50 protein-coding genes and 1 pseudogene (1 of these 51 cut by a window edge) are annotated in these 55,959 nt (G+C 42.5%); 31 read left to right on the top strand and 20 right to left on the bottom strand.

From position 1 onward, the window contains the following. Positions 1-169 precede the first annotated feature (169 nt). Together L3V36_RS17850 and L3V36_RS17845 are read right to left on the bottom strand one after the other, a co-directional pair. Entirely contained in the window at positions 170-1,969 is a 1,800-nt protein-coding gene (locus tag L3V36_RS17850; protein ID WP_102448333.1) for a hypothetical protein, read from the bottom strand. Positions 1,970-2,161: 192 nt separating this feature from the next. Continuing rightward, a complete protein-coding gene (locus tag L3V36_RS17845) occupies positions 2,162-3,022 on the bottom strand; it encodes an oligogalacturonate-specific porin KdgM family protein (protein WP_017095148.1) in 861 nt (286 codons plus the stop codon). Positions 3,023-3,559: 537 nt separating this feature from the next. On the opposite strand from L3V36_RS17845, the gene L3V36_RS17840 reads away from it, so the two are divergent. Continuing rightward, positions 3,560-4,597, top strand: coding sequence for a polysaccharide lyase family 7 protein (locus L3V36_RS17840; protein ID WP_004733527.1), 1,038 nt, complete (start codon positions 3,560-3,562; stop codon positions 4,595-4,597). Between the two features lie 259 nt (positions 4,598-4,856). Here L3V36_RS17840 and L3V36_RS17835 read toward each other — a convergent pair whose 3' ends face one another. The 3 genes from L3V36_RS17835 to L3V36_RS17825 all read right to left on the bottom strand — a co-directional run bounded on the left by L3V36_RS17835 (position 4,857) and on the right by L3V36_RS17825 (position 8,072). Beyond that, the gene (locus L3V36_RS17835) at positions 4,857-6,224 is read right to left on the bottom strand and encodes an MATE family efflux transporter (protein ID WP_208775627.1); all 1,368 of its coding nucleotides are present in this window, start codon (positions 6,222-6,224) and stop codon (positions 4,857-4,859) included. 147 nt (positions 6,225-6,371) lie between these two features. Then, positions 6,372-7,094: a FadR/GntR family transcriptional regulator gene (locus tag L3V36_RS17830; RefSeq protein ID WP_004733529.1), complete on the bottom strand. Its 723-nt coding sequence runs from the start codon at positions 7,092-7,094 to the stop codon at positions 6,372-6,374. Between the two features lie 201 nt (positions 7,095-7,295). Then, positions 7,296-8,072 carry an SDR family oxidoreductase gene (locus L3V36_RS17825; RefSeq protein ID WP_004733530.1) on the bottom strand — a complete coding sequence of 259 codons (777 nt, stop codon included), beginning with the start codon at positions 8,070-8,072 and terminating at the stop codon, positions 7,296-7,298. A 342-nt stretch (positions 8,073-8,414) separates the two neighbouring features. Here L3V36_RS17825 and L3V36_RS17820 point away from each other — a divergent pair, with 342 nt between their 5' ends. The 3 genes from L3V36_RS17820 to L3V36_RS17810 all read left to right on the top strand — a co-directional run bounded on the left by L3V36_RS17820 (position 8,415) and on the right by L3V36_RS17810 (position 11,940). Next, on the top strand, positions 8,415-9,134 hold the full coding sequence (locus tag L3V36_RS17820) for a FadR/GntR family transcriptional regulator (protein WP_004733531.1): 720 nt from the start codon (positions 8,415-8,417) through the stop codon (positions 9,132-9,134). Positions 9,135-9,361: 227 nt separating this feature from the next. Beyond that, complete coding sequence (locus L3V36_RS17815; RefSeq protein ID WP_004733532.1) at positions 9,362-11,224, top strand: DUF294 nucleotidyltransferase-like domain-containing protein; 1,863 nt, start codon at positions 9,362-9,364, stop codon at positions 11,222-11,224. Further along, the gene (locus L3V36_RS17810) at positions 11,224-11,940 is read left to right on the top strand and encodes a 3'-5' exonuclease (RefSeq protein ID WP_017077162.1); all 717 of its coding nucleotides are present in this window, start codon (positions 11,224-11,226) and stop codon (positions 11,938-11,940) included. The genes L3V36_RS17815 and L3V36_RS17810 overlap by 1 nt, the downstream gene beginning before the upstream one ends. 132 nt (positions 11,941-12,072) lie before the next feature. Here L3V36_RS17810 and L3V36_RS17805 read toward each other — a convergent pair whose 3' ends face one another. The 3 genes from L3V36_RS17805 to L3V36_RS17795 all read right to left on the bottom strand — a co-directional run bounded on the left by L3V36_RS17805 (position 12,073) and on the right by L3V36_RS17795 (position 16,329). Next, positions 12,073-12,807: an oligogalacturonate-specific porin KdgM family protein gene (locus L3V36_RS17805; RefSeq protein WP_017077161.1), complete on the bottom strand. Its 735-nt coding sequence runs from the start codon at positions 12,805-12,807 to the stop codon at positions 12,073-12,075. 868 nt (positions 12,808-13,675) lie between these two features. Continuing rightward, on the bottom strand, positions 13,676-15,229 hold the full coding sequence (locus tag L3V36_RS17800) for a methyl-accepting chemotaxis protein (protein ID WP_108190207.1): 1,554 nt from the start codon (positions 15,227-15,229) through the stop codon (positions 13,676-13,678). A 491-nt stretch (positions 15,230-15,720) separates the two neighbouring features. Beyond that, positions 15,721-16,329, bottom strand: coding sequence for a toxin-antitoxin system YwqK family antitoxin (locus L3V36_RS17795; RefSeq protein ID WP_004733536.1), 609 nt, complete (start codon positions 16,327-16,329; stop codon positions 15,721-15,723). A gap of 508 nt (positions 16,330-16,837) precedes the next feature. On the opposite strand from L3V36_RS17795, the gene L3V36_RS17790 reads away from it, so the two are divergent. Both L3V36_RS17790 and L3V36_RS17785 read left to right on the top strand, forming a co-directional pair. Beyond that, the gene (locus tag L3V36_RS17790; RefSeq protein ID WP_017077159.1) at positions 16,838-18,610 is read left to right on the top strand and encodes a transporter; all 1,773 of its coding nucleotides are present in this window, start codon (positions 16,838-16,840) and stop codon (positions 18,608-18,610) included. 85 nt (positions 18,611-18,695) lie between these two features. Further along, positions 18,696-20,312 (top strand): polysaccharide lyase 6 family protein, encoded by a 1,617-nt coding sequence (locus L3V36_RS17785; RefSeq protein WP_208775626.1) that lies wholly within the window; start codon positions 18,696-18,698, stop codon positions 20,310-20,312. A 166-nt stretch (positions 20,313-20,478) separates the two neighbouring features. Here L3V36_RS17785 and L3V36_RS17780 read toward each other — a convergent pair whose 3' ends face one another. Next, a complete protein-coding gene (locus tag L3V36_RS17780) occupies positions 20,479-20,991 on the bottom strand; it encodes a peptide-methionine (S)-S-oxide reductase (protein WP_208775625.1) in 513 nt (170 codons plus the stop codon). Between the two features lie 249 nt (positions 20,992-21,240). Here L3V36_RS17780 and L3V36_RS17775 point away from each other — a divergent pair, with 249 nt between their 5' ends. From L3V36_RS17775 to tnaA, 3 genes are all read left to right on the top strand, one after another. After that, positions 21,241-22,353 carry a GTPase gene (locus tag L3V36_RS17775; protein ID WP_029225580.1) on the top strand — a complete coding sequence of 371 codons (1,113 nt, stop codon included), beginning with the start codon at positions 21,241-21,243 and terminating at the stop codon, positions 22,351-22,353. Continuing rightward, entirely contained in the window at positions 22,340-24,040 is a 1,701-nt protein-coding gene (locus L3V36_RS17770) for a GTPase (RefSeq protein ID WP_208775624.1), read from the top strand. The genes L3V36_RS17775 and L3V36_RS17770 overlap by 14 nt, the downstream gene beginning before the upstream one ends. An 818-nt stretch (positions 24,041-24,858) precedes the next feature. Beyond that, on the top strand, positions 24,859-26,331 hold the full coding sequence (gene tnaA, locus L3V36_RS17765) for a tryptophanase (protein ID WP_208775623.1): 1,473 nt from the start codon (positions 24,859-24,861) through the stop codon (positions 26,329-26,331). Positions 26,332-26,496: 165 nt separating this feature from the next. Here the strand turns inward: tnaA and L3V36_RS17760 are convergent, their stop codons facing one another. Continuing rightward, positions 26,497-27,381 carry a LysR family transcriptional regulator gene (locus tag L3V36_RS17760; protein WP_017090766.1) on the bottom strand — a complete coding sequence of 295 codons (885 nt, stop codon included), beginning with the start codon at positions 27,379-27,381 and terminating at the stop codon, positions 26,497-26,499. A gap of 256 nt (positions 27,382-27,637) precedes the next feature. Here L3V36_RS17760 and L3V36_RS17755 point away from each other — a divergent pair, with 256 nt between their 5' ends. Continuing rightward, complete coding sequence (locus L3V36_RS17755; RefSeq protein WP_017081013.1) at positions 27,638-27,877, top strand: hypothetical protein; 240 nt, start codon at positions 27,638-27,640, stop codon at positions 27,875-27,877. A 214-nt stretch (positions 27,878-28,091) separates the two neighbouring features. Further along, positions 28,092-28,409 (top strand): Dabb family protein, encoded by a 318-nt coding sequence (locus L3V36_RS17750; RefSeq protein WP_009846539.1) that lies wholly within the window; start codon positions 28,092-28,094, stop codon positions 28,407-28,409. 92 nt (positions 28,410-28,501) lie between these two features. Here L3V36_RS17750 and L3V36_RS17745 read toward each other — a convergent pair whose 3' ends face one another. Beyond that, positions 28,502-29,713, bottom strand: coding sequence for a DUF3103 domain-containing protein (locus tag L3V36_RS17745; protein WP_208775622.1), 1,212 nt, complete (start codon positions 29,711-29,713; stop codon positions 28,502-28,504). Between the two features lie 324 nt (positions 29,714-30,037). Beyond that, on the bottom strand, positions 30,038-31,861 hold the full coding sequence (locus tag L3V36_RS17740; RefSeq protein WP_208775621.1) for a M4 family metallopeptidase: 1,824 nt from the start codon (positions 31,859-31,861) through the stop codon (positions 30,038-30,040). A 613-nt stretch (positions 31,862-32,474) separates the two neighbouring features. Between L3V36_RS17740 and L3V36_RS17735 the strand changes: the two genes are divergently transcribed. The 16 genes and pseudogenes from L3V36_RS17735 to L3V36_RS17665 all read left to right on the top strand — a co-directional run bounded on the left by L3V36_RS17735 (position 32,475) and on the right by L3V36_RS17665 (position 45,077). Next, positions 32,475-33,182 (top strand): Abi-alpha family protein, encoded by a 708-nt coding sequence (locus L3V36_RS17735; RefSeq protein ID WP_208775620.1) that lies wholly within the window; start codon positions 32,475-32,477, stop codon positions 33,180-33,182. Between the two features lie 146 nt (positions 33,183-33,328). Then, on the top strand, positions 33,329-34,261 hold the full coding sequence (locus tag L3V36_RS17730) for a hypothetical protein (protein ID WP_208775619.1): 933 nt from the start codon (positions 33,329-33,331) through the stop codon (positions 34,259-34,261). Positions 34,262-34,313: 52 nt separating this feature from the next. Then, a complete protein-coding gene (locus tag L3V36_RS17725; RefSeq protein WP_208775618.1) occupies positions 34,314-35,030 on the top strand; it encodes a hypothetical protein in 717 nt (238 codons plus the stop codon). A gap of 193 nt (positions 35,031-35,223) precedes the next feature. Then, positions 35,224-35,988, top strand: coding sequence for a 3-methyl-2-oxobutanoate hydroxymethyltransferase (gene panB, locus L3V36_RS17720; RefSeq protein WP_208775617.1), 765 nt, complete (start codon positions 35,224-35,226; stop codon positions 35,986-35,988). Between the two features lie 141 nt (positions 35,989-36,129). After that, complete coding sequence (locus L3V36_RS17715) at positions 36,130-37,020, top strand: hypothetical protein (RefSeq protein ID WP_208775616.1); 891 nt, start codon at positions 36,130-36,132, stop codon at positions 37,018-37,020. Between the two features lie 413 nt (positions 37,021-37,433). Then, positions 37,434-38,852, top strand: coding sequence for an SLC13 family permease (locus L3V36_RS17710; protein WP_065606706.1), 1,419 nt, complete (start codon positions 37,434-37,436; stop codon positions 38,850-38,852). Between the two features lie 6 nt (positions 38,853-38,858). Next, positions 38,859-40,214, top strand: coding sequence for an ATP-binding protein (locus L3V36_RS17705; protein WP_208775615.1), 1,356 nt, complete (start codon positions 38,859-38,861; stop codon positions 40,212-40,214). Further along, complete coding sequence (locus tag L3V36_RS17700) at positions 40,201-40,674, top strand: response regulator (protein WP_017081022.1); 474 nt, start codon at positions 40,201-40,203, stop codon at positions 40,672-40,674. The genes L3V36_RS17705 and L3V36_RS17700 overlap by 14 nt, the downstream gene beginning before the upstream one ends. A gap of 471 nt (positions 40,675-41,145) precedes the next feature. Continuing rightward, positions 41,146-41,586 (top strand): annotated as a pseudogene (locus L3V36_RS17695) (hypothetical protein). A gap of 90 nt (positions 41,587-41,676) precedes the next feature. After that, complete coding sequence (locus L3V36_RS23970; RefSeq protein ID WP_102463753.1) at positions 41,677-41,910, top strand: hypothetical protein; 234 nt, start codon at positions 41,677-41,679, stop codon at positions 41,908-41,910. Positions 41,911-41,984: 74 nt separating this feature from the next. After that, positions 41,985-42,452 (top strand): cold shock domain-containing protein, encoded by a 468-nt coding sequence (locus L3V36_RS17690; protein ID WP_208775614.1) that lies wholly within the window; start codon positions 41,985-41,987, stop codon positions 42,450-42,452. 47 nt (positions 42,453-42,499) lie between these two features. Continuing rightward, on the top strand, positions 42,500-43,006 hold the full coding sequence (locus tag L3V36_RS17685; protein ID WP_017077142.1) for a GNAT family N-acetyltransferase: 507 nt from the start codon (positions 42,500-42,502) through the stop codon (positions 43,004-43,006). A gap of 85 nt (positions 43,007-43,091) precedes the next feature. Further along, positions 43,092-43,541 (top strand): GNAT family N-acetyltransferase, encoded by a 450-nt coding sequence (locus tag L3V36_RS17680; protein WP_102441975.1) that lies wholly within the window; start codon positions 43,092-43,094, stop codon positions 43,539-43,541. Then, positions 43,534-43,926 carry a hypothetical protein gene (locus L3V36_RS17675; RefSeq protein WP_102463752.1) on the top strand — a complete coding sequence of 131 codons (393 nt, stop codon included), beginning with the start codon at positions 43,534-43,536 and terminating at the stop codon, positions 43,924-43,926. Before L3V36_RS17680 ends, L3V36_RS17675 begins: the two co-directional genes overlap by 8 nt. 89 nt (positions 43,927-44,015) lie before the next feature. Then, positions 44,016-44,567, top strand: a complete 552-nt coding sequence (gene cyaB / locus L3V36_RS17670; RefSeq protein WP_208775613.1) for a class IV adenylate cyclase — start codon at positions 44,016-44,018, stop codon at positions 44,565-44,567. Between the two features lie 27 nt (positions 44,568-44,594). Next, on the top strand, positions 44,595-45,077 hold the full coding sequence (locus tag L3V36_RS17665) for a tetratricopeptide repeat protein (RefSeq protein WP_208775612.1): 483 nt from the start codon (positions 44,595-44,597) through the stop codon (positions 45,075-45,077). A gap of 43 nt (positions 45,078-45,120) precedes the next feature. On the opposite strand, the gene L3V36_RS17660 is transcribed toward L3V36_RS17665, so the two are convergent. Beyond that, positions 45,121-45,567 carry a hypothetical protein gene (locus tag L3V36_RS17660; protein WP_017087842.1) on the bottom strand — a complete coding sequence of 149 codons (447 nt, stop codon included), beginning with the start codon at positions 45,565-45,567 and terminating at the stop codon, positions 45,121-45,123. Between the two features lie 84 nt (positions 45,568-45,651). Here L3V36_RS17660 and L3V36_RS17655 point away from each other — a divergent pair, with 84 nt between their 5' ends. Then, positions 45,652-46,089, top strand: coding sequence for a MarR family transcriptional regulator (locus L3V36_RS17655; protein WP_017077136.1), 438 nt, complete (start codon positions 45,652-45,654; stop codon positions 46,087-46,089). A 111-nt stretch (positions 46,090-46,200) separates the two neighbouring features. On the opposite strand, the gene L3V36_RS17650 is transcribed toward L3V36_RS17655, so the two are convergent. Continuing rightward, positions 46,201-47,229 (bottom strand): methionine synthase, encoded by a 1,029-nt coding sequence (locus L3V36_RS17650; protein WP_054542163.1) that lies wholly within the window; start codon positions 47,227-47,229, stop codon positions 46,201-46,203. Between the two features lie 45 nt (positions 47,230-47,274). Continuing rightward, the gene (locus L3V36_RS17645) at positions 47,275-48,252 is read right to left on the bottom strand and encodes a DUF1852 domain-containing protein (RefSeq protein WP_029222390.1); all 978 of its coding nucleotides are present in this window, start codon (positions 48,250-48,252) and stop codon (positions 47,275-47,277) included. 343 nt (positions 48,253-48,595) lie between these two features. On the opposite strand from L3V36_RS17645, the gene L3V36_RS17640 reads away from it, so the two are divergent. From L3V36_RS17640 to L3V36_RS17630, 3 genes are all read left to right on the top strand, one after another. Next, positions 48,596-49,405, top strand: a complete 810-nt coding sequence (locus L3V36_RS17640; RefSeq protein ID WP_054542162.1) for a sulfite exporter TauE/SafE family protein — start codon at positions 48,596-48,598, stop codon at positions 49,403-49,405. 227 nt (positions 49,406-49,632) lie between these two features. Further along, the gene (locus L3V36_RS17635) at positions 49,633-50,637 is read left to right on the top strand and encodes a metal-dependent hydrolase (RefSeq protein WP_208775611.1); all 1,005 of its coding nucleotides are present in this window, start codon (positions 49,633-49,635) and stop codon (positions 50,635-50,637) included. Between the two features lie 415 nt (positions 50,638-51,052). Further along, positions 51,053-51,706: a Crp/Fnr family transcriptional regulator gene (locus L3V36_RS17630; protein WP_102482178.1), complete on the top strand. Its 654-nt coding sequence runs from the start codon at positions 51,053-51,055 to the stop codon at positions 51,704-51,706. On the opposite strand, the gene L3V36_RS17625 is transcribed toward L3V36_RS17630, so the two are convergent. The 5 genes from L3V36_RS17625 to L3V36_RS17605 form a co-directional block, all read right to left on the bottom strand. Continuing rightward, a complete protein-coding gene (locus tag L3V36_RS17625) occupies positions 51,687-52,100 on the bottom strand; it encodes a VOC family protein (protein WP_102482179.1) in 414 nt (137 codons plus the stop codon). The two genes, L3V36_RS17630 and L3V36_RS17625, sit on opposite strands and share 20 nt — an antisense overlap. An 82-nt stretch (positions 52,101-52,182) precedes the next feature. Then, positions 52,183-52,566 carry a fluoride efflux transporter CrcB gene (gene crcB, locus L3V36_RS17620; protein ID WP_102482180.1) on the bottom strand — a complete coding sequence of 128 codons (384 nt, stop codon included), beginning with the start codon at positions 52,564-52,566 and terminating at the stop codon, positions 52,183-52,185. A gap of 4 nt (positions 52,567-52,570) precedes the next feature. Further along, entirely contained in the window at positions 52,571-53,122 is a 552-nt protein-coding gene (locus tag L3V36_RS17615; protein WP_157935079.1) for a cupin domain-containing protein, read from the bottom strand. Next, complete coding sequence (locus L3V36_RS17610; RefSeq protein ID WP_102482182.1) at positions 53,122-54,198, bottom strand: Gfo/Idh/MocA family oxidoreductase; 1,077 nt, start codon at positions 54,196-54,198, stop codon at positions 53,122-53,124. Before L3V36_RS17610 ends, L3V36_RS17615 begins: the two co-directional genes overlap by 1 nt. 477 nt (positions 54,199-54,675) lie before the next feature. Beyond that, a protein-coding gene (locus L3V36_RS17605) for a carboxypeptidase M32 (RefSeq protein ID WP_208775610.1) crosses the window boundary here: on the bottom strand, positions 54,676-55,959 show its 3' portion. It continues 189 nt past the right edge of the window; the window shows 1,284 of its 1,473 coding nt (coding positions 190-1,473); its start codon lies off the right edge, out of view; its stop codon occupies positions 54,676-54,678.

The raw sequence follows: 55,959 nt of genomic DNA, 5'->3' as shown, positions 1-55,959 counted from the left end.
GAGACAGTTTGAGTCACTTCATTCTTCCAGATAAAAGAAAGGACCGAACGTTTCCACGTTCAGTCCTCTTTGTCCCAGCCAAATATCCGTTCAGGTTCAAGCAATAATGCTTATCCGAACGGCATTAGTCACAAGGACGGCATTTTTGACAGAGTCTTAAGTTAACTTACTACTCAGCGTTTAGAGGGTCTTCTGCAACAACCGCAGAGAATGTACTTGAGTTGTATGGCGATGCACTTAAATCTGCGCCAATGCTGTAGCTCTCGTAGTCATCAGAAAAGATTTCAGTCGTTCCTGCTGTGTCAGAGTAAACTATGTAATCATCGACGAACAATGTTGTATCTGCTGTGCCACTGTTCGATGAAAACTTAATGGTTGTCGCGGTAACTTCCACACCAGGTGTGGTGTTTTGTGACGTATAAGGGCCATACTCAGTACCATTTACCTTAACGGTGTAAGTGCCTGCAGCATCTAAGCTTGATGTGTCCCAAGACATCTCTAGGTCAATCCATGAACCAGGAGTAAATGTAGTTACTTGAGTAGCTTCTCCGCGAAGGGTGATTTTCCCTTCATCAATTTTGAACTCACCAATTAAGGATGATGTTGAATTCTTTGTATCAAAAAGAGAGACATACGCAGATTCACTTTCAGCAGCATCATAGTACATAGAAACTTTATGCGTACCTGTTGTCATACCTGAATCAAACTTGTAGCGCAATTCTCCAGTGTCGCCTGTATCAGTATCAGTAATAGCGGCGACTTTATTGTCTACTGGGTCAGGAGTTTCGGGCTCTTCACCCGTTAAGCTCACTACAGATGCTTCTGATGTACTGCTGTTATAAGGTGCTGTTTTTAGGCTCATGCCGACAGAGTAGTCGTTAAAATTATCATTAAACTCTTTAACATACTGACCAGTAGTGTCATCAAAAGAGTAAATTTCTAGATTATCAATAATAAGTTCATAAGGTGTCGTATCACCATTAGTTCCTAATCTCAGAGCAATTACTTGAACTTCACCAGAAGAAGCGTCAGCTATGTCGCCAACATAGTTAGTTCCATTAATTGTAAAAGTATGAGAATCTGCAGTCCAAACGACCTCAACATCAGCTGTAAATATACCATTTTCATCAGTTTCATAAGTACCAACTGAACCCAATGAACCGGTGTTATCTCGCGCCTGGATTTGGCCACCACCTATAGCAATGTCACCATGGTGATAAGTATTACTCACCTTGTTTTCGCTGTTCGTAGAATATAGAGAGATATAAGCGTTGTTTTGACCAACATCGACTTCATCGCTGTCTTCATTAATTCGGTAAGTTAAATCGGCAGTAAGCTTGCCTGAAGAAATAGTATTACCAACTGTAGAACTTGAATCCGTGATTTTAAGTCTTAATTCACCGGTGTCACTTGTTAAGGTGTCCAAAAGTTGAGCGGCATTGTTCACTCCTGAGGATTCATCGGCATTGTCTGCAGGGCCTGTGACACTACTATCATCAGCGTAGTCCGTACCTGATAGAGGGACATTGGTATCGGTGATTGAAACACCACCATCAGAAACTGCGTAGTTACCATCTACTGAGATTGTGCTGACAGAACCATCATCATTGAACAAGGTAAAGGCTACTTGGCCTGAAGTATCATCTTCAACTGTTTCTGTATAAGTGGTTTCAAATCTTTCGTATTCGGTGTTGGATACTGCATTACTTGAATCGTCGGTATAGAAATACAACGTCGAGCCATCGGCAGAAAATCGATAAACGTTGGGTAAACCACCATCACTTGATGATGAATAAGCTGTCGAGAATACAGCCGTATCAGAAAACTCCCAATAACCATTTAATAATGCTGAAGTTGGTGTTGCTGGATCGGTAGAACCATCCGTCGGAATAGGTAAACCATCACTGTTACAACCGAATAATAAACCTGTCGAAAGAGCGACAGCTGTAGCGACTTTAGAAATCTGCATAAAATATTCTCTTTATGATATTAAATCCATATGTAAATCACATAAGAAATAGATAATAAATAGTCGTTAAATATTTATTAGGATGAAGCTAATTCTGATTAGAACATCCTATTATTTAAAATAAAGTAATTAAAATATGCCCCAATAAATTACAAGAGGAGAGGGCTATTTTATAGTTTGACTATTTTATTATTAGAATGAGTAAGCAATACCTACACGGTATTTAGCTTCACGATCTTTTGAAGATGAGCTGATATCAGAAGACCAGATTTCAGCAAAAGGTTTCCAAGAACCGAACTTGTAGTTTACCTTTAGGCCAGCATCCCATTCCCAGTCATCACTATTATAAAGAAGTACGTTATCCAAAGATTTCACATAGTTTGCTTCGTAAGAAAGGCCAAGCTTAGGTAGAGATTCAATTTTGTAAGAACCCGTCAGTGTAACTTTAGACTTTTGAGCTGATTCTAAACGTTCGCCAGTTTCAGAATCTTTGTCACCAAATTGTGTGTAGTTGCGGAAATCAGCATATTCATGACGGTAACGAATTGCAGTCGTTAAACCCATGTCTGCTTTATAACCAACGCGGAACTGAGGTTTGAACGTAACCTTCTTCATCTTCCAGTCGCCATCGTTAGCATTAGGCTCATCCCAATCCCAAGCAATAGGCATACCCATTTGCAGATACCAATTGTTGTCTATTTTGTATGTCGCTGTGTTATCAATCTCCATACCATAGATGTACCAATTGCCATCATAGAAGCTTCTACTGTTCGCTGATTTAACAGAACCTGAATCTTCATCATAGTATGAATCATCAGTGTGAAATTTAACTTCTAGGCCAGTAGAGTGCTTCCACTTGTCTGACAGCTTAAAGCTTTCACCTAACTTAACTCGGTGTTGATGGCGAGCGTCTACGTGAGCCGTATCACCATTAGTCTTTGTATAATCCGTCGCAGCACGATACTCGTAACGATAATCAAGAGATGCACTGGCAGCTGTGCCCGCTAAAAGAGTACATGCAACAGCAGCAGCAATTTTTGTAACAGAATTCATACCTTTGTCTCACTATTATTTTTTATTCTGGATACATCCAATGTACCCCTGGCTCACAAACCAATACCTTACGTGGTATTAAATTAATGTATGACAAATATGATATTTATTCTTGGGTTAAATTTCTGTGAGATCTATCAAAAGTTCCGAATAATGGCCTGTTTATATAGCTAAATGTTATGAATATCCCAATTTAAGGCTTACCATTCAAATCAATCATGACTCACTTCTCATATTAACAAACCTTGTAAGCCCATGTTGATGTATGTGTTAAAATAATACAAATATAAGGATGTTCTCACGATTTCATATCGATGTTCTAGTTATTGTGGTTTAAACATAACGGAGCATGTTGAGGAATATAGATATAAACCACCGCCAAATGTTTGGTAAAAGTTAAAAGATGGCGAAATGTAAATTCTATTTATTGGTTGGTTTATTTAAGTCGAAGAGAAAATATTTAGTACTAATTCGTGTTCAAAAGTAGTTTCTGTGCTGAGAGTGTACTCAGTATCTGTTAACAATAAAGGATGAGTCATGTTTAAGAAAAACATATTAGCAGTGGCGTTATTAGCGACTGTGCCAATGGTTACTTTCGCAAATAACGGTGTTTCTTACCCCGTACCTGCCGATAAATTCGATATGCATAATTGGAAAATAACCATACCTTCAGATATTAATGAAGATGGTCGTGTTGATGAAATAGAAGGGGTAGCCATGATGAGCTACTCACATAGTGATTTCTTCCATCTTGATAAAGACGGCAACCTTGTATTTGAAGTGCAGAACCAAGCGATTACGACGAAAAACTCGAAAAATGCGCGTTCTGAATTACGACAAATGCCAAGAGGCGCAGATTTCTCTATCGATACGGCTGATAAAGGAAACCAGTGGGCACTGTCGAGTCACCCAGCGGCTAGTGAATACAGTGCTGTTGGCGGAACATTAGAAGCGACATTAAAAGTGAATCACGTCTCAGTTAACGCTAAGTTCCCAGAAAAGTACCCAGCTCACTCGGTGGTTGTTGGTCAGATTCACGCTAAAAAACATAATGAGCTAATCAAAGCTGGAACTGGTTATGGGCATGGTAATGAACCACTAAAGATCTTCTATAAGAAGTTTCCTGACCAAGAAATGGGTTCAGTATTCTGGAACTATGAACGTAACCTAGAGAAAAAAGATCCTAACCGTGCCGATATCGCTTATCCAGTGTGGGGTAACACGTGGGAAAACCCTGCAGAGCCGGGTGAAGCGGGTATTGCTCTTGGTGAAGAGTTTAGTTACAAAGTGGAAGTGAAAGGCACCATGATGTACCTAACGTTTGAAACCGAGCGTCACGATACCGTTAAGTATGAAATCGACCTGAGTAAGGGTATCGATGAACTTGATTCACCAACGGGTTATGCTGAAGATGATTTCTATTACAAAGCGGGCGCATACGGCCAATGTAGTGTGAGCGATTCTCACCCTGTATGGGGGCCTGGTTGTGGCGGTACTGGCGATTTCGCTGTCGATAAAAAGAATGGCGATTACAACAGTGTGACTTTCTCAGCGCTTAAGTTGAACGGTAAATAGCACATAGCATAACCAATAGGCTAGCTAGACGCAGTCCTTAAGGATTATTTTCGAAGACCACTTAACCGAATGTTGAGTGGTCTTTTTGTTTTATATGAGTTTTAAGATGACCTTGGTATTAATGTGACCTTGGTATCTATGAGGGTGTACGTGAAGCCTACTAATGAAAGGTACAGCTAAAACAATACAACCTTGTCAAAAGACAAGGTTGTATTCAGAAAGCGTAGGAAGATTTTGGGACGGCAACTCGATACGGAGTTTAGTCATACATCAACTCTTTGGCTTTGTCGGCATCAAACTCTTTAAGAGACTTTCGAGCCAAGTGACGGAATGGGAAAGCTTTCACGACTTCTTCGAATGGTTGGATGGCAAATGCCCAAAAGATAGAACCGTCTAATCCAAAGATGATCAATGCACACAATGGAATTGAAATTACCCATTGACCAGTAAAGTTGATTTTGAAGACTGCGGTCGTTTTTCCTAGTGCTCTTAGTACATTCCCATGAACCGTGTTGTAGCCACGGACAATCGGCAAGAAGATGTAGAGTGGGGCGATAACGGCCAATGCTTGATAGGTAGACTCATCCAAGTTCGGGTAAATGTCACCAATGACCAGACTTAATCCTGCGAACAAGATTGCACACACAAAAGAAATGACGACCGCAATATCAATACTGGTATCGACGTTTTTGACTAGGTCATCCATCTTTTTAGAGCCAATCGCTTGGCTGATAGTAATCGCGGAAGAGTGAGCCCAAGCAGTAATAAATTGAGAGACTGCCCTAATCCAAGGCATCACCAAAGTAATCGCAACATACGCGTTGATGTTAAGTTGCGAATACAGTAACTGATAAATCGTTGCGCCAATCAATAGCATGGTTACATTTGCTGCGACAGGGAATATCTCGATAAAGTGACGGCGAACGTTTGTCATGAACTCAGATCGCTGGGCGTCTAATTTGAGTGAAATTGCTGAGCTCAAATACACGCAAAGAACCAGATACACAAGGCGAAGGGTGATAGCAATAACACTGCCTAGCGCGGCGCCTTGAACACCAATACCGTCGAAATTTGAAAAGCCGTGAATGAGTCCATAAGAAAGTACAGCGTTGATCGGCAATTCAATCAAATACCCTTTAAACGGTATTTTGGTTCTTCCTAATGCATTAAATAGGGCGATAATTACTTGCGTTAATGCTGTGAAAATGACGAGATACTTTGAGATATCAAGGTAGTGGCTGATTTCTAAGTAAAGGGCTTTATCGTCGGTTAAGGCTTGAATTAAAGGTTGTTCTAAAAAGGTGAGCAGAAACCAAAATATTGTCGCGATACCTAAGTTGATGAACAGACCTGCCCAAAACGCTTTGGATAATGAAGCGGTAATGCCAGAACCCACGGCGCGGCTCAATACTAGCTGAGTGCCGTTTGCCAGCGCCATTTGAATACCGAGTACAAAGGCAACCATAGTGGTCGCAATTCCCATGGCAGCCAAAGGTATTTCACCAAGAGGAGAAACCAGCAGCGTATCGATCATCAACATCGACTGCATCAATATACCGTTTAGGGCTAGGGGCCAGGCGAGAGAGAAATTTTTCCTTACATACGATTGTGTAGACACAAACAACACCTTATGTGTGTAACCGTAAGTTTTCTCTGAGAGGACCCGAGTTCAACATTTAAAGATGAAACACTACGGTAATGGATGGTTAAAAATGGGCGCTAAAACAGACTGACTCGTGTATTGGGATACACGAGTCAGTCTGGTCAATCTTGGTTATGCGATGGCTAATTCAACCCTAGACAGCTTTTGGTTTTCATCATCAAGTAAAGCTTGAGAGGCTATTCGAGCCTGATTCGCATTGCCTGACATAATCGCATCGTATATCGCTTTGTGCTCTTCTAAACAGAAGCGACCGCCTTCGGCAGAGTGGTCGATAAACTGTTTGAAAATTGTCGACAGAATGTTCGCGAACGGAATGTAAAACTGGTTACCCGTCGATAAGAAAATCGTTTGGTGAAACAGATGATCGTTGGTTGTCCACTCTTGATAATCAAAGCCGTTTGCCGCGATGGTCATCTTTTGGAAAAGAATCGAAAGCTCTTTGCGTTGCTCTACCGTAGCGTTGGATGCTGCAAGCGCACACGCTTCTGGGTCAATCGCTTTTCTTAAGCCTAAGAATTGAGATAAAAAGGGTTTGGTGTCTTCTAAATCTTGGATCCAATACAGTAATTGAGGATCTAAAAAGTGCCATTGCGTTCTTGGTTTGATACGAGTGCCCACTTTAGGCTTTGATTCAATCAACCCTTTTGCTGAAAGCAGCTTAGTGGATTCTCGAAGGGCAGTTCTGCTGACTCCAAAGATCTCGCACAACTCCATTTCGCTAGGTAACTTCTGATTTTCTTTCAACTCGCCAGACAAGATTTTGCGAGCAATTTGTCTCGCGACTTGAACATGAATTCGGCGGCTTGAATCTTCCACCAATGTAAATATTGACATTTAAACCACCTGAAATTGAAACTTTGAAAACAAAAAAAGCCAGACGAATCTGGCGCTTAGTGTCAGTGTATACGTCTAATATAGTGTGAGGTTTTCCCTCATCTATTTGGGTCTGATGACCTTATTTAGTGTGACGGTCTTAACGACTTTATGTAACTTAACGATTCTATATAACTTAGTGAGCTTATATTAGTCAGCTAGCTAGGGCGTTATTTGTCCGCCGTTAACATCTAGGATTTGCCCTGTGATGTAACCGCTACAAGCGTGCGATGCAAAGAAAGCAAATGAAGGGGCAACTTCATCAATATTGCCAAAGCGTCCCATTGGAATGTTGTTAGCAATGGTCGCTTTCAGATCGTCGCTCTTGCCATCGTGAAATGCGGTGTCGATAGTGCCCGGTGAAACAATGTTGAAACGGATATTGTCTTGCGCGAACTCTTTCACCCAATTGCGGTGAATGTCGTGTAACCACGCTTTAGATGCGGCATATACGCCAGCACCCACACCACCGCCTTCGCGAGCGGCAATAGAGCCCGTGCTAATCACACACGATGTTTGCCCCGATAGAGCAGCAGATGCACGCAAGTGTGGGATAGAGAACTTAGTTGTCATCAGCGCGGATCGAACATTTAGGTTCATCACACGCTCATAAAACTCGTCATCGATATTTTCTAGACTTGCACGCCCACCAAGGCCACCTGCGTTGTTAATCAACACATCCATGCCGCCAAAATGGTCGGTGAACTCTTTGACTAACCTTTCGCACTCTAATGTGTCCATTAGGTTGGCAGGAAAAAACGCAACATCGCCACCCAATGCGGTGAGTTCGGTGAGAACGTCATCGACTTTTGGGCTGAAAGCACGACTATTGATGCCAATCTTTGCGCCGTACTTTGCAAAAATGCGTGCAGTAGCTAAGCCCATACCAGCAGTAGAGCCAGTAATTAAAATGCGTTTGCCTTTTAAATCGTTAAACATCAGAGTCGCCTATATTGTAGATTATTTGCGTTAATAAATCATACAATAACACTTGCTATATTCAAGAGTGTTCATCTAAAAACTGATCATTACCGACATAAATAGTGAGAGTAAGAGTGGTTTTGTGAGTTCACGCATACAAAAAATGTGTAAATAAGAACTATTTGTATGAATAAATGGGTATATTTGGTTTGATGAGCTTAATACTTACAAGATTGTTAAAATAATGCTCTAGCCTATATTGGTAGTGACCTCACGTTATTCTGATACTGAGTTGGTAGAGATATAAATCAGTGTTATAGTACGAATTAAATAATACATATCTAATAAGTAAGTAGACACATGGCTGGTCATTTCAATTCTATTTCAGGCTCTAAGCGAAGCCTTCATGTGCAAGTTGCACGTGAAATCGCTCGTGGTATTTTGTCGGGCAATTTGCCTCAAGGTTCTATTATCCCTGGTGAAATGGCTCTGTGTGAGCAATTTGGTATCAGTAGAACAGCATTAAGAGAAGCGGTTAAGCTTCTTACTTCAAAAGGCCTATTAGAATCTCGCCCTAAGATTGGTACTCGTGTTGTTGACCGCGCGTTCTGGAACTTCTTAGATCCACAATTGATCGAATGGATGGACGGTTTAGCTGACACCGACCAATTCTGCCATCAGTTTTTAGGCTTGCGCCGTGCCATCGAACCTGAAGCTTGTGCGTTGGCCGCTAAATTTGCGACTGCGGATCAACGAATTGAATTATCAGAAATTTTCCAAAAAATGGTGGAGATATCTAGCGAAGAGATTCTTGATAAAGAGCGTTGGCTAGATATTGATATGAAGTTCCATAGCCTAATCTTCAACGCGACAGGGAACGACTTTTACCTACCATTCGGCAATATCTTAACGACTATGTTTGTTAACTTTATTTCTCACTCTTCTGAAGAGGGAAGTACCTGCATTGAAGAACACCGCCAAATTTATGAAGCAATCATGGCGGGGAACAGTGATAAAGCGCGTCAAGCGTCAGCGAGTCACTTGCTAGAAACGAACCACAGGTTACCAATCGCTAGTTAATTGTTTTAAAAAGATTTTTACTTTGAATCTTTGTTAGAACTGGTTCATTGGAACTCAAAGGTACACCAGGAAAGCACGTTTAATACGTGCTTTTTTTGTGTCTAAATTTGATGGAAACCTGACTGATGTCCAATATTTGACCTATTCTTTGCTGTTTTGTTAAAACCACTAGCAACCAGCCTTGTTAGTTATATAATAATACTAATTAAATTATTGCGAGTGTGATTATGCCTCAGTCTTTATTACCAAATATTCTTCAGTTTATCGGTCAGATAGACCCATTCGATAAGATCCCTAAAGAAGCGCTGCGTGAACTTGCCTCTAATGTTCAGATCACTTACCTCGGCAAAGGTGATGTGGTTGATCTGTGTGAATCGGGCAAAGAAAAGTCGCTCTATATCATTCGAACTGGCTCTATGGAGCAACGAAAATCGGACGGTGTGCTTCGCGCACGTTTAGGTAGCGAAGACTTGTTCGGTTTTACATTCTTAGATTCTGAAGTTAACGATGAGAAAGGCTATAGAGCCATCGCAATTGAGAACACCTTACTTTATGTGATTCCGCACTCGGCACTTCAAACGCTTTTCAAAGCCTTTCCAAGCTGTGCAGAACACTTTGCGTCGCAGGCTCAGGTTCGTTTGAAGTCAGCATTGGATGTGGTGTGGTCAAATAAAGAGAAAGGCTTGTTCATTCGTAAGGTTGAAGAAGTGGCAAGCGGGCAGGTCGCCATTGTTAAGTCTGAGCAAACCATCCAATCGGTAGCGGTGGAAATGCTTCATCAACGCTCGCCATGTGCGGTGATCTATGAGGGTGAAACCATTGTTGGTTTGATTACCGACCGTGACATGACTAAGCGAGTGATCGCTCACGGTGTCAGTACTGATAGCCTGATCTCAGAGGTAATGACACACTCTCCACTCACAGTGAAACCCGATGATTTAGTGCTGCATGCTGCATCTATCATGATGCAATTCAATATCCGTAACTTGCCCGTTGTGAAAGAGAATAAGGTCGTTGGTCTCCTCACCACGTCTCACTTAGTTCAAAACCACCGTGTCCAAGCGATCTTCTTAATCGAGAAAATCAAATACGCGGGCAGTGTGAAAACCATGTCTTCGTTTACCCCAGAGCGACAAGCTATTTTTGAAGCGCTGGTGGAAGGCAAGGTTGCACCGGAAACCGTCGGTAAGGTAATGACCATGATTATGGATGCCTACACCCGTCGATTGATTCAAATAGCGATTGATAAATTAGGCCCACCACCGTGTGATTTCTCTTGGATCGTAGCCGGATCGCACGCGCGTAATGAAGTGCACATGCTGTCGGATCAAGACAGCGCGATTGTACTGGCTGATGATGCGACAGACAGTGACCGTATTTACTTCAAACACTTAGCGATGATGGTGACCAACGGGTTGGCAAGCTGCGATTACCCGTTATGCCCAGGAAAATTCATGGCAGCGACGCCAAAATGGTGTCAGCCACTCAATGTTTGGAAGCACTACTATAAAAAGTGGGTTGCCAACCCTGAGTATGAACGCCTACTCAACATCAGTGTGTTCCTAGAGATCCGTACTATTTATGGCAACAGTGAGTTCGAAGGCATTCTTCGTGATGAGCTGCATACTAATATTCGCGGCAACCGTGAGTTCCTAAGTACGCTCGTGAAAGATGCGGTCAATACCAATCCACCTTTGGGTATCTTCAACAGCTTGGTGTTAGAAAAATCGGGTGAGAACAAGAAAACCTTGAACGTGAAGAAATACGCCATCAACTTGATTATTGATTTAGCACGTATTTATGGTCTTGCAGTGGAGTGTGACTTGTCGGCCACTGATGAACGCTTTGCGGCAGCCAATGAAAAAGGCATGCTGAGCGACGACGCATTCAAAAACATTCTAGGTGCTTACCAGTTCATTCTCTCTTTCCGATTCGGTCATCAACTTGAAGCGTTGAAGAACGGAGATGTGCCCGACAACAATATCAATCCAGATAGCTTTGGTAGCTTTGAGCGTAAACACTTGAAAGATGCCTTTAGGATCATTGCTGACCTTCAAGAAGCGGCGAAAATTCGTTTCGGAGCGCGCTAATGAAATCGTTTTTAAATTACTTTCATCCGCTTGAGCGAATTAAACGTAAACGTAAGCAATATCTGGGAACGGTTAAGTTGCCAGAAGCGTTACATGATCTCGTAGATCAGCCTTGCCCTGAAATGACGGACTTGGCCAAAGACAGTGACTATATCGTGCTGGATCTTGAGACCACGGGTCTAGACAGCGAACAAGATCTGATTTTGTCCATGGGTTGGGTCGATGTGGTCAAGGGGCGAATAGACTTAGCGTCCGCCAAGCATATTTATCTGGATAACGATTCGCAGATCAACGCAGAAACCGCCGTGATCAACCATATTACGCCGCAAATGTTAGAAGAGGGCGCTTCTATTCATGATGCGATGCTGACGTTCTTCGAAGCAGCGAAAGGCAAGATTATTGTCGCGCACGCTTGCATGGTAGAAGAGAGGTTCATTAGCCAATATCTTCTTCGTTGCTATGGTTTACGAGCGATTCCTCTGCTTTGGCTAGACACATTGTGTATCGAAAAGAGCATGGAGAAAGCGATCAGCAATCATGAAGAAGTGGATTTGACTCTAGCAGGCACTCGTGAAAGATACGGGCTTCCTGAATACAACAATCATAATGCGCTTGCTGATGCAGTATCAACTGCGGAATTGTTTTTAGCTCAGCAGAAGCGAGTTGTGCCTAACGATGACGTGACCGTTGCATTTCTCTATCGAATCAGTCACTAGGGCTAGGAGCGTTAAGTACTTGGCTCTTATTTGAATGATTTGAAAGAAGAAAAGCCAGCGATTAAGCTGGCTTTTTTTAGGTCTTAGAAAATTAGGACAGTAATTATCTTAGATTATTTATATAGCTATCGATTAGAAGCTGTAAGTTAGACCAACACGGCTACGTAGTTCACGAGTCGCTTTAGTCGATGAAGTACTTACATCACCAAACTCTACATATGGTGCCCATTGACCCATCATGTGACGAATACTTGCGTTCAACTCGTAGTTGGTATCGTCGTTGTCGTAGATGTCATATCCATCTGCTTTGTAGTAGTTACCCTCTAAACCAAAGCGCCAGTTTTCCATTGAGTAGTTAACGTTTGCCGTTAGACGGTGGCGGCGTTGGTTACTATCATTTTCATAAGTAAGGTTTCCGTCTTCCAGAATGGGTTTTCCGTCAGAGTCTGTTGCGATAGATTTAGTATTTTGTCTCATATCGTAACGGTAACGTGCGCTTAGGCTTAATCCGTCGATGCTATCAACGCTGTATGTCGCACGAACTTGAGGTTTGTACGTAATGCCAGATTCACGACCTTCAATTGGCATACCGTAAGTCATTGTCCAGTTATCGTTTAGTACATGACGGTAATTTAGACCAAGCTCCCAACCGTTATTCTTCAAATCTTCCATGAATTTACCGTCTTCTCCCTTGAATTTCGCTTCGATATCTACAAGGAAGTTGCCAATGCTATCGCCCAGTTTTACACGAGTAGCGTGTTGATCTGTATGACTCTTGTATTCGTGTCTCATATCGAAAGACGCCGCAGATACAGAGCCAGCAGCGAGTACAGATGCCACAGCAATCACGATTTTAGTTTTATTCATGGTATTAATTCCATATTTATAGGTTGAGTATTAGCCATAATTACAAGCCAAATAGAGTAGTTCTTGTCTTCAATGCAATTTTTTGTTGAAACGATTTCTTGGCCATTTCAAATTTGTTTTGCATTTAAATAATACAAATATGCTAACGATTTGAAGGCGCATGATCTGTGAATTGGATCGTGTTGTTAGGACAAAACCACTATTTACAAAGGGTTACAAAGTCAGCCTGTCTTTGTAAGTGTATGATTTTTAGTGTTTTGTTTGTCTGTTGATAATGATTTTTAAGGGTTTTGTTCATCAATAAATGTGCGCTACAGCAAAAAATTGAATCTTTAGATGTTATTTTCATTTGTAATACATTATTATTTACTAACTTTCTGTAGCAACACATAACTTTGCTGTGTTGATTGCATGAACTGACGCTGCGAAGCGGATAAGTAAGAACGATTTAAAGGCTAAATGGTTAGAAAGGAAAAATGGCTAGAAGCCAAAATACTTTAAACCGCTAGGCATTTGTTTTAGGTGTTATAGAGCTCGGCCAGAGATGATTTGAAATGTAGTAGGCAAGGCAGTGACATAGCCTGCTATATAGATATGAACTTGATAGGAATGAACAGGGTTCGAATGGTTACCCGTTGTTTTTATTAGTGACAAAGAAGAAATCGTTGAAGTGCTTGCGAAAGCATTTTGATTATTGCTCCCAACTATTCTAATTATAACTTCTGCTTTCGTTTAGAAAGGTAGGAGACGGTAGTCGAAGATCTACCCTTGCGCTCATGTTGATACAGGCAACATGAGCGTTTTTTTATCTGAAATTTGAGTAGAGAATAGTTTGATAAGAAAAAACGTGTAAGCCGCGGCTTAAGAGCTAAGCTTTTAGGTTGATGACAGCGCGTTCAAGTGAGTCTGTTTGTTCTACTACTGAAGTTGCAGAAGCGGCGTTTTTTGAAGCGCTCGTTACATTCGTCAATGTCAGCTGTTTAATGGCATCTACGTTTTCGATGATCTCTGACGTCACTTCACTTTGCTCCTTCATTGCATTGGAGACTTCTAAACTGTTATTTAGAATGGTTTCCATGTCTGCGATAACCGATGTGATTCTTGAATGTGCCTTCTCACAAGAGTCGACACTGCTGTTACCTTTTTCACAACAATTTTGAATCGTGTTAACCACCATTTGGGTTTGATCTTGAACCCCTTGAATAATGGTTGAGATCTCTTCGGTTGAAAGCTGTGTTCTGCCAGCCAAGGTTCTCACTTCATCGGCGACGACCGCAAAACCACGACCTTGCTCTCCAGCGCGCGCTGCTTCAATAGCGGCGTTCAAAGCGAGTAGGTTGGTTTGTTCAGCAATGTCTTTAATCACTTCTAGTACGGTATTGATCTTTTCTGAGTGCACAGAAAGGCGATTCACTTCTTCACTCGCACTCACTAAGTCAGTTGAAAGCGTATTGATTGTATCTCTGGTGAAGGCCACATCGTTCAGGCCATCATTCGCCGTGGCGAAACTGGTTTGTGCATTTGATGATGCGTTTTCACTATTGGTCGCAACACTTTGGATATTGCTGCCCATTTGATTTATCGCGGTCGCAATATTTTCTGTTTGTCGTTGCTGCTTGTTTAAAGCGCTTTCCACTTCTATGCCGTCGTGTTGCAACTGGTTCGAAATGTTGCCGAGCTCTTGGATCGACCCTTGTACTTGACCAACAAGTTGACGAATATCTTCTAATACGGTGTTAAATGACTTGGCAATATCCGCAATTTCATCTGAACCGCTGTCTTCCGCTTTAACGGTAAAGTCACGTTGTTGGGATACGTGCAACATGGTTGCGTTTAACGAGGCTATCTTCTTAGCGACACGCGATGAGATCCCAAAGGACAGCACGATCAGTAATCCAGTGACGGCGATTACGGAACTCACAATAAACGTAGTGATGGTTTGTTGAATCGATTCGACCTGTTGTTCTAAACGACCTTCAACGCCGGTAAATATCGAGATGATATCTTCAAACAGCATTTTCATTTCTGATTTCAGTTCGCTGACCTTTGCTGGGTTGCGTTCTATCGCGTCTACCATCAAGGAAAAATCTTTGTCGTATTGTTTTACTTCTCGATTCAGTTTGTCTAACTCTGGTACAGCAATGTCTGACTCTTCAAGTAAAACAGAGAAGCTATTCATCAACTGTTGGAAGTGTGAATACTCTTTGGCGAATTCAGGCTTGAGGGCTTTGTCGTGACTGATCAGAAACTCTAGTTCCGTTCGATTTAGTTGAAGCATCGAAACTTCAAGCGACTTCACCTTGATCAGGGTTTTCTCAAGTTTGATCAGCTTTAGGTTTGCCATTTCAGTGAATGAGACGACAACCAATAACGAAATAATGGATAAACAAGCAAGGCTAAAAAGGGAGGTTTTAATTTTCATAGGCAGGCACCAAAGCAAAACAATATGACTCAACAACGTATTTGGGAATCTCGTTTCTCTTATTTGCGTGATCAGTAGCTTACAAGCGGATAACTGGGATCTGACTCGCAACGGAAACGTTTGCTTACAGTATTTTATGGAAAGGTTATGCGCAAGTTAAATATTTATTATTTTCAATGACTATTGGTGATTGTTTTATCACTAGATGGAGTCCTGTAAATAATAACGAGAGATTGAGGTATAGTCGGACCAAAGTGATGAGGGGAAGTGGTAGAGAAAAGAGCAAGTGAAAAAGCCACGAACATTCACGCTTAGTCACATGAATGCTCGTTTCTATTGTCATGTCTTCTCTTGTTGTGTCTCTTGCTCTTGTCGCTTAATTGCAGACGGGTTAGCAGCAGACGGGTTTGCAGCAGACGGTTAGCTGCAGGCGGATTCGCAGCAGTCGTTTATATGTATGAGACTAACCCTGTGAGAGCCGTTTTTTAGTATTAGCTTTCCGTCGGCATCCAAACCTGTTTAGACGTGACTTTGTGGTCTTTAAAGGTCAGTTCTTCAACCTTGTCTCCGTTAGTATTCCAGCGAGTGAGTTTCCCGTTTGCTACTTCGCCTTCATCAAATTTCGCTTGGCTGGCCTTATTGCCATTAGGGTAGTAGTCCGTTACCAATCCATCTTTTTGCCCGTCACTGAATTCGGCTGTTAGGCTTTGTTCGCCATTCGGATACCAGCGAGAGGCAACACCCGACAGCTCATTGTCTTTATAGTTGAGCTCCGCTTTTTTCTGTCCGTTTGGATACCAGGTCTCGGCCTTACCTTGCAGCTCACCTTTAACGTAATTCACTTTAGAAGCGACTTGGCCATTCGGATACCAGTTGGTTTCTAACCCAAGTTCTAGGCCATCGGCAAATTGAGCTTGGGTCGCGACTTGGCCGTTATCGAACTTCTCTTCAAATTGACCAGTAAAGGGTTTTGAGTGGTTTACTTGATAAGCCACACCTTTGCGCATTTGTAAGTAGTCAACAGCATCATCGCTGGTGGCTGCATAGCTCATAGAAGATACCGTACTAAGAGCAATTAAGATTGGAACGTATTTCTTCATAATGACACCTTTTTAATGGACGAGGGGAAAGTGTAACGGGTGTGTTAAAAGCATTTCACTTCCGAGAACCACTGTCAGTATCTAATAGTGGTTTTCAAGTTTTCATTATTGGCTACCTAATATAGGGAACTTTTAAAAGCAAAATCCCAATTCTATTTGTACTACAAATGTGTTGGTTTGATTCATTTTTATAAATTATATCTAACGATATTCTTGCTGTTCTTCTTTGAGCTTTGATCGTGACAAATAATAGTTTTTGTCGATAATCATTCGTTTTTAGAGGGTTAGTTCATGTTTTTCGGGGTTTTTGTCGAAATATAGTATGGATGGCTGCACTCACTTGAGGAATTATGCTCGTAGGTGGTGCAACTTTGAACTCGATCACTTGTATGATTAATTGAGTATCAGACTGTAAGATCACTGTCACGCATTTGGATTATTGTAGTACAAATATGCTTGCCATCTATCTATAGTGACCTCAACAAAAAACATAAATAAAGGTCTCAAGATGGAACTCAATACCCTGATAGTTGGCATCTACTTCCTATTCTTAATTGCAATAGGGTGGATGTTCCGAACGTTTACAAGTACGACAAGTGATTACTTCCGTGGGGGAGGTAATATGCTGTGGTGGATGGTAGGTGCAACCGCATTTATGACCCAGTTCAGTGCGTGGACATTTACTGGTGCAGCAGGTAAAGCCTTTACCGATGGTTTTGCCGTGGCGATTATCTTCATCGCGAACGCATTCGGTTACCTAATGAACTACCTTTACTTCGCTCCGAAGTTCCGCCAACTGCGCGTTGTGACGGTTATTGAAGCGATTCGTATGCGTTTTGGTAAGGTGAATGAGCAAGTGTTTACTTGGTCTGGCATGCCAAACAGCGTTATCTCCGCAGGTATCTGGTTGAACGGTCTTGCGATCATCGCGTCGGGTATCTTCGGCTTTGATATGACAACGACGATTGTCCTAACGGGTCTGGTTGTACTGGTGATGTCAGTAACGGGCGGCTCTTGGGCGGTAATCGCATCTGACTTTATGCAGATGGTTATCATTATGGCAGTGACCGTAACGTGTGCTGTAGTAGCGGTCTACCACGGTGGCGGTGTCACGCAAATCATCAATGATTTCCCAACCGATTCATTTATTACGGGTGATAACCTTAACTACCTAAGCATTTTCAGCATCTGGGCAGTGTTCATCTTCTTGAAGCAGTTCAGTATCACCAATAACATGCTGAACTCTTACCGTTACCTTGCAGCGAAAGACTCAAACAACGCACGTAAAGCAGCACTGCTTGCTTGTGTACTAATGACACTGGGTCCAATCATCTGGTTCATGCCTTCATGGTTCATGGCAGGTCAAGGTGTTGATTTAGCAGCAGCTTACCCAGAAGCTGGCAGCAAAGCCGCTGACTTCGCTTACCTATATTTCGTTCAAGAGTACATGCCGGTTGGTATGGTTGGCCTTCTGATTGCCGCGATGTTCGCAGCAACAATGTCTTCAATGGACTCTGGTCTAAACCGTAACTCAGGTATTTTTGTTAAGAACTTCTACGAGCCGATTCTTCGCCCTAAAGCGACAGAGAAAGAGCTAATGGTCGTTTCTAAAATAACGTCTACTTTCTTCGGCATCGCGATCATCTTGGTTGCTCTGTTCATTAACTCTCTTAAAGGTCTGAGCCTTTTCGACACCATGATGTACGTGGGCGCATTGATCGGCTTCCCAATGACGATTCCTGCATTCTGTGGCTTCTTTATCCGTAAAACTCCGGATTGGGCTGGCTGGGGCACGCTAGTCGTTGGTGGTGTAGTTTCTTACTTCGTTGGTTTCGTTATCACAGCGGACATGATTCAAAACTGGTTCGGTCTAAACGAACTAACTGGCCGTGAGTGGGCTGACCTGAAAGTGGCTATCGGCCTTATCGGTCACATCGTATTTACTGCTGGCTTCTTCGTTCTTTCAACATTGTTCTACAAGCCATTACCGGAACACCGTGAGAAAGATGTCGACAAGTTCTTCAACAATCTAGCAACACCGTTAGTAGCTGAAAGTAATGAACAGAAGAAACTGGATAACAAGCAACGTCGTATGTTGGGTTCACTTATCGCGGTAGCGGGTGTGGGCGTAATGACTATGTTTGTACTGCCAAACCCAATGTGGGGACGCATGGTATTCGTTCTGTGTGGCTTGATTGTGTTCTCTGTCGGCCTGTTACTTGTTAAAGCGGTCGATGACAAAGTCGAGCAACAAGACGAAGTAACTCCAGCCGAAGGCTAATTTAATACGCATCCTAAATAACATCACGGCTACCTAAATGGGTGGCCGTCATTTTTATAATCCAAACTTTAACGTGAGATGTACGATGAACAAAAAACTATTATCGGTAAGTATTATTAGCGCGTTCACGCTCGCTTTTGCAACAGGCTGTACGACACAAGAGAAAACAGCACCCGTAGTCAGTGTCGCTGAACAAGCTGCGCCTGCTATTAGCGAAATCGACCGTAGTTACCTATTGAGTAGTGACCGCTTAGCTGAGGTCGATGGCGACACCTTAGTCGTTGCATCAGAAGAGCAAGTGGCTGCGCTTAAAGCACAATTTGAAAATCTAAAAGATGGCGACGAAGTGGTGATCCCTGCCGGTAAATACGCGAACTTAGGTCAAGTGACGATTACGGCGAATGACATCACCATTAAAGCCGAGCAAGCGGGTTCCGCCTGGTTAACTGGCCTAGTTCAGTTTGAACTGAAAGGCGATAACATCACGCTTGATGGCCTAGTGTTTACCGAAGGCGGTCCAAACGAAAGGTTTGGCGGCGTACGAATGATGGGCGACAACAACACTTTAAAGAATTCAACATTTTACTACTTTAACCACGCTTATGAATATCAACCAGATGAGCGTCGTTCTGAATACCCAAGATACCTATGGGTTTCTTTGTGGGGTAAAGACGGTAAAGTCATCAACAACCGTTTCGAAGGTAAGCAAAAACGCGGCACGTTGATTGGTGTGCAAAAAGATGACACGCCAGACAACCATCTAATCGCAAATAATATCTTCATGGATCAAAAGCCTAACCAATTCAACGAATTCGACATCAAAGAAGCGATTCGTTACAACGGCAACAGCTGGGAAGCACTTCGTATTGGTGATTCAAAATCTTCTCAGTGGGATTCTAATTCAAAATTCGTTAATAACTTGATGATCGACATGGATGGCGAGCGCGAGCTTGTCTCAGTTAAGTCGGGTGGCAACACAATTTCTGGTAATACAATTTTTGAAAGTTCAGCTTTGATTTCTTTGCGTCATGGTAAAGGAAGTAGCGTTGAAAATAACATTATTCTAGGTAATAAAAAGAACTTAACGGGTGGTATTCGAATCTACGACGAGGACCATGTGATCCGTAATAACTACATTGTGAATACTCGTGGACGTGACGGTGTGATTGAAGGCAATGCTGACCTACGTGGCGGCATTGTTATTAACACAGGTATCATCGACGTAGCGAATGGTGAGCAGCTAGATCAATCAGTGAAGGGCAAAGAGCTGAACAAGCAGTGGACGCCGAAAAATATCACCATCGAAAATAACTCTCTAGTCGACACTGAGTGGGGCATTGTTTACGGCAACCAAAGCCACCGTGTAAGTTTGTTTGACAACGCAGAAGTGGAAGGCATTTATGCGGGCGTTGATGTGGCGTTTAAACACAACGTGGTTGATAACTCGCAGTCACCTGAGTTTGTCAGTGTACGTGCAACGCAAGATTTCCCATTAGTCGGCGCAACCTACACAGACGAAACTTACGTAGGTCAAGTAACGGATTCTGAACTGATTGAAGGTTACTCGGTTGAGCTACCAAAAGTTGTTGTAGAAAATGGCATTAACGCTTACCAAGGTGAAGGCGCAGACGTGTCTAAACTTGCAGTTGTGACGGCTGAAACAGCGGGTCCGGACTACGTGCTTGAAAATACGACTAAGTAAGTTATTGGTTATGGGTCATTACTTAATGGCTAATGCTTAATGGCTTGAGCTATCAAATCAATTCACGATAGCTGTCCTGACCATAACACTTAAAAAGCCTCAACGGGTAATGTCTGTTGAGGCTTTATCGATCTTAGGTCGTGATTATCTCGATCTTACGTCGTGACTACTGTGATTTATACTTATGCAGCAGATCCCAAGGGATATGACATAAGTGGTGATCTTCAGGGAAGTGGCTTAGGTGATGCTGGTGGATATCATCACTCGCAACATAGTGAGTTAACGGCAATATCTCGAGTGCGATACGGTCGGCGTCGTCACGAGAGGCAATATAATGCTTAGCTTCGGTTAAGTGTTCTGCGTTAGTGCTGTAAACGCCTGTGCGGTACTTCTCTCCGACATCGACACCTTGTTTATTGACGCTGTAAGGGTCAATAATCTCAAACAAGTGTCCCATCAAAATCGTTACTGAAGTGATATTTGGATCAAATTCAATTTGTACGCACTCGGCATAGCCATCGTAATCGCTTTGTGTGCTATCGCATTGTGTCGTCCCGTTTTCGGTTAGCTGGGCGCTTCCATTGGCACGGCCTGCTTCTGTGCTGATAACACCAGGAACGTACTTAATAAATTCCTGTACGCCCCATAAGCAACCGCCAGCTAAATAAATTTGTTCCATACTTACCTTTTACTTCTCTGTGTTTGTCGATGTTTGCTTATGTCTGTTCGATGCGTGAATCAATACGATGATACCCGCACGTATAAAAAAGCGTCTATAAAAATGAGCGCGCAAATAAAAACAAGCGTTTAGGTATTGTAAACCTGTGCGACTGAACAAACATAAGTTTAATATGATTTGTGATTATATAAGTCAGTATTGCTTTGTCATCAACTCGAATCTCAACATCAAGTGAGCGTTACTCTAAACATGTTTGATCAAATAAAAGACTTCATTAATCCGAGCAAGAACCCAGATCTTACTCAGGCCCATGAATACCAGCGTCAGCATCTGCCGACATTGTGGCTGTTGGGAAAAACGGGGGCGGGCAAGTCATCGTTTATTCAGGCGGTGACTGGCGACTCTTCTGTAGAAGTGGGCAATGGTTTTGCGCCTTGTACCATGACGGCGATGTCTTACGAATTCCCACAAGACAAACCCGTGATGCGCTTTCTCGATACCAGAGGACTAAGCGAAGCGAATTATGATGCGAAAGAGGATCTGGAAGAGATTGGTCAGGCAGGTAATGCGTTAGTCGTTGTAATGAAAGCCGACGAACCTGAACAATCCTCAGTGCTTGCGGCTCTAAAGCAGATTAAGAAACAGAAGAAAATTAAGCACTTGCTGCTTGTTCATACTGCAGTGTTGTCTTCCGGTGAAACAGATCGAGCAAGACAGGTTCAGTTCAACACCAACCAAGTAGAGAAGGCTTGGGGTAAAGAGTTTGAATCGGTAGCAGTCGATTTCGAAACGGATGACTCGAGCAATAACAGTGGTTCAATTTACAACTATGACATCTTGTTAGAAAAGCTGACCAGTATTCTTCCTGTTATTGGAATGATGGTGCAAGACAAAGAGCACTCCACTCAAGAAGAAGCCAACTTTGATCAAGTAGAAAACGAAGTGCTTTGGTATGCGGGAAGTGCCGCGGCGAGTGACCTGATTCCGGGGGTTGGTTTGGTATCGGTACCTGCGATTCAAGCCAAAATGCTTCACAGCTTGGCCAATCAATATGGGGTCGAGTGGAACAAGCGAGTCTTCAGTGAATTGATAGGCACCCTGGGAAGCAGCTTTGCTTTGCAATACGGAATGAAACTGGGCACTCGACAGTTGATAAAGCTGATTCCAGTTTATGGTCAAACGGTAGGGGCAGTGGCTGCAGCGGCAATGAGTTTCGGCACCTCTTATGGTTTAGGTCGCGCGGCTTGTTTTTACTTCTATCATAAGAACAAAGGCGAAGAAGTGTCTGAACAAGAGATGCAGAAGATCTACAAAGAATCCCTGAAAAAAGGAAAGGCGGCGTCGGGCTATGAAGAAAATTAGAAACCTATTTCGATTACTGGCGGTGCTATCGAGCGGCCGTTGGGGTATTGCTCTGATTTCGGCGATCTTCCCAAGCATTATCATGATGGGTTTTGGTGTGTTCTTGGCGGTCAAATACGGTTACCTACTCGAAATGTCGATTGCCATTGCCGTGAGTACCTTGGTATTCACCATTCCCTTGTTCATTTCTAGTCGTTCTTCACGCGATTCTTCAAGCCGCTCTTCACGCCGCTCTTCAAGTACGGAGCCCTTCTCAAATAAAGAGAGTGACGGCCTTGGCGAAGATGCTTCTGAATCTGAATCACAACATAACAAAGCTGATATCAACGATGCATTGGTTAAGGCTTCGACTGATTGGTCTCAAAAAGAACTGTCGATCTGGAATGATTCAAAACATCATGTACGCCAACAATTAATGGTCGACATAGAGTGGGGCAACCTAGACCAAACCGGTTTAGAAGTACTTGAGTTTGTGGCGAAAAAGTTTGATAAGAAATCGCTCGATTTCTCGATTCCTGAAGGGCTAAAGCTGTTCGAAGAGGTAAGCCGACGCTACAAACTGGTAGTGCGAGAGCATATACCGGGCATTGAGTATCTCAAGGTTTCTTACATCAAAGCGGGCTACGAAGCCTATGACAAATATGGCGAGCTAGGGCAGAAGATCGTTAAGGCCGCTATTTGGGGGAATCACCTCAAAAACCTCTATTTGAACCCGTTAAAAGTTGTTTCTGATTTAGGGAGAGAGCAAGCGACATCTTCAATGACAAGAGGTGTGGTTGATGACATGCAATACGCCGCTAAACAAGCCTTATTAGATGAAGTTGCGGCGGTGGCGATTGATCTCTATAGCGGACGTTTCAGCATTGAAGATGAAGCACTGAAAGCGTCTGATGTTTCTGAACTCGACGAACAACGCTTTGCTCCAGAGTTAGAACCCGTGCGAATCGTGCTGGTGGGGCAAACCAGTTCTGGTAAATCTTCGCTTATCAATGCGCTTAAGCAAGAGTTGGTAGCTGAAGTGGATGTACTGCCATCAACCGACACTTCAACGGTATACAACGCGTTTGTCGACGACAATGATGTTCGCGTGGTTGATCTTCAAGGGCTTGATGGCAATCCTAAAACCGAAGCCTTAATGCTGAAAGAGATGACCCAAGCCGATGTGGTGTTATGGGTGCTTAAAGCCAATCAATCTGCGCGTGATTTGGATAAGCAATTGAAAGATAGATTTGATGCTTTCTATGACGATCCTAAGAACATCTCACGCAAGAAGCCGATTGTGGTGTCGGTTGTGAATCAGGTAGACCGATTAAAGCCTGTAGACGACTGGCAACCGCCGTATGACTTAGATAACCCAACATCGGCCAAAGCGAAGATCATTGCTCAAGCGCTCGAATACAATCATATATTGCTGCAAACCGATATCGTGTTACCGCTGGCGATTGCGCCAGAAAAGGTACAGTTTGGTTTAGATACTTTAAGGCAGACGTTGATCGAGCGTATCGCTGACGCAAATAACGTGCAAAGAAATCGCCAACGTTTAGAAGCCATGAAAAGAGGCACGTCGGTTAAAGGCCAACTGAATAAAGCGGTCAAGGCGGGTAAGAAGGTTGCCCCCAGTGCATTGAAAGCAGCGACGCCAAAATTGGCTGAAATGGCCATCAAGCAAGTCGTGAAGAAAAAGTAATCCACGACTGCGGCTGCAAAACGGTTCTGATGAGGCTGAGACTCATCAGAACTGAGTTTTTAGATCGTGAGAGCTTATCTTTTTTGTTAAGGCTGGGGCTTTAGTGCTTAGCTTTTCTAGACCGGAGAGTTTTAGAGCTTGGCTTTTTAAGCTCAGTAGCTCTCTAGAAGACAGCCATCTTCGCCCCTTATTAGATAAGTATTGAGTTTAAAAGAGATTCGATATTATTAAGTAACTCGCTGAACTAGTTTAATAGTATATAAACGGCTGTGATTCACAGTTTATATAACATGCTATCGTATTTAATCATCATTCTAAATGTTGATCACATTTATACTTTTCTAAGCTTTATTTATAAAACAATTGCACTATATTTAAATTTCGGATCATCTTGATTTCAACGTAGGGATATATTGTGAACATGTATCTGAAATGGCAATCAACAACATGGCTAACCTTGTTAGCTTGGTATACCTTAGATCACCAGCTCTCGTTCCGCCTTTCTTCAGAGTAGTACCCTCTAGGCGTCACGCGCCAGCAAAGCAGCGTGCTTTGTTTACCTATCAGCAACTTTGATAACCTTTGAACGCATGAATGTCGCACTTATTATTTCGTGCAGAATATTCGTTGTTTTGTCGTTCTCGATAATTATCTTAGCCTCTGTTAAGGTTTGATTAATAAGTCATTATTTAACTTGTTTATTTTCATTGTTAATTTCCGTCTATCTTTATACGGAGCTATTAAATTAATGGTGAGGATTCGTGACATCTAAAGAAAATAGATTTCGACCTGATCGGAATGTATAGAAAGGTACTATTATGGAAAACTTCAAACATCTACCAGAACCGTTTCGTATTCGTGTTGTAGAGCCAGTAAAAAGAACAACCTCTGCATATCGTGAACAAGCCATTGTTGACGCGGGCATGAACCCATTCTTACTGGATAGTGATGATGTGTTTATCGACTTACTGACAGACAGTGGTACAGGTTCTATTACTCAGCGTATGCAAGCCGCGATGTTAATGGGGGATGAAGCTTACAGTGGTAGCCGCAGTTACTATGCATTGTCGAATGCGGTGAAAGATATCTTTGGCTATGAGCTGACTATTCCAACACACCAAGGACGCGGTGCAGAGCAGATCTACATTCCTGTTCTTATCAAGAAGCGTGAAATGGAGAAAGGGCTCGATCGAAGCAAAATGGTCGCTCTGTCGAACTACTTCTTCGATACAACACAAGGTCACACCCAAGTGAATTGCTGTGTGGCGAAAAACGTTTATACCAAAGAAGCGTTTGATACCTCGGTGAACGCGGACTTCAAAGGCAACTTCGATGTGGTGAAGCTGGAAGAAGCGATCTTAGAAGCGGGCGCAGCCAATGTTCCTTATATTGTGAGCACCATTACCTGTAACTCTGCTGGTGGACAGCCTGTCTCGATCGCCAATCTAAAAGCCGTGTATGAAATCGCTCAGAAGTACGACATTCCTGTGATCATGGACTCGGCACGTTACGCTGAAAATGCCTACTTCATTCAACAACGAGAAGTGGGTTATCAAGATTGGACAATCGAACAGATCACTCGTGAGTCTTACAAATACGCGGATGGCTTAGCCATGTCTGCTAAGAAAGATGCCATGGTACAAATGGGCGGCTTGTTGTGCTTTAAAGACGACTCTTTCATGGATGTGTACACAGAGTGTCGAACCTTGTGTGTCGTGCAAGAAGGCTTCCCAACCTATGGTGGCTTAGAAGGCGGCGCGATGGAGCGTCTTGCGGTTGGCCTTTATGACGGTATGCGCCAAGACTGGTTGGAGTACCGTATTGGTCAGGTTCAATACCTTGTTGATGGCTTAGAAGCGATGGGCATCGTGTGCCAGCAAGCAGGCGGTCATGCTGCGTTTGTGGATGCGGGTAAACTGCTTCCTCATATTCCAGCAGGTCAGTTCCCAGCACATGCTTTGGCGTGTGAACTCTATAAAGTCGCGGGTATCAGAGCGGTTGAGATTGGCTCATTGCTGCAAGGTCGCGACCCAGCAACCGGTGAACAACACCCATGTCCTGCTGAGTTATTGCGCCTTACCATTCCTCGCGCGACCTACACACAAACGCACATGGACTTCATCATCGAAGCATTTGAAAAAGTGAAAGAGAATGCAGGACAAGTGAAAGGGCTCGACTTTACCTACGAGCCGCCGGTGTTAAGACACTTCACTGCGCGCTTGAAAGAGGTAGAGCTCAGCGAGAAACAAACAGAAAAAAAGAATGAACAAACGCTCGAAGAAGCATTTTAAAATAAAAACATAAGCGAATAGTCACTAGAACCCTAATCAAAGGCTCCCACAGGAGCCTTTTCTTTTTTGGATGATAGGGAGTTAAGTCATCAAGCAGCTAAGCCTTTAAGCTTTTACGCTTTTAAGTACTTAACCCGTTAATCATTTAGGCCTTTAGATGTTGAACTACGCTTGTTTGTTTTTTAGGGTGGATTTCAACATTTGGAATAGCCATTGATTCAAAGGCGCGTCTTTCTGTGAACGACGGCAGCTCATCACATAACCCACATCGATCGTCAGTTTTTCGGGTAAATCAATACTACGACAGCCTTCTGGTACGCTGCCATTGAGGGTGATACCAAAATAGTCGGATTTGAACACAACATCGTGAATCATCGCAGGGTGGTCGACTTCCACTCTTGGGTTTACGTGAAATCCGATATTTCTAAGGCGATCAAGGATCGGGTATTTATTGTCATTCCATCCCGGGGTTTTAAATAGAATGATTGGGTAGTTGGCGAGCGACTCAAAGTCTTTCGCTGGATGATCCTCTCTCACGAAGAACACCACTTTTCCTTTGCCGAATTCCATTTGAGAAATTGACTGTGGCAAGGTTTCATCAAAGTAATGAACCGCTATGGATTCTTCGCCGTCGATGAGCCTGTTCCTTACATTGCTTCCCCACCGAACGAATGAGTAGTGAGCATGCGGGGCTTCTTTACTCAGAGCAAAGTAGAGCTTCGAGCCAAAGCGCTCCCAGAACAGGGTATTTGCGTAGATTTTGATATCACCTTGGTAAGTTTCTGGCGAAAATACTTGGTGTTTAATGGCTTCAACGCTGCTTAAGATCTGCTCAAAATTTTCGATGTTGGTTTCAACAAAAGTCGTGGGTTCAAACCCGTGTTTGGTTTGAATGAACAGTGGATCGTCGAGCTGCAACTTTAACTTCGAGAGGTTCTTGCTGATCGCCCCAGAGGTTTTTCCTAGCGACTCCGCAACCAGTCCAACATTGCGAAGTTCATACATACGCTTGATGACGAGGATATTTTGAATGTCTAGATTGATGTCCACAGGCTCTCCAAATGAATCCTTTTATAGGCAGTAATTTCGGTGCGGTAGGCGTACAGAAATTATGTGACTCTAATATCATAGTGGTAGTACAAAACAGATAAGACAGAACAGCGTCAGAACTTCGCTAATCCCTTGATTTTCCATTTGGTAAATCTTGCTTTTCCTCGAATGGCTTTCACTCAAGCGCTAAAGTTACCTCAACAAAGAAACACTGATACCAAACGAACAAATAATTAAAAATAATATGAGGTGATGTATGAAAAAGTTAATCGCACTAGGCTTAATGGCTCTTTCAATGAACACGGCTTTTGCTGCCGACGGTACGTATACAGGGACTATCGACATGACAAGAAGCGAAGGTAATCAAGTAAAGGCTGAGCGTGTTGAATCTGACTTAACACTGGAAGGAAGAAATGAAGCGTCTAACGGCGGAATCCAATTCCAAAAGAACGTAGATCAAGACCAAACGATCCAGCTTACAGGTCGTCGTGATTAACGTTAAAGATGTGCTTACCATTGTCATGAGAAATGCTGCGCCCTCGGGTGCAGCATTTTTCGTTATTGGGTTGTGGAGTATTTTATAAACTCTAGCGATCTAGCCTTGGCATGTTGTGTAACGTGTGGCATTTTGTTGTTCTCTAATTTAGATCGCTATTGGGTGTTGGTTAAGCATTATAAACCAGTAAGCGAACGACTCGAAAGGACAAGGAATGACTCAAAAAGAAACGGGAATGATTCGTCATATTCTACTGATTAAGTTTAAAGAAAACGCTGAGGCTTCAGAGGTTCAAAAACTAAAGATGCTGTTTGAAGCGATGCCAAACAAGGTTGAAGGGGTCACTTCAGTAGAATGGGGATTAAATGACAGCCCTGAAAACAAGAATCAAGGTTATACCCACTCGGTGTTAATGACTTTCGCTGATGAAGAAGGCCGCCAGAATTACCTTCCGCACCCTGAGCATGATGCGCTGAAAGATGTGTTTCGTCCGCTTTTAGAAGACATCATTGTGTTTGATTACTCCCTGTAATTAGGTTCTGAGTAGGTCTGTTGTGTTTGACTTACCTTCGATAATGAAGAGTTAGGGCCTAGCGTTTAAGCCCTAACTAAATAAGAAACGACTTACTCTGTTGGTGAAATCGTGACTGGTGCAAACGATGCGACAGCATTACCGCCAGCGCCTGGGCGGTCAACATAAGGCGTGTTTTGCATTAAGGTGTAATACACATCCACGAAGTCATCATCATTCACTAATACGCCTTCAGGAATCACATCAATGATCTTACCTGTGATCTGAGGAATGATCGCATAACCCTGAACTTCTGGATCAGGAATCATCTTCAGTATCTCTTCTGCGGCTTGAACCAAGAGTTTTGCTAGCGCTTTGTAGTCTGTGCCATCATCGTGTTCCATTAAGATCATGTCTGCAGCGCCCCAACGGTAGCGAGGCCAGAAGATGACGGTCTGGTTCGGGTAGTACGTCTGTTTGTCGTAGTCCAGATAAGGCATCTCAACGAGGTCGATTTGGGGCTCTAAACGACTTGAATCGACACCCGTCACGATAGCGTAGATTTCCGCTTTACCAGAGATCCAAGGTTCTTGGTCGACGGCTAAACGGATTTTGGTTAATTGTGTGGTATTCAACGGCTTAGGTTCCGACAAGGCCATCGAGCGACGTGCCTTGTTCATCAAAGACGGTTTTTGAGGTTGACTCTCGTCGGCATTGGTATCGCTAACGGCATTGATTTGCGTTGTAGTACCCAGCTTTTGCATCTCTGCCTGCATTGCCATTAAGCCAGCTTTGAGCTCTTCAGCACCGTTACTATCAACCACAAACACTGGGACGTCTGGCATTTGGTACACGTCTAGCTCGTGAACCTGCCCATACACATCATAGGCTTCGATGTATTGCCAGTTTGAATCGTCGCCTGATGGTTCAAATGCAAACAGCGGGTTTTCACCATTCTTCCAAGCTTCAATCATCGCTTCATCAGCCATGCGAACCTCTAACACAGAGTCGCTGAAGTCGTTGATCCCTTTCATCTTGCGATAACCAAGATCCGCTTTCTGCATCCGGCTTGAAAATGCAGAGTAGGGTTGAGTAGAGCTCAATTTATCTACAGGCGCGGATAAGTTCTTTTCTGAGATCTGAGCCTTCAATGAAAGCTCAAGATCGGAATAACGCTCGCTGATTTGTAACGCCAGAGATTGCTTTTGCGCTGCGCTACTTTCTGCAATACTTAATGAATCAGTTGTCTCAATATTTTGCGCATAAGACTGGAAGCCAACCACTGTCGTTGCAAGCACCATACTGATAGGAAAAGATGGTCTCATAAATAATCCTTATTTTAATTTTTATCATTAATAGAGCATTTGCCCTATAAGGATTAACCTATCAGTAACGTGAATGTGTTCAAAAGTTAGTCAGTTATTTTTGTTTCGTTGTGCAGCACAGGATCTCAATTTAAACTGTTTTTATAAAACAATGCCTAAGCAACCTTGATATTTATAAATTAATAAACGTATCAGTAAATAACTTACAATATTATTAGCTACTACGGTGTGTCATAAAAAAACCTACTCAAAGTGAGTAGGTTTTTATTTCGCGGTTAACCGCTAGTTCTCGATTTACAACTTGTTTGAGAGGCTGGCTCTAACTCAATCTAAACGCAACGTTAGGCCAGAGTAGTTCGAGTATCCACGCAGTAACACATGGTAGGTTACGCCCGGTTGCGCGCTCACACTGCACTGCTCATTGTTTCCAGCGCGATAAGGGCGACAATCGTAACTCGATGTCGTTGGCTTGCTGCCCGATTTCACGTAAAGGTCGGCATCGCCTGAACCACCAGACATTGAAACCGTCACGCTGGATGCAGAATCCACAGTGAACGTGTAGAAGCTCTCTGAAGATTGATTCCCGCTTAGGTTCGCAATCGGTGTGCCTTTCGTTAATACATTGCCAGTTGGAGGCGTTCCACCACAACTTGCATTAACGCCTACCGTGTTAAAGGCATCTTCAACATCGGCAACCACATAGCCCATGTCTGCTGCGGCATTCGCTACGCCACAAGCTCCAGCGTCAAAGGTACTGTTTGCCGTCCAATACAACTGGTTGGCAACCGTGAATATTTCAAAGCCCTTACGTACATTCCAACCCGATTTGTTCGCTAAAAGATAAAAGGCGCGGTTATAAACACCGCTAGATAAGTGAACGTTCAAACCATCGTAGTATTGAGAGGCGTGATCAATCGAGCGGCCATCTTTTGAAGGTTGATCAAAGTAACGCAAACCACCTTCAGACTTGAAGATATCGCTACCGACCACCCAATCCACATTGCCACGCAAGTAGTATTCAGCCGCTTCGCCCGCAATGTCTGAGAAGGCTTCATTGATACCGCCCGACATGTTTTGGTACACAAGGCCGGAGTTTTGCTCGGTGAATCCGTGGCTAACCTCGTGAGCACTCACGTTGATATCGACCAATGGATAAAAGGTGTTTTTGCCATCCCCAAATGTCATGGATGAGCCATTCCAAAAGGCGTTTTCATAATCGGTACCGTAATGAACGCGCATCGTCAGCTGGAAAGTTAAAGGCGACGTGTTCATCCACTCTTTGTACATATCGAATACGACATTACCAAAATAGTGCGCATCGTTAAGAGGCGAGTAAGCCCCGTTAATGTATTTGTGATCGGTGTAGTTGGTTCCGTCGGCACAGTTGTAGCTGTAGGCTGCGCTGCCAGACGTTCCGTTCCTCAAATCGACGGTCTTAACTGATTCATTTTCTAACGTACAAGTTGTGCCTGTTTTGTCGATGGGAAAGCTAGGGAAGTCACTGCCATATTCATATCGAGTGGTTTTGAGGTTGCCACCTGGGCCTGTACCTAATGCTTTAGCGTGGTTTAGCCCATTCCATTTTTGGAGCACATCGCCAGTCGTGGCATCAATAAAGTAGAAAGGGCGCTCTGGCATAGAGGACGCGATAAAGAAATCGACCAGATACACCACTTGGGCGACTTGGTTCTCGTCCAGTCTCACCATCAGTTTCGCGTTTTTATTTTCAATCGACTTTTTGCCGACGGTAAACGTGCGGTGAGAGGATATCGCAGCTTCAATCGCTTGTTCTCGATTCAGTTTTGGCGCGATGCTGGATAGGTCACCACTGATCCCCTGTGCCATGGAGCCGAACACCTGAGTGGGTTGGTTCTTGGAAAGGGTGGCGACAACGGAGGTATCAAAGACGGGTAAACCTAGGTGAGTTTGTTGATAGCGGACTTTCGTTTTTCCATTGGGCAATACCACCCGTTTAACTTCAGAAAAACCTAATTCAAGTGGAGCAACACTCTTCGACTGAGCGACGAGGCTTTGTTGTAGTAATGCATCATTATCGACTCTGACCATTTCTGCAGCGTGTGCATTAAAGCCAAAAGATGTACCTAGAATAGCTGCTATTTTCCAGCTTAGTTGACGTTGTTGGTTCATTATTCGTTCCTGATTTTAATATAAACTCCTTCTTCCCAACGGCTTTATAGGAAGTCTATATGCAACACATCTGTGCCATGTGTTGCGAATCAAGATTGGAAGAGCATTTGGAATTATGACAAGTTTATCAGGGAGATTTATTTTTAGAGTATGTAATTCAAAGTTTACAAAAAACCTTATTGATCAAATTGTTTTTATAAAATCTAAATTTATTATTTATCGTAAACGTATGAAGGGGAGAGAGTTATTAAAACCCGCTTTGTTTTAATTTATAGAATGAATTTCTCTAAGTTAATTCCGATATTTTTCAGTTTTTATCTTAATTATAAATGAGTAAATAAGTAGTTTTTTGGAAGTGGAAATATTGTCTTTATTATCAATAGTAAACTTGTTTTAACAATACTACTAAGCACAGTTCTCAACTTTTCTACATTTAGTTCTGTTAGACAGAAAATTTCTACATTTTCTTGCTCAATCACAAACTAAGAACGATAAGTCATTGTTATAAATAAAGTAAGTCGATTAATATAGGTTGCATAAGAATCAGACAGTAAATTCTGCATTTAAATACAGCAATTTTTGTCTAATAGCTGTTATGTGTAGAGGAAAAATTATGTCCGATGATAGTAAAAGTTTAGATTTAGTAGGATTGGGGAAAGTAGCTAAAGCAATCCCGCCAGAAGTGTATACGCAGACTTCAAGCACTGTATTAAGTACTTTTGATAGATTGGTTGCCCCTATAACAGAAACAACAAACGGTCTTGGTCGTTATATAAAGCAAAAGTTCGATAATATGGTAGAGGTAGAAAAAGCCGTTGCTACCTACACATTAGAGAATGCTGTTATAAAAGCGCAAAACAAGGCTAAAAGGTTGAATAAGCCTACTGTGGCACCTGCGCACAGTAAGAGTTTTGTAAAGGCAATCGAAGAGTCTTCTAAAGAAACAGACCCGCTTCTGCATGAGATGTGGGAAAACCTATTAGCTGAGCAATTGATTGATAATGTATTTCACCCTCACTTTGTCGAGATTCTTTCTCACTTTAGCTCAAAAGAAGCTCAGTTATTAACGAAACTAAAAGCAAAAGATCAAGTAACAGATCATTGTGGTGGATATATTTCATATAATGACGATAGCTTCACTCATTGGCTCTCTAATGGAATCGGCGCAGAAATGCTCCCTTGGGACTACTCCTGCATTTTATTGGATGAATTCAGGTTTATAGGTCTGCTTGCTCCAAATAAAGAAAAATATCCAGACGGTACCGTTATTTTACATTTATCTCGTGCCGGACAGGCTTTTCTAAAATCAGTATCGCCATAATACGCATAACAAACGGTTCAAGTGGATTCGTAACGCTCGGCGGTTTTAGTGTTAGTTTTGACTTATGTGATTACGGTGTTCAAATTAGGTTTGGCGGTGCGTCACTCACCACTTAACCGGGCGTTATAAACAAGAGGAGGTTGTTGATGGGAAGTAAGATCCCTGAAGCTAGTCTAGGATGTGGCAATCGTATAGCTGCAACTGATTATGAGAATAAGCCCTATGGGGCTCTATTTTGTGCATCTCCTAGTTGCAGTGCACAGTTATCATTTGTAAAAAGACATGATCGAAAATATGCCACGAAAACTGTAGAAATAGCGCCATGTTTTCGATTGAAAAGAAATGAGGAACATGGCTCGAGATGCAGATATAACATTAGTGGTCAGCTCAACATCATAGCCAAATCATCGGATTCTGCTGTGTTTTCCGCAATTGATAAATCGAAATATGAGTTTCGACTCCATATTCTTCTTAAAGCTCTGTGGGAGTTGTCTAAACCGGAAATAGAAAACAAAGGAAAGGCTTGGGGAAGTTCGGGAGAGTCTGATAAGAAATACTCCAACAAAGGTACACTAACCAACTATCTGAAAACATTGAAGCAAATACTTGAGTTGAGAGCACTGTGTGAAGACAACAAAGAATTGAAAAGTTTAGTAACGCTTAACTATCGGGGCAAGAAAGTAAGTTGGGAACGCTTTTACTTTGATCATGAGAACCTTCATAATTTTGTTAAGCACTATAAAGTTGGTGAGTACACGATGCCTCTTGCCATTTCTGGGTATATTCATGAACTTAGAAAACCAACGAATGAGAAGTTCCCTTTCTATGTAGTGGAGCTAAACTCTCCATTTGTGGAACCTGATAGAAATGGAATAATTAAGAAGCCAATTCCACAAATCATTTTAAAAAATAGCTCATTGCTCGCACACATAGATCCATCAAAAGAGTATATATTTTTCGGACGCTGGAAGCCTCGTGAAAGAAAACGTAGCGGTCGTAATGAGAACTCAAAGACACAATGGGTATTCGAAAATATAGAGATGTACATAGATAACAAAGATCATTTTATTGAGTGTTAGTTTATAACAAAGCGCTTACTACAGATTCGTAACGCTTGGCATAGGAATAATAATGGCAAATATAGGTACAATTGATTTTTATATTGGAGTGCCAAGCTTATCTCGCGAGGACTTTGAAAGTTATTCGACTCAGCTCTTTGATGAGTGGGAATCTTATGTTGGGCAAAACCTAGAGTTAAGAGATTACTCTCTTGTTTTAGAAGTTGAAGAGGGTTCAATAAAAGCCAAAGGCAAAATACTTGCAACTGCAAGTGTCTTGTATTTTGGTATTGCACAATATGGTTCATTTATCTCCGGTCTACAAACTATAAATAATCAAGTTAAGGCTGTTGGTGACTATCTTGGGGAAAGAGCTAGCTCACCATTCGATCTTAGTCGGGTACAGCCCAAATTGCGAAAGCGAGGAGAATCTCTTGCTCGCTTAGAAAGCCTTTTTGTCAAAGTTCAGCGTGGCGAATTAACCGTCGAAATAGCAATGCAAGAAACGGAAGCTATTTTTGGTGTGGAACTAGAAGAGGCTCCTGAGTTTTACAAGGACCTCAAAGAATCCTTGGAACAAACACTAGTAACCCCTGAGCAAATGGAGTTGAAGCTCATTGACGTGAATGGAGAAGAGTTAACAAACCCTCAGCAACCGCCCAAACAACCACGAAAACCGAAACCAAGAACCCCATCTCCACCTGTAGATCAGTTTAGAGTTGAGGTTTGGCGTGAAACAAAAAACAGTAAGAGAAATATCAAAGTTACTACTTTGCGAAAATATCCCTAACAAGAGTCTATTGCACCAATAGTTCATTTGAATAATCACTATCTCTGAGTTTAACGTTCACTAACTAAACGTATTTGTTGAATTGAACATGATTTTTGGGTGTTTAGTCAATACCGCATTTTCACTTCCATAGCTTAATTAAAACTAATAGAATCAGTGCTTTAATAACGCATGATTTTATGAGAGCAAGAACATGAAACACACTCCAAGTTCTTTTATGGAAATGAAAGGGAAACAACGTATTCCGATGTTGACTGCTTATACATTCCCTGTGGCTGCAAGTATCGAATCTGCTGGGATACCTATTATTCTCGTTGGTGACACTGTCGGTATGGTTGAAATGGGCTTTAGCAGTACGCGAGATGTGACCATTGAGCACATGGAATATCATGTAGGGGCAGTGCGTCGAGGTGCTCCAAATACTCACATTATTGGTGACCTCCCATACTTAACCGATCGTTCTCCTGAAGTAGCGTTAGTTAATGCGAAAAGGTTGATGCAGGCTGGTGCCGACAGCATAAAGCTGGAAGGTGCAAAACTCGATGTGATTACTCACCTTGTAGCAAACAATATCCCAGTTGTTGGCCACACGGGGTTAACACCGCAAACAGCAACAAATTTCAAGAAAGTAGGGCAATCAGCTGAAGATGCTCAAACCGTTAGCGAAGAAGCAAAAGCGATTCAAGAAGCCGGCGCGTTTATGTTGGTGCTCGAACACATACCTTCTTCACTTGGCGAATCGATCACTCAAGAGGTAAGTATTCCTACGATTGGGATTGGCGCGGGAGCCGATTGTGATGGTCAGGTATTAGTGATCAATGATGCGCTTGGACTTGGTAACCGATGGCCTCCATTTTCAAAACAGTACGCCCATTGCAGCCAAACTATCTTTGACGCAGCAAATGAGTTTGCTACGGAAGTCAAAACGAACGTATTTCCGAACAACCTGAGCAAATAAGCCACATAGATAATGGCTTTAGGTTGAATCGTAATGCATGGCATTTCCCCATGAATTACTATAAGCATATGATGTGTATTTGGACGTTCGGTGTTGAGCTGGTTCGATTCTCTCACCAAACGTCAGTTTCACGGAGGAAACATGACAAGCGACCAACTATTAGAAAAGGCACTTTATAGTAGTGCCAGCATCCACCAACCTCATTCTTTAAAAGCTTATTTGGCTGCGAATCACCTTAATGATTATTTCGGCACAACCGACAGTGTGTGGCTTAAAACGAGTGAGTTGATAGACCAAACTGAGATTGAAGTTTTAGGTGAGTACTCTGCAACGGTGCAAGCACCCAACTTCTCAGATTTTCGTATTAAAAGGATATTGGATAACGGGATATACCCAGCGGCGTATGCTGCTTTAATGCAGTGGCATGAGAATAAGGGCTTTCAAGATATCTTCTCGCATTACGTTTCGCAGGCTTCTCAAACAAGCGAATACCTTTCCCACAATGTGACTATCTTATTGGCGCTGAATCGTGTTTACCGTGAGTTACAGCCGCCTCAAGTTCCAGCATTCCTTAACCGCTTCACTGAATTTGTCACATCGACTCGTTCTGATGGCGACCGAAGCACTGACACAAACGAAGTCGTAGAGCTCAATAGCGTATTACAAGTATGCCTAAAACAGTTTGGTTTCTTTGGGCATAACCTCATTACGCTTACGTGGATATTGCGTTGCAAGGAAGAGCTGTCGAAAGAGCAATATGACGCAATGCTTTCTAATCTTTATCGACAGGCCAATAGTCCTTTGGAAGATCCTGACGATGAGATTGATCAAGCTATCTTGGTGCAGTGTCAAAGCTCAGATAATTCAGATGAGCTCTATGACAATGTCCACCGTTTGGTTTTTGGGTATACATTGAACCTGCACCAGATAACGTTAGCGGATGCATTGTGTTTTCTTCACGAACGATTCCCTGAACATGCATTGGAGCTAAAGCACATTGCCGAGTATCAGTGTCGTCTGTTAGAAAAGTGAGTTTAATTAGGACGTTGCATTTACCTTATGCAACGTTATCAGTTTAGTTAGCGCAGAAGTACAACTTACACGCTAATCAGGTCTCAAATTGAAAAAAGAGCTACTCGATAATGCAGCTATGCTCTTTACTTCTGAAAGCCAATCCGGTGTCAAATATGGCTCACATATTACGGATCTCCTACGCAAAGGCGAACGCTTGCCTTTTGTTTCTCGGAATTTAATTGCAACAGTAAATCACATACAAACGTAGAGGTAGCGCACAGAAACGAAAAAGGGGATATCGCGATTACGTAATCATTGATCTAACCGATAGTGAGATAGTGATAAGAGGTCGATAATTCGTTGTCGGATCTAAATTAGAACTTTAAATCTAATTTCTAAGTAGTTGTTATCTCAGGAAGAGTTTTTGTGCTATGCGCCCCTATATTAAATACATTATCCCTATTTTAATTCCTTTCATTATCCTCGTAATGCCGCTATCAGCGTTTCCATTTGAAGGCCTTACGATTATTCAACAACGCGTTATCGCGATCTTTTTATTAGCGGCATTGTGCTGGGTGTTCGAGCCTATCCCGATCTACGCGACGTCTGTTGTTATTATCGTTCTGCAATTGTTGATGTTGTCGGATAAAGGGCTGATCTTTTTAAGGTTTGAGCATGGGCAGGAACATTTTGGTGAGTTGTTAAAATACAGCGATATCATGGCGACATTCGCCAGCCCAATCATCATGCTGTTTTTGGGCGGTTTTTTCTTAGCGATGGCCGCCACTAAGTATCGATTAGACGTAAACTTAGCCCGTGTATTATTGAAGCCATTTGGACAAGACCCAAAGTTTGTGATGCTCGGCTTAATGTTGATCACTGGTATCTTTTCGATGTTTATGTCTAACACGGCAACAACGGCAATGATGCTATCTATTTTAACGCCGGTACTGGCTGTGTTTGGTCCGAAAGACCCCGGTCGTATAGCGTTTGCGCTTTGTATCCCTGTTGCCGCTAACATCGGTGGCATTGGTACCCCGATCGGTACCCCCCCGAACGCTATCGCCCTTAAATATTTAGTTGGCGATAACCTCATTACGTTCGGTGAATGGATGGCATTTGGTGTGCCGTTTGTCGTTATTATGATGGCGTTAGCGTGGTTTTTAATAGGTTTTATGTACAAAGCTGATCAAAAGAAAATCGAGCTAAGCATTAAAGGTAAATTCCTTAAAACGCCCAAAGCCATTGCGGTGTACGTCACTTTTGCGCTGACCATCATTCTTTGGTTAATGGGCTCAAGCCATGGCATGAACTCTTATACCGTCGCTCTGATTCCTGTCGCTGTGTTCTCACTCACAGGGATCATCAATAAAGAAGACCTGAAAAAGATTTCTTGGGACGTACTGTGGCTTGTATCTGGTGGTATTGCGCTTGGTTTAGCTCTCGATAAAACTGGCTTAGCAAGGCTCGTGGTACACAGCATTCCGTTTGATGCTTACTCACCATATGTGGTGTTGTTCGGAGCGGCGTTCTTGTGTTTGGTAATGGCAAACTTTATGTCTCATACCGCAACGGCTAACTTGTTAATGCCAATTATGGCTGCATTAGGTTCGTCTATGGCTTCACTCACGCCACTCGGCGGTGAGTTAACGTTAATTCTGGTTGTGACTTTTGCCGCTTCATTAGGTATGTCGCTGCCAATCAGTACGCCACCGAATGCGTTGGCTCATGCCACGGGTCATGTGCAAAGTAATCAAATGGCCAGAATCGGTATTATTTTGGGTGTGGTTGGTGTGCTACTGAGTTTTGTTATGGTGTGGCTGCTACATTCAATTGGTCACATAGGATAACGATACGTGTATCAACAAAAGCTAGAAGCACTTATCGATCGTTATTTTAATCAGACAGAACGTCGGGTGACGTGCCGTGCCGGTAACACCATTATTGAACAATCAGCGTTAAACACTCGTTTGTATTATGTGTTTAGTGGAGAGCTCGAAGGATTTTATACCGAAGCGAATGCACCGCGAGTACGCGTGTTTAGCGCGGGTAGTGGAGCTTTTATAGGCGTTCATAGCTTCTTTTCAGGTAATTGGACAGCATCTTCAACGGTTGTTGCTAAAACCGATGTTGAGTTAGCGTGGATCGATAAAGACACGCCGGCAGAAGATGAACGTAAATTTGGCCCTCTTACCGCACAGTTCACACCTGTGATTGTCAATGAGTTGTCGCGTCGTCAACGCCGTGCAACACAAGAAGCGATAGCGAAACAAAAAGCGCTAGAGAAGTTACATACTGCTGAGCAAATGACGACCTTGGGTCAATTGGCTGCAGGGATTGCCCATGAGCTTAACAACGCTATTGGTGTAGTAAATAGTAAATCTGGTCGACTTGAAACGGTCATCATGGATCTACTTGAAGAAGTGCATCCAGAAGCCAGTCAATTTTTCGATTTTGGGTTAATGCATGGTCAGAAAACGTCGTCGTCAGAAGCGCGAACACGTGGGCGACAATTTGAAAGAAAATATGGTTTAGACAAGAACATTGCTCGCTCTCTTGCAAAGGCGATTCCAATTGACGCTTCATATGCAACAGACGTTATTTCAAAACATTGGCTGAAAAACCCAGAAGAAGCGATTCGCTTTTGGCAGATGGGTTGTGATTTACATGATTTACGTTTGGCATCTAGACACACCGTCGGCATCGTAAAATCGGTTAAACAACTTGGCAGAGTTGATATTGACACCGAAGAAGCGGTTGATATTAACGACTCCATTAACCATGCCTTATCGTTGTTACAAAGTGAGTTACGTCGAGTGTCTGTGCGATTGAGCCCTGCAGATTTGCCGACTTTTAAAGGCTCGAAAACAGAGCTCGTTCAGATTTGGGTCAACATTGTAAAGAATGCTTGTGATGCAATGTCGAATTCAGACGATGCCGCAATAGAAATTCAAACCAGATTAAGTAAGAAAAGAATATTAGTTACGATCACGAATAACGGCCCTGAGATAGACGAGGTGACTCGTAGAAAGGTATTTCAGCCCAACTTCACCACTAAAAAAGGTGGTTTATCGTTTGGATTGGGCTTGGGTTTATCAATCGTTAAGCGGATTGTGGCGGGTTATGGCGGAAGTATTATTGTGAAAAGTGATGCTTCTAAAACTGTATTTAGAATCAAGTTACCAGTAGAGGGTGAACATGGAGAAGCTTAATTTAATCTGTGTCGATGACCAGAGAGAAGTACTGAGCGCAGTGGTACAAGATTTAGAGCCGCTGGCGAGTTGGCTGAATATTGAAGATTGTGAATCAGCGCTAGAAGTGCTTGATCTCATTGATGAACTTGACGCAGAAGGCGAACACATTACCGTCATCGTGTCCGATCATGTGATGCCAGGGAAAACGGGCGTGGAGTTACTCACTGAAGTATTCCATGACAGCCGCTTTCCGAATACAAAGAAAATTCTTCTTACGGGGCAGGCCACTCACACCGATACCATCAATGCGATTAATGCAGCAGGTATCGACCGTTACTTTGAAAAGCCTTGGCAAGCAAGCACATTAGTTGAGTGCATTCGTACTCTTGTCACTGAGTACATATTTGATCAAGGGCTTGATTACACGGACTATCAGAATGAGCTTGACCAGCAGGTTGTGTTGAGACGCTTGCGTTAGTCACTTATGTTAGCGACTTACATGAGTCACTAATGTCAGTCGCTTGAAATTGTATGCACCGAAGGACGCTTTCTGAAGGATTTTGTCTTTGAAAGATGTAATCTTTCGGTGCATATATTACCTATCTCTTTTAGTCGTTCAGGTTTTAGTACTCAGTTATTAACACACTGGTTGCTGGCTTAAGTCTAAAACTCATACGCTACGCCAACCAAAATTGAAGTTAATACATAGTCTTTATACACCACATTAGTGCCGTGCCTGCCTCCAGGTAACGCCAGCGCATGCATTGTGTTTTCTTCACGAATATTCCCTGAACATGCAGCAGAACTTCATACGATGCCGCTTTCTCTATATTCAACATTTGAATGCAATTTGTGGAATATATCAAAATTAATTAAATTGATAGTAAGTTATTACTTTTCATTATGTTAGGGTTCTTTTCTTAAGGTCAGCTGATTAGGGAAGAGGCTCATGAAAAAGGGATTTTTGATAGCGATATCAATCGGCTTTGTTGTCTTCTTCCTTGTTGGTCGTGAGCTTCAGTGGTTCGGGTCCAATAATTCCGAGTTGTTCCCCAAACTTCCTGATGGTCCCCAATTTGTTCCTTCTACCGATTTCGACGGTGAGTAGCTAGGCCGTCGCATTAACATCACTGGCAATAATATGTGTGAACGCACAACCATCAACGGAACTATTCGTGAGGGTAAAGTTACCCTAAGGCTTACCTACAATGGAACACCGTTAGAGGGCTGGGTGACGGAAAGCGGCGACTTACGTTTATATGCCAAACATCGCCGATGGGATTATCGTTTTTCAGCACATGGAAGTAGCAATAGATTTGACGGCCGTTGGCACTTAACCAATGGCCCGTGCCAAGGGAGTTGGTTTATAGAAAAGGTCGATGGCAAGTAGGGCCGTCAACGTATTATATACTTGGAATAACTTAAACAATATCCACACGCATGTGTACGATTTAGTTTAAAGATATAGATAGGAAAACCCATGAGGATTGTGATTTTTATCGTTACAGTGATTTTAGTTAAATCAATTGAAGCAAAGTTTGGGCACACCTATAACATCTTTTCAGATCCACTTGATATCAAGTTAGCTGCTCTCGATTTTGTCTTGTGGGTTTCAGTCTACTTTAGTTTATCTTTTGTTTATGAGAAGGGTAAAGGCATCCTGACTAAAATGGGTAAAGTTAAGAGTCCATCGAGTAATTTGCCCCCACATTAAGCTGTCATAATGTAATCTGCATATTGTTGGTGATATGAGTCAAGAGTTGAAAGCGGTTTGAAGAAGGGATAGCTATGAATGGAAAAATTGTTCGCTGGGTTGATGAGAGAGGTTTTGGCTTCATCAATTCAGATGAATTAGAGGGAGATGTTTTTGTTCATATATCGAAGTTTACGGACGGTTATCGTCGTCCTCAAGTTGGGGATGAAGTTGAATTTCAATTATCGAATAGTGGCTCTAAACTCAGCGCTTCGAGTGCTCAACTAGTTGGTATAGAAACATCCAAATCTAACCCTCTTTCAATTATTTTGTCTGCACTTTTCATCGGGCTTATTGGCGCAGGCTTGTATCTTTTGGTATTGGAGCCTAAGTTAAATCCTGCATATGAGAACATGGGATTTAGTTGCCAAGGTAAAACGCATTGTAGTGAGATGCTATCTTGCGATGAAGCAAAGTTTTATTTGGCAAACTGTCCCAATGTGAAAATAGATGGTGATCGTGATGGTATTCCTTGCGAGAGTCAGTTCTGCAGTCACTATTGATGCCTGTTTATTAGTCATTCAAAAATAGACAACTAAAAGGACATTACATGGAAATCAGAGTAGGGGCATTACCTGATATTGCAGGCATCACCGATATCTTCAACTTTTATATTGAACATACCAATGCGCGCTTTGAAGAAGAGAAGTTGTCGTTGGAAAATCGCCAGCAGTGGTTTTCTCAATTTTCGAGCCAAAGCAAATATCAACTGTATGTTGCGACAGAAGGTGATGCGTTATTAGGCTTCGCGTGTTCTCAGCAATACAGGGCTATGTCGGCATTTGAAGATACCGCAGAGGTCACTATTTATCTTGCCGCAGAAGCTCAAGGTAAAGGTTTAGGCTCTAAGCTTTATTCTCAGCTATTTGCATCGATTAGTGATTATGGTGTTCACCGCGTACTCTCAGGTGTTGCTTTACCTAATGAGGCTTCAATAGCACTTCATAAACGTTTTGGATTTCGAGAAGTCGGAGTGTTCAATGAATATGCGAAGAAAAACGATCAATACATCAGTTCAATGTGGTTAGAGAAGGCGTTAAACAAGGAATCTGATTGATTAGGATGGTTCAAACACGATGCAATACTCTTGGTAGTTAAATTACGTATTGCTCAATGTTTGATTTAGAAACAAAGGACACAATATGGAAGTAAGGTTGGTCAAAGGTTCCGATCCTAAGTTCGCTGAATCGATCACTAAAACGAATATGGCGAGTTACTACCAAGCTCGTGGCGTCGCTTGGGGTCATAGTCAGTTTTTACGCAGCTGGGATGAGCTGGATAACTATGAAATTTATGTGGGGGATCGCCGTATTGGTGTTATCCGCTTCAGTTACACCAGTGGTACAACGTTTCTTAGGGACTTGCAGATATTAGCTGACTATCAAGGTCGAGGTTTTGGCTCTAAGTGTCTCGATTTAGCTATTGAACATGCGAACAATCAAGCATCGACTCAGTTAGTGTTGCGCGTGTTCAGTGAGAATCCCGCTATTAAGCTTTATCAATCAAAAGGTTTTACTAAGTTGTCTGAAGTGAAAGGGCTCGTTGAAATGGAGTTGCTTTTAGGATCATCATTGAGAGGGTGTCATGGATAACCGTATCCAATTAAATTTTATTAAATACTTATTTTCAGAGTTGCTGTTTATTGTTATTGCATTAGGTCTTGTCTATTGGATATCAGACGGTGATCGTTCATCGCTGCTAACCATAGGGCTGATAATTTGTGTTCCTCCACTAATAAAAATTCTAATGTTGTGGTGGAAGCTTCGCGATAGCTCATTTGAAATCACGAACGGTCATGTACGTTTAAATGGAGTTGCTTGTGATGTGACTTTACAGCGCAGCTTTCTTCCGTTTGAAATTGGCTCATTCATCAAACTTTCATACACGAAAGGTGCAATGCAGAAACACAATATTTACCTTTCTAAAGGCGCAATGAACAAAGAAGAATGGACCCGTATGTTAGCGTGTCGAACATAGTTCCACGGCTTTCGTTTGTGTTGTGCGCCAGTTTGTATTTCGGATTCGGTTCGTATGCTAGTATCGCCTTTTTTGCATTGAGCTAACCTATGACTAACGATCATTTCAAAGGAAAATATGAGGTTGAGCTGAAGTATCGACTTAGCTCTAAGTCTGAGTTCTTGAAAACTTTGAACCTAATTGCTCATGAAGTAATGCTGCAAGACAATCAGGAATGTGATTGGTATTTCGATAGCCCTGATAGAAGCTTACAGGCTCAGAACAAAAGCTTGTGTATTCGCACTATGGAGCCGTCGGGCATCAAACTATGGATCGTAAAAGGCCCTGAGTCTGATCGATGTGAAGCGACAAACATCACTGATGCGTCGAATGCTAAGAGTATGCTAGAGAACCTGGGTTACGAAGTGATTCTTAAAGCGCAGAAAACTCGCAGTATCTATTTTGTTGGAGAGTTCCACATCACGGTCGATTCTCTTGCGGGTATCGGTGATTTTGCTGAGTTTGCTATCATGACGGACGATGAATCTAAGTTGTCTGTGTATAAAAGTGAGCTTGAGTTGTTAGCCAGTAAGTTCGGGTTGACTCAATCGGCACTACAAACTCAGTCTTATAAACAGATGTTCGAGGAAATGAACGCATAGCAAAGCGCTTAAGCGTAAGGGAGAGTTATGGACACCATTATCAAACAAGCAATCGAATTGCGAAAAGAAGAGAAGTATCAAGCGTCGCGTGACTTACTGGCAGTGTTACTCACTGATGAAAACTATGCGGCGAAAGCTCATTTACAGATTGCGTGGTCTTACGACAACCAAGGCAAAGAGCAACAGGCGATTGATCACTATGTGCTGTCTCTGTCTGGCGTGCTTTCTTCAGTAGAGCGTTTTGATGCGCTGTTCGGTTTGGCGAGTACTTATCGAAGCCTTGGCCTTTATGCAGAGGCTTTAGGCTATTTCGAACAGACTATGGCTGAGTATCCTGACTCGATAGAAGTGAAACCTTTCTACGCAATGTGTTTGTACAATTTAGGTCGCCATAAAGAGGCGACATCGCTGTTACTTGAGCTTTTAGTTTCCACGACGAATAGCGAAGCAATCAAAGAGTACCAACGAGCGATCTCTTTATATGCTCAAGACTTAGATAAAACCTGGTAACAGCCGCGTATAAAGCTCATCTGTTTGCTTAAACACGATGAGCTTAGCCTTGTGTTGCCTTCTTAGGACGAAACTTTCTGCCGTCCATGATATTCAAAGACATCAGTGTTAGGTTGGTCGCGCCTGCTATCAGTTCTAAAACCTGAACGCCATAAAACACTGAGTCGAACTCTCCTAAACTTGCCCACTGATTTAAAAAGTAAGCGGCCGGAATCAAAATAACGATCCCGTTGAACGCGATAATTGGCATGCGTTTACTCTTACGCTCAACTATTTTCCCTTTTCGTTGTTTTGCCATAGCTGCGCCGGTCGCACCAGTGATAGCAATGGCTGGGACAAGAATAAACAAGCCCGGAAAAACGATCATCGACTTGACTAGCTTCACTGATTCCAAAGTGCCAAACAGTTCTACAAGCAATGTGCTGGTAAAGAATGTCGCGACACACAGTGTTGCTGTTAATGCCGCTGTTTTGTGGATTATTGGTTTCATATCATTTGTGCCTTTAGTTTGGTAACATGTTGTCAACTTGGTTTAAGTCTAATTTAATGACAGTATGTTGTCAAAGTGAGTGTTATGGATACGAATGGAGAAGTTTTCACAAAGATCGCACTAGAGATCTTTAAGGTCAGTGGTCTATTGAATGCTGAGGGTGATAAATTAACCGAAGAGTTAGGGTTAAGCAGTGCCAGATGGAAGGTGATGGGGGCGATCGAAAAGTCCGATGATCTGGTCACGGTTTCTCAAATTGCTCGTATTATGGGGCAAAGCAGACAAGCGACTCAGCGTGTTACCGACATCATGGTGAAAGATGGCCTGCTAACTTGGCTTGATAACCCGAATCACAAAAAAGCAAAGTTGGTTAACATGACTGAAAAGGGCAAGGAAGCGTATTCGCTGTTAGATAAAAAACAGGAAGTATGGGCTGAAAGTGGCGCTGAAAGCATTGAAAGAGACGAGCTTGATAAGGCGCTAATCACTCTGAAGAAGATGGCTACCTTCTTAGATAAATAGATAAATAGATAAATAGATAAATAGAGAGTGGAAGTTGAGAAGAGTACGGAAGCCTAAGCATCGATGTGATACTTAGGCTTCAGGGGATAGCTTTTGTTCTTAAGGAAAGCGTTACGCTGAAAGTTCTTTACGAACGATCTCTGCTCCTGCACTGAGCGCATTAAGCTTCGCTGAGGCAATTTCGCGAGGCAGGGGAGCCATGCCACAGTTGGTGCAAGGGTAGAGCTTGTCTGCATCAACGTACTTAAGTGTTTCTCGTAGAGTGTTAGCCACTTCTTCTGGTGTTTCAATTGAATCGGTAGCAACATCGATCGCACCGACCATCACTTTCTTGCCTCGCACGAGTTCAAGTAGCTCAAGAGGTACATGAGAGTTGTGACACTCTAAAGAGATAATATCGATATTCGATTGCTGCAGCTTAGGAAATACTTCTTCGTATTGGCGCCACTCGGTGCCTAACGTTTTTTTCCAATCCGTATTCGCTTTAATGCCGTAGCCATAACAAATATGCACTGCTGTTTCACACTTAAGCCCTTCAATGGCTCTTTCCAAACAAGCGATGCCCCATTCGTTCACTTCATCAAAAAATACGTTAAACGCAGGTTCATCGAACTGAATAATATCAACACCTGCTGCTTCTAACTCTTTCGCTTCTTCGTTGAGGATCTTCGCAAATTCCCACGCGAGCTTTTCACGGCTTTGGTAATGCGCATCGTAAAGTGTATCAATCATGGTCATAGGCCCCGGCAGGGCCCATTTAATCGGTTGATCAGTTTGCTGGCGTAAGAATTTAGCATCTTCGACAAACACGGATTTCTGACGAGAAACAGGGCCAACGACTGTAGGAACACTTGCATCGTAACGGTCGCGGATTTTAACGGTTTCACGCTTTTCAAAATCAACGCCATTCAAGTGTTCAATGAAGGTCGTTACAAAGTGCTGACGTGTTTGCTCACCGTCACTCACAATATCAATGCCTGCTTGCTGCTGCTCGTGCAGAGAGACACGCAGCGCATCTTGTTTGCCGTCTGTGAGTTCATCGCCTTGAAGTTTCCATGGCGACCAAAGCGTCTCTGGTTGTGCAAGCCAAGATGGTTTCGGCAAGCTGCCCGCTGTTGAAGTCGGTAATAGTGTTTTCATAATAATACTGCCTATCCTTGGGTGGTTTGAGAGCGCAATAGACGATTAAAGTGCGTAATTTGCCGACCAGTTCTCTAGAACTGATTGGTACGGCTTAATGAATTTCTCTTCTGCGAATTTACCTTGTTCAACCGCTAGCTGGCTTCGTTCTTCACGGTCGTACACGATTTGAGTCAGCGAGTGATCCAAGTTTTTCAAATTTGGTTGGTAACAGTTGCCCGCAACTGCGTTTGCGTTGTAAATCTCAGGACGGTAGATTTTCTGGAACGTGCCCATGGTACTGATGGTGCTGATAAGCTCTAGGTTCGAGTAATCGTTCAGTAGATCACCAAAGAAATAGAAAGCCAAAGGTGCAACACTGTTTGGCGGCATGAAATAACGAACCTGTAAGCCCATCTTCTTAAAATATTGCTCAGTTAAAGAAGACTCATTCGGTTGGTATTCAAAACCTAATACTGGGTGTTGGTTTTCAGTGCGGTAATAGGTTTTATTATCTGACACGCTTAAGCAAATAACAGGTGGCTTATTAAAGTTCTTTTTGTAAGCGTCAGAGTTAACGAAATATTTAAAAAGCTTGCCGTGTAAATCACCAAAATCTTCTGGAATGCTGAATTTATCTTGGCCTTTATTATGATCCAATAGACGTACGCTAAAGTCATAATCTCGAACATAAGAAGAGAAGTTATTTCCGATAATGCCTTCAATACGCTCGTTGGTTTTACGGTCCAGAATATTGGTTTTCAGCACTTCAATTGAAGGGAATGCTTCACCGTTGCTTTCAATGTCCATATCAACAGAAATGATTTCAAGCTCAACAGAGTAACGGTCGCCCTTAGGGTTGTCCCAGTGTGCTAATGCGTTGAAACTGTTATCGATCATTTGCAGTGCATTACGCAAGTTCGCTTGGCGGCTGTCGCCTCTAGCCAGGTTAGCAAAGTTGGTTGTGATGCGCGTGCTGTCTGCAGGCTGGTAGTTTTCGTCGAGGCTAATGCTCTTAATCGTAAAATTAAATTCTTTATTCATGCTGATTTGGTATCCCAATTTGTTTTCTGATTCTCTCGGTCTTTAGTATTAAAACGGCTTTTATTTTTTGCTTGTGACCGGATTAAGAATCGAAGGCTATGCTGTCTGACATTAATGCTTAGTAGAATTAATGTCGTATAAAGTTAATCGCTTAAGGTTTTTATACGTTGATAGGTTCACCATTAACAATGGTATTACTTCACATTGAACATGAGGAATATTCATGATCTATTCTGTTTGAATATTTAAGCCAGTGTCAGTTATATTAATTAGCTTGATGGAAATATAACCACATTAATAGTGTGTTATTTAAGACGATTAATTTAATTAAGAGATGGATGAAATGAGTGAATTGCTGTTGTTGATTTTATACTGTGCATTATTAGGCAGTGGTGTTGGTTTTCTTGCCGGGCTTTTGGGGATTGGCGGAGGGCTGATCATTGTTCCGGTGCTAAGCAGCATTTTACTTCACTTAGAGATTCTACCTGCGGATCAAGTGGTTGTTGCGGCTATCGCTACTTCGTTGGCATCGATACTGTTCACCTCAACTTCTTCTGCACTTGCTCACCACAAGAATGGAAACGTTCCTTGGGATCTGGCGCCTTGGATCATGCTCGGTGTTGCTCTGGGTGCACTGGTTAGTGGCTTTATGGCGGCTCTGTTGCCGGAAAAAGTCGTTCGTATTGTGTTCGCTGTAAGTGTGGTTCTTATTGCGATCAAGATGTTCTTAAGCAGCAAAAATGATGCACCTAAGGAACGAAAACTGCCAAACAAGGGCGTGCTAACGGTGCTGACAACTATTACGGGTGGCTTGTCTGCCATGATAGGCATTGGTGGCGGTGCATTGTTGGTTCCGCTATTAACGTTCTTCTCTGTCGATATGAAAAAGGCCATAGGTTGTGCCTCAGCTTGTGGCATTGTGATCGCGCTATTTGGCTCGATAGGTTACATCAGTTCAGGCAGCAGCCACTTTGCTCTATCAGACGGTTTTGCTGGCTTTGTTTATCTGCCTGCGCTGTTGGGTATTGTGTGCACGTCTTGGTTTACGGCTCCTTTAGGCGCAAAAGCGACCAACCATTTACCTGTTCCGACGATTAAGAAAATCTTCTCAGTACTGTTAGTGGTTATTGCTGCAAGCATGGTGGCGCGTTAATTAAAGACCGTTCAAGTGCGAATATATAGAACAAAAAAGAATACATTGATCAACCACCAATAATTAGAAAAGGGCAGTTTCATAACTGCTCTTTTTTTGTCTATCGGTCTATGCTTATACAGCTATGTACATGAGTGTATTGATAAAACCGTTTAGTTATGAACAATTCACTGCTATAGCTAAATGTATCTTGTTTGATTCAACGGAATGCTATCAATGAGTGGTTTATGGATCCTTTAACGCAGGGCGTGTTAGGCGCTTCTTTGTCACAATCGGCCAGCAAAAAACAGCATTTGGTTGTTGCTGGGGTATTAGGGCTGCTCTCCGGGTTGGCACCAGATTTGGATGCACTGATTAAGTCTCAAAGTGACCCTTTGTTGGCTTTGGAATTTCATCGACAGTTTACCCATTCACTCTTCTTTATCCCCGTTGGCAGTTTGATCTGTGCCTTGGTTCTGCATCATCTGATTGCAAAAAGACGTGGGCTTACTTTCAAACAAAGTTGGCTGTTTTGTGCTCTGGGTTATGGCACTCATGCACTGTTAGACGCTTGTACCACTTATGGTACGCAGTTACTTTGGCCTTTCACCAACGCGCGTTTTGCTTGGAACACCATATCAATCATCGATCCCGTTTATACGCTTCCCATCTTAATTTTACTTGTGTGTGCAACGTTGAAACGAGCGCCTTGGCTCGCGCGCGTTGCGTTTGCTTGGGCGCTAATTTATCCAACATTAGGGATGATTCAGCGAGATAGGGCAGAGGCGGTGGGCTGGCAATTAGCGCAAGAAAGACAACACACGCCGCTTCGATTAGAGGCAAAACCGAGCTTCGCTAATATCTTGGTTTGGAAAGTGGTGTACGAAACAGAGGCTCATTATTATGTAGACGCAGTGCGGGTTGGTTCATCGGTAAGCACGTATCCGGGAGAGTCGATCGTTAAGCTGAACGTTGGCAGGGATTTGCCTTGGCTTGACCCTGACTCTCAACAAGCCAAAGACATTGAACGTTTCCGCTGGTTCTCGAATGGTTATATTGCTCAGGACCCAACAGATGAGCTGCGTATTATCGATGTCCGATATTCAATTGTACCGAATCAAATGAAAGCACTTTGGAGCATCAAGCTATCAAAAACTGTTGATGCAAACACGCATGTAAAATATGAAACGCACAGAGACAACACTCCAGAATCGAGACAGATCTTCTTTGATATGCTTACTGGCGATAAATGAGCTAGTTTTAAACTGATCTGCACCGTCAATACTGGATGCTACGTTAAGCGACTTTCCATACGTTTAGTTATCTCTGAATTGGTTAATTTAGGGGAAGCTATAGCTCATTTATGCCCCATTGTTTGTTAACGCACTTACTCAATAGCAGCTTACGGCACTGGAATCACCGTACTTTTGCTCATAATTCTAAGCACAAAGGCCGTGATAGAAAACTTCCAGAAGTTTGCAAAATCAAAGTTTATAGATGGCTTATTCCTATTTGCATTTTTATGTATGTAGGCTTAAGTTAAAACACTAATATCACAGAATGAAAGGGGTTTACTATTTTTTTGGGATCGGTCTTTAAGGTACCAAGTAATCGCTTCAAACTGATATACTTTATTACCCCCCTAGTTATGGAGTTATGGAGTTATGAGTGGAAACTGAAGTAACCAAAATTATAAGCACTTTTCCCATATTGTTAGCAGATAGAGTGACCATTAGCATCGAAAAAGGAGAAGCAGTGTTTTATAAAGGTCAAACTACTCTTTATGCCTACTTTATAGAGGAAGGGGAACTTATAGTTCAGAACCCTCATCAGAATGGAGAGACATATCTTATATCACACATGACCAAGGGTTCCTTTATGTGTGATTTAGAGATCATCTCAGGAAATTTCATCAATACAACGACCGTGATTGCAAATACGGATTGCACCCTGATTAGGTTTCCATCGAAACAGTTTTTGGCAGCATTAAAAAGTAACCATGATTTTCTTTTCATGGTGTCTCAAAAAATGGCAGAAAAAATGTACCGTGAATCTTACCGGCTAGGAGATGATTTATATAAGAGCGGCGTAGATAAATTAAGAGTTTATCTCGTTAAGAGTTATCGTGAAGACAATAATGGCGCTCAGATAACGATAAATAAAACAAGGCAAGTGATCTCTCATGAGGTTGGCCTTAGTATTAAAACCGTTAACCGAAGCGTCAAAAAACTAAAAGAACAAGAAAGGCTTTCTATTCTGGCTGGTAAAATTCATATAACACCTAAGCATTATAAGTTACTGGTTAATGATTTGGCTGATTAACATGAGTGAACTCTAATAAATCCCATTTGTTTCCATATAGGTCTTTGAATACGACAACAGTGCCATAAGCTTCTTCACGAGGATCTTCGCAAAACTCAACGCCATTATCTTTCATCTCATTGAAATCAAGCCAAAAATCATTAGTCTGCAAAAATAGGAACACTCGGCCGCCAGTTTGGTTTCCGATAAACTTAAGTTGTTCTGGATTGCTTGCCTTCGCTAATAATAAGCGGGTTCCATTCGAATTGGGTGGAGAAACTTGTACCCAGCGCTTTCCATTCTCTAGCGGCGTATCTTCGAAAAGCGAAAACTTTAATTTATTTGTATAGAAATCTATTGCGTCATCATAATCTTCGACAACTAACGATATATTGCAAATTAATTGCTCTGTCATTTACATTTCCCTGTTTTTGATGTTTTGGTCTATTTTTTAAAAATTGATAAGGAGATTGATACTCTAATCTCCTTTTTAAAGGTTATAGTTTGGAAACTAAATAGAAACTTAAATAGCATGCGCTGATGCTGAAAATAACATTGAGAGAAGTATTAAAAAATGCCTTGAGGTATTCTTGTTGTTCTAAGAACATAACGTTATCCAGTGAAAATGTGGAAAACGTGGTGAGTGCGCCAAGAAAACCAACAGCGATTAATGGTCGCCAAGCATCTGATACCAGGAGACTATTAGAGACTGCGGCTACTAAGCCCCCCATGATGCATGAGCCAATGATGTTCACGACTAACGTACCATGAGGAAAATCTTGGCCTAATACCTGAGTCGCTTGTATCGTAATGATGTATCGACAACTTGCACCAATAGCACCACCCAACGACACTAAACCTAAAAAAGTTAAGCTATACATTATTCTAATCGTCTTCAAAGCCTTCAGGCATTTGTGTCTCATGCCCGTTAACACTCAACTTTTTTATAGTGCTTTCTTGGTCTGGATATAATCTTATTAACTCATCAGCGGTTCCCGCCAGAAAGTTCTTTCCGCAGAAACCAGGGGCCATAGTACACCCAAACAACGCATATAGACCGCCTTCGATCAAATAGCCTGCTTGCCATGTGTTTTCTGGTACAACGTATTGAACATGCTGGTCTTTTAGCGGGTCATTTCCCATTAAAACTTGCTCTGCAGAGCCATCTTCATGAAGAAGTACCAGCATAAATGGGTCGCCACCATACACATGCCACACTTCAGCACTTTTTAACTTATGGAAACAGGAAACGCTAAACGGAACACTGGAGTACATACCTATCATTGCAGTACTTGCTGGCTCCCCATCCGCCACTTTCAGTGGTGAACGATAAACACTTTTATAAAGCGTTCCTTCTACAGGCAAAGTATCAAACTGAAAATGTTCAATCATAGCTTGAACGTCAGGATGTATATCTTTTACGAGAGTTGGCTTCATTATTTGTATTCCTCTAGTTGAACCCATGAAGCATTGTTGTTTGCGCTTTTATATATCGCGTCACAGATGAGTGAATTGATAAAACCGTCTTTAAAATCAGGGTAATATCCTTCACGTTTATCGAAGTGGATATCTTGATAAACTTGCTCAATAAACTGACCGATAGTATCGGAGAAGTTCTGACTAAAGGCGTTTATGGATGAAGTGATTCCAGCGTTTTTTCTTGCTATATTAAGGTGATAAGGTGTCTCAGATTCCCACCAAACAGATTTGTTATCACCAACTACTTCCAGCTTTATACTGTTATTTCTGCCATGTGAAACTTCGGATAGAACGATATTCCCTATTGCTCCATTACTAAACCTCAGTGATATGATGGCGGCATCTTCAGAAGATATATTCACAGGCATTGAATTATCTTTTTCTTCTCCGTACATAACACCATCTACAAGGTGTCGCACTGGATTAAAACAGCCAAAATGCGCGCTCACTTCGGTGACGGTCAAGCCCGTCCAATATCGGATCAGATCGATAGCATGTGAGCCTATTTCAGTTGTTGCTCTTAAGTGTCCTGATATTTCAGGACGGTACCGCCAAGAATAGGTTTCTGGAAGGGCGTGAAATTCTTGTTGATAACTGCATTGAATTAATAGAGGTTTGCCAAAGTCTTCTTGGCTAATGACTACTCTGGCTTTCTCACAAGCATCATAATAACGAACATTGAAATTGACCGCATTGACGACATTTTTCTCACTCGCCAATATCATAAGTTCTTCAGATTCTTCTTTTGTCAAACATAAAGGTTTTTCACAAATAACGTGTTTACCCTTGAGTAAGCATTCCTTAACTAGCTCATAATGAACTGTTGGAGGTGTACAAATGTGGACACTATCGACACTATCTAACAGGTCATCCGTCAGCGAATCTCCGTAGTTTCGGACATCCCACTTCTTAGCAAATGTCTTTGCATTATCAATGTTTCTATCTACAACCCAGTTGACAGATTGGCCAATGGCTCGTAGAGATTTAGCATGTAGTTCGGCGATTAATCCGCATCCAATAATGGCAATATTCATCTGTTACTCCAAAAGAAATTCGCATGGTTTGAAAGCTATAACGACAATCCGTTAAAGCATGCAGTTATGGTATATAAGGAAGTGAGAGACAGAAAAGGTCAGGTGACCTTATGCTTAAAATAATCTTTTTTCTGAATAGGACGGGGGTGTCAATGCGTAATTATTCGGAAGGTTTACGTTAATATGATTCAATTTAAGAAACTCGAGTGAAGATTTTTTCCAAAATCTTTCATTTTTGGCACGTCGTTCGATGGATCAGTTCTTCATTTAGGGATACAAAAAGTTACTCAGGGCCAGCTAGATTAGAAAAGCTACTAACTCAAAATTGTCCAATTTCGTGCTAGCAGGTACCAGGATATTCCGTGATTGTTAAGTTCGATGAAGGGATAAAGCCTTCGAATCAACCTAAGTATGTTTTGAAAATGAGATTAAAAAGGCTGAAGCAATAAACTGATCAGCCTCTATCAATTTTTTCCATTAAAGGTAACGGCTTCTTAGGTGGTCTTTGAAGTATTGCGCATTCAAGGTTTCACCGGTTGCGCCTTTCACCAAGTCATCGGTGTTAAGCAGGCTGCCTTTACTCCAAATATTCGATTCTAACCAAGTGAAGATAGGTGATAGGTCGCCACTTTCAATCACAGAGTTCACATCGACAGTTTTCTTCATTGAAGCCATGAATTGCGCCGCGTACATAGCGCCTAATGTGTATGAAGGGAAATATCCAAAGGCTCCATCTGTCCAGTGGATATCTTGCATACAGCCGTTAGTGAAATTACCTTGAGTACTTAAGCCAAGGTATGACTGCATCTTGGTATTCCATAGTTCTGGAACATCGGTGTGTTTGATGTTGCCGTTGATCAAGTCACGTTCAATTTCGTAACGTAAGATAACGTGTGCAGGGTAGGTAAGCTCATCAGCGTCAACACGGATGAAGTCTTTCTTCACGCGAGTGTAGATCTTCTGGAAGTTCTCTTTCTCAAACTCTGAACCTGAGAATTGCTGCCCCGCCAAGTTTGCCAAGTGTCCGATGAATGGGTCGCTGCGGCCAACTTGCATCTCGAAGAACAAAGATTGAGATTCGTGGATGCCCATAGAGCGCGCTTCGCCCGCCGGTTGTCCTGCTAGGTGCTTTGGTAAGCCTTGTTCGTAACGTGCGTGTCCTGTTTCATGCACAATACCCATTAAGCTTTGAACGAATTCCGCTTCGTCGTATCGGGTTGTGATGCGCACGTCTGAAGGTACGCCGCCACAGAATGGGTGAACACTTTCATCCAATCGGCCGTGTTCGAAGTCGAACTGAAGTAGCTTCATGACTTCTAAGCCAAGTGCTTTCTGTTTCTCGGTCGAATAGATCCCAGATGGCGCATTAAATTGCTCGTTCGACTGTTTTTCGATCACTTCGTCAATCAGGTTTGGTAGCCAAGTTTTAACGTCTGCAAACAAGGTATCAAGCGAAGCAGAGCTGGTGCCCGGTTCATAGATATCCAGCATCGCATCATAAGGCGTTAGGTTCGCTGCGTCGGCGCGGATCTGCGCTTCTTCTCGAGATAGCTCAACCACTTCACGCCAGTTCTTTTCGAATCCAACCCAGTCGTTGTTACCACGTTGGCTTCGCCATGCATGTTCACATTTTGAACCCGCTAGAGATTTCGCTTCAACCAGTTTTTCTGGAAGTAGGTTAGCTTGTTGCCATTGGCGTTTAATTTCACGCAGAGACGATTGTTGCTCGCCATTTAGCGCTTCGTTTTCAGCGTCTGCAAT

The organism is Vibrio sp. G-C-1, from assembly GCF_021728015.1.
Taxonomy (GTDB): domain Bacteria; phylum Pseudomonadota; class Gammaproteobacteria; order Enterobacterales; family Vibrionaceae; genus Vibrio; species Vibrio splendidus.
Note: the sequence above shows the minus strand (reverse complement) of the source record. Positions and strands in the feature narration are given on the sequence as shown.

Coding starts and splice junctions, on each gene's coding strand:
- L3V36_RS17690 (WP_208775614.1), top strand. CDS start 41,985: ATGAATGGAAAAATTGTTCGCTGGGTTGATGAGAGAGGTTTTGGCTTC.
- L3V36_RS17710 (WP_065606706.1), top strand. CDS start 37,434: ATGCGCCCCTATATTAAATACATTATCCCTATTTTAATTCCTTTCATT.
- L3V36_RS17780 (WP_208775625.1), bottom strand. CDS start 20,991: ATGGAACAAATTTATTTAGCTGGCGGTTGCTTATGGGGCGTACAGGAA.
- L3V36_RS17745 (WP_208775622.1), bottom strand. CDS start 29,713: ATGAGACCATCTTTTCCTATCAGTATGGTGCTTGCAACGACAGTGGTT.
- L3V36_RS17750 (WP_009846539.1), top strand. CDS start 28,092: ATGACTCAAAAAGAAACGGGAATGATTCGTCATATTCTACTGATTAAG.
- L3V36_RS17785 (WP_208775626.1), top strand. CDS start 18,696: ATGAACAAAAAACTATTATCGGTAAGTATTATTAGCGCGTTCACGCTC.
- L3V36_RS17805 (WP_017077161.1), bottom strand. CDS start 12,807: ATGAATAAAACTAAAATCGTGATTGCTGTGGCATCTGTACTCGCTGCT.
- L3V36_RS17850 (WP_102448333.1), bottom strand. CDS start 1,969: ATGCAGATTTCTAAAGTCGCTACAGCTGTCGCTCTTTCGACAGGTTTA.
- L3V36_RS17675 (WP_102463752.1), top strand. CDS start 43,534: ATGGATAACCGTATCCAATTAAATTTTATTAAATACTTATTTTCAGAG.
- L3V36_RS17730 (WP_208775619.1), top strand. CDS start 33,329: ATGGGAAGTAAGATCCCTGAAGCTAGTCTAGGATGTGGCAATCGTATA.
- L3V36_RS17770 (WP_208775624.1), top strand. CDS start 22,340: ATGAAGAAAATTAGAAACCTATTTCGATTACTGGCGGTGCTATCGAGC.
- L3V36_RS17660 (WP_017087842.1), bottom strand. CDS start 45,567: ATGAAACCAATAATCCACAAAACAGCGGCATTAACAGCAACACTGTGT.
- L3V36_RS17820 (WP_004733531.1), top strand. CDS start 8,415: ATGGCTGGTCATTTCAATTCTATTTCAGGCTCTAAGCGAAGCCTTCAT.
- L3V36_RS17755 (WP_017081013.1), top strand. CDS start 27,638: ATGAAAAAGTTAATCGCACTAGGCTTAATGGCTCTTTCAATGAACACG.
- L3V36_RS17840 (WP_004733527.1), top strand. CDS start 3,560: ATGTTTAAGAAAAACATATTAGCAGTGGCGTTATTAGCGACTGTGCCA.
- panB (WP_208775617.1), top strand. CDS start 35,224: ATGAAACACACTCCAAGTTCTTTTATGGAAATGAAAGGGAAACAACGT.
- L3V36_RS17815 (WP_004733532.1), top strand. CDS start 9,362: ATGCCTCAGTCTTTATTACCAAATATTCTTCAGTTTATCGGTCAGATA.
- cyaB (WP_208775613.1), top strand. CDS start 44,016: ATGACTAACGATCATTTCAAAGGAAAATATGAGGTTGAGCTGAAGTAT.
- tnaA (WP_208775623.1), top strand. CDS start 24,859: ATGGAAAACTTCAAACATCTACCAGAACCGTTTCGTATTCGTGTTGTA.
- L3V36_RS23970 (WP_102463753.1), top strand. CDS start 41,677: ATGAGGATTGTGATTTTTATCGTTACAGTGATTTTAGTTAAATCAATT.
- L3V36_RS17830 (WP_004733529.1), bottom strand. CDS start 7,094: ATGTCAATATTTACATTGGTGGAAGATTCAAGCCGCCGAATTCATGTT.
- L3V36_RS17800 (WP_108190207.1), bottom strand. CDS start 15,229: ATGAAAATTAAAACCTCCCTTTTTAGCCTTGCTTGTTTATCCATTATT.
- L3V36_RS17700 (WP_017081022.1), top strand. CDS start 40,201: ATGGAGAAGCTTAATTTAATCTGTGTCGATGACCAGAGAGAAGTACTG.
- L3V36_RS17725 (WP_208775618.1), top strand. CDS start 34,314: ATGGCAAATATAGGTACAATTGATTTTTATATTGGAGTGCCAAGCTTA.
- L3V36_RS17735 (WP_208775620.1), top strand. CDS start 32,475: ATGTCCGATGATAGTAAAAGTTTAGATTTAGTAGGATTGGGGAAAGTA.
- L3V36_RS17685 (WP_017077142.1), top strand. CDS start 42,500: ATGGAAATCAGAGTAGGGGCATTACCTGATATTGCAGGCATCACCGAT.
- L3V36_RS17665 (WP_208775612.1), top strand. CDS start 44,595: ATGGACACCATTATCAAACAAGCAATCGAATTGCGAAAAGAAGAGAAG.
- crcB (WP_102482180.1), bottom strand. CDS start 52,566: ATGTATAGCTTAACTTTTTTAGGTTTAGTGTCGTTGGGTGGTGCTATT.
- L3V36_RS17845 (WP_017095148.1), bottom strand. CDS start 3,022: ATGAATTCTGTTACAAAAATTGCTGCTGCTGTTGCATGTACTCTTTTA.
- L3V36_RS17645 (WP_029222390.1), bottom strand. CDS start 48,252: ATGAATAAAGAATTTAATTTTACGATTAAGAGCATTAGCCTCGACGAA.
- L3V36_RS17640 (WP_054542162.1), top strand. CDS start 48,596: ATGAGTGAATTGCTGTTGTTGATTTTATACTGTGCATTATTAGGCAGT.
- L3V36_RS17740 (WP_208775621.1), bottom strand. CDS start 31,861: ATGAACCAACAACGTCAACTAAGCTGGAAAATAGCAGCTATTCTAGGT.
- L3V36_RS17790 (WP_017077159.1), top strand. CDS start 16,838: ATGGAACTCAATACCCTGATAGTTGGCATCTACTTCCTATTCTTAATT.
- L3V36_RS17795 (WP_004733536.1), bottom strand. CDS start 16,329: ATGAAGAAATACGTTCCAATCTTAATTGCTCTTAGTACGGTATCTTCT.
- L3V36_RS17810 (WP_017077162.1), top strand. CDS start 11,224: ATGAAATCGTTTTTAAATTACTTTCATCCGCTTGAGCGAATTAAACGT.
- L3V36_RS17825 (WP_004733530.1), bottom strand. CDS start 8,072: ATGTTTAACGATTTAAAAGGCAAACGCATTTTAATTACTGGCTCTACT.
- L3V36_RS17635 (WP_208775611.1), top strand. CDS start 49,633: ATGGATCCTTTAACGCAGGGCGTGTTAGGCGCTTCTTTGTCACAATCG.
- L3V36_RS17650 (WP_054542163.1), bottom strand. CDS start 47,229: ATGAAAACACTATTACCGACTTCAACAGCGGGCAGCTTGCCGAAACCA.
- L3V36_RS17680 (WP_102441975.1), top strand. CDS start 43,092: ATGGAAGTAAGGTTGGTCAAAGGTTCCGATCCTAAGTTCGCTGAATCG.
- L3V36_RS17775 (WP_029225580.1), top strand. CDS start 21,241: ATGTTTGATCAAATAAAAGACTTCATTAATCCGAGCAAGAACCCAGAT.
- L3V36_RS17615 (WP_157935079.1), bottom strand. CDS start 53,122: ATGAAGCCAACTCTCGTAAAAGATATACATCCTGACGTTCAAGCTATG.
- L3V36_RS17610 (WP_102482182.1), bottom strand. CDS start 54,198: ATGAATATTGCCATTATTGGATGCGGATTAATCGCCGAACTACATGCT.
- L3V36_RS17655 (WP_017077136.1), top strand. CDS start 45,652: ATGGATACGAATGGAGAAGTTTTCACAAAGATCGCACTAGAGATCTTT.
- L3V36_RS17715 (WP_208775616.1), top strand. CDS start 36,130: ATGACAAGCGACCAACTATTAGAAAAGGCACTTTATAGTAGTGCCAGC.
- L3V36_RS17625 (WP_102482179.1), bottom strand. CDS start 52,100: ATGACAGAGCAATTAATTTGCAATATATCGTTAGTTGTCGAAGATTAT.